Source organism: Streptomyces sp. NPDC094147 (assembly GCF_044764265.1).
In the GTDB taxonomy this organism is placed as follows: domain Bacteria; phylum Actinomycetota; class Actinomycetes; order Streptomycetales; family Streptomycetaceae; genus Streptomyces.
This window is the reverse complement of the sequence record NZ_JBIWHT010000036.1, coordinates 1-56636: the sequence shown is the minus strand read 5'-3', so window position 1 is coordinate 56636 and position 56636 is coordinate 1. Positions and strand designations below refer to the sequence as shown.

46 protein-coding genes and 7 pseudogenes are annotated in these 56636 nt (G+C 69.4%); 23 read left to right on the top strand and 30 right to left on the bottom strand.

Annotated elements, in window-relative coordinates; translation table 11 throughout:
- Together ACIQ8J_RS31790 and ACIQ8J_RS31785 are read left to right on the top strand one after the other, a co-directional pair.
- Positions 1–473: helicase associated domain-containing protein (locus tag ACIQ8J_RS31790; protein WP_403276218.1), on the top strand; the 473-nt coding region annotated here is incomplete at its 5' end.
- Between the two features lie 372 nt (positions 474–845).
- Entirely contained in the window at positions 846–2807 is a 1962-nt protein-coding gene (locus ACIQ8J_RS31785; protein ID WP_403276219.1) for a hypothetical protein, read from the top strand.
- A 73-nt stretch (positions 2808–2880) separates the two neighbouring features.
- On the opposite strand, the gene ACIQ8J_RS31780 is transcribed toward ACIQ8J_RS31785, so the two are convergent.
- From ACIQ8J_RS31780 to ACIQ8J_RS31760, 5 genes are all read right to left on the bottom strand, one after another.
- Positions 2881–3546, bottom strand: coding sequence for a hypothetical protein (locus tag ACIQ8J_RS31780; protein ID WP_403608033.1), 666 nt, complete (start codon positions 3544–3546; stop codon positions 2881–2883).
- A gap of 294 nt (positions 3547–3840) precedes the next feature.
- Positions 3841–4674 carry an SDR family NAD(P)-dependent oxidoreductase gene (locus tag ACIQ8J_RS31775; RefSeq protein ID WP_403276221.1) on the bottom strand — a complete coding sequence of 278 codons (834 nt, stop codon included), beginning with the start codon at positions 4672–4674 and terminating at the stop codon, positions 3841–3843.
- Between the two features lie 2 nt (positions 4675–4676).
- Positions 4677–6083: a hypothetical protein gene (locus tag ACIQ8J_RS31770; protein WP_403276223.1), complete on the bottom strand. Its 1407-nt coding sequence runs from the start codon at positions 6081–6083 to the stop codon at positions 4677–4679.
- Positions 6080–13477: an SDR family NAD(P)-dependent oxidoreductase gene (locus ACIQ8J_RS31765; protein ID WP_403276224.1), complete on the bottom strand. Its 7398-nt coding sequence runs from the start codon at positions 13475–13477 to the stop codon at positions 6080–6082. The genes ACIQ8J_RS31770 and ACIQ8J_RS31765 overlap by 4 nt, the downstream gene beginning before the upstream one ends.
- A 162-nt stretch (positions 13478–13639) precedes the next feature.
- Positions 13640–13774: a hypothetical protein gene (locus ACIQ8J_RS31760; protein WP_403276225.1), complete on the bottom strand. Its 135-nt coding sequence runs from the start codon at positions 13772–13774 to the stop codon at positions 13640–13642.
- A 460-nt stretch (positions 13775–14234) separates the two neighbouring features.
- On the opposite strand from ACIQ8J_RS31760, the gene ACIQ8J_RS31755 reads away from it, so the two are divergent.
- Positions 14235–14369: a helicase associated domain-containing protein gene (locus ACIQ8J_RS31755; RefSeq protein WP_403276226.1), complete on the top strand. Its 135-nt coding sequence runs from the start codon at positions 14235–14237 to the stop codon at positions 14367–14369.
- 334 nt (positions 14370–14703) lie between these two features.
- Positions 14704–14817 (top strand): helicase, encoded by a 114-nt coding sequence (locus ACIQ8J_RS31750; protein ID WP_403276228.1) that lies wholly within the window; start codon positions 14704–14706, stop codon positions 14815–14817.
- A gap of 1202 nt (positions 14818–16019) precedes the next feature.
- Here ACIQ8J_RS31750 and ACIQ8J_RS31745 read toward each other — a convergent pair.
- The 3 genes from ACIQ8J_RS31745 to ACIQ8J_RS31735 form a co-directional block, all read right to left on the bottom strand.
- Positions 16020–17738: a hypothetical protein gene (locus ACIQ8J_RS31745; protein ID WP_403276229.1), complete on the bottom strand. Its 1719-nt coding sequence runs from the start codon at positions 17736–17738 to the stop codon at positions 16020–16022.
- Positions 17739–18485: 747 nt separating this feature from the next.
- Complete coding sequence (locus ACIQ8J_RS31740; RefSeq protein ID WP_403276230.1) at positions 18486–18965, bottom strand: M55 family metallopeptidase; 480 nt, start codon at positions 18963–18965, stop codon at positions 18486–18488.
- Complete coding sequence (locus tag ACIQ8J_RS31735) at positions 18946–19413, bottom strand: M55 family metallopeptidase (RefSeq protein ID WP_403276232.1); 468 nt, start codon at positions 19411–19413, stop codon at positions 18946–18948. Before ACIQ8J_RS31735 ends, ACIQ8J_RS31740 begins: the two co-directional genes overlap by 20 nt.
- Before the next feature lie 1082 nt (positions 19414–20495).
- On the opposite strand from ACIQ8J_RS31735, the gene ACIQ8J_RS31730 reads away from it, so the two are divergent.
- Positions 20496–20738, top strand: coding sequence for a hypothetical protein (locus ACIQ8J_RS31730; RefSeq protein ID WP_403276233.1), 243 nt, complete (start codon positions 20496–20498; stop codon positions 20736–20738).
- Here ACIQ8J_RS31730 and ACIQ8J_RS31725 read toward each other — a convergent pair.
- Positions 20728–20970 carry a hypothetical protein gene (locus ACIQ8J_RS31725; protein WP_403276234.1) on the bottom strand — a complete coding sequence of 81 codons (243 nt, stop codon included), beginning with the start codon at positions 20968–20970 and terminating at the stop codon, positions 20728–20730. The two genes, ACIQ8J_RS31730 and ACIQ8J_RS31725, sit on opposite strands and share 11 nt — an antisense overlap.
- A gap of 171 nt (positions 20971–21141) precedes the next feature.
- Here ACIQ8J_RS31725 and ACIQ8J_RS31720 point away from each other — a divergent pair, with 171 nt between their 5' ends.
- Positions 21142–21666: a hypothetical protein gene (locus tag ACIQ8J_RS31720; protein WP_403276236.1), complete on the top strand. Its 525-nt coding sequence runs from the start codon at positions 21142–21144 to the stop codon at positions 21664–21666.
- Positions 21667–21689: 23 nt separating this feature from the next.
- Here the strand turns inward: ACIQ8J_RS31720 and ACIQ8J_RS31715 are convergent, their stop codons facing one another.
- Complete coding sequence (locus tag ACIQ8J_RS31715) at positions 21690–21854, bottom strand: hypothetical protein (protein WP_403608031.1); 165 nt, start codon at positions 21852–21854, stop codon at positions 21690–21692.
- Positions 21855–21931: 77 nt separating this feature from the next.
- Positions 21932–22066, bottom strand: a pseudogene (locus ACIQ8J_RS31710) (IS1380 family transposase); the annotation flags it as partial.
- 137 nt (positions 22067–22203) lie between these two features.
- Between ACIQ8J_RS31710 and ACIQ8J_RS31705 the strand changes: the two are divergent.
- Positions 22204–22338 (top strand): annotated as a pseudogene (locus ACIQ8J_RS31705) (IS5/IS1182 family transposase); the annotation flags it as partial.
- 62 nt (positions 22339–22400) lie between these two features.
- Here ACIQ8J_RS31705 and lanL read toward each other — a convergent pair.
- From lanL to ACIQ8J_RS31675, 6 genes are all read right to left on the bottom strand, one after another.
- The gene (lanL, locus tag ACIQ8J_RS31700; protein ID WP_403276238.1) at positions 22401–25103 is read right to left on the bottom strand and encodes a class IV lanthionine synthetase LanL; all 2703 of its coding nucleotides are present in this window, start codon (positions 25101–25103) and stop codon (positions 22401–22403) included.
- Positions 25100–26158: a radical SAM protein gene (locus tag ACIQ8J_RS31695; protein ID WP_403608029.1), complete on the bottom strand. Its 1059-nt coding sequence runs from the start codon at positions 26156–26158 to the stop codon at positions 25100–25102. Before ACIQ8J_RS31695 ends, lanL begins: the two co-directional genes overlap by 4 nt.
- On the bottom strand, positions 26145–27848 hold the full coding sequence (locus tag ACIQ8J_RS31690) for an ATP-binding cassette domain-containing protein (RefSeq protein WP_403276241.1): 1704 nt from the start codon (positions 27846–27848) through the stop codon (positions 26145–26147). Before ACIQ8J_RS31690 ends, ACIQ8J_RS31695 begins: the two co-directional genes overlap by 14 nt.
- Positions 27849–27901: 53 nt before the next feature.
- The gene (locus tag ACIQ8J_RS31685; protein ID WP_403276242.1) at positions 27902–29575 is read right to left on the bottom strand and encodes an ABC transporter ATP-binding protein; all 1674 of its coding nucleotides are present in this window, start codon (positions 29573–29575) and stop codon (positions 27902–27904) included.
- A gap of 85 nt (positions 29576–29660) precedes the next feature.
- Positions 29661–29744 (bottom strand): ALQxL family class IV lanthipeptide, encoded by an 84-nt coding sequence (locus ACIQ8J_RS31680; RefSeq protein ID WP_223279873.1) that lies wholly within the window; start codon positions 29742–29744, stop codon positions 29661–29663.
- A gap of 61 nt (positions 29745–29805) precedes the next feature.
- Entirely contained in the window at positions 29806–30870 is a 1065-nt protein-coding gene (locus tag ACIQ8J_RS31675; protein WP_403276244.1) for a radical SAM protein, read from the bottom strand.
- A gap of 469 nt (positions 30871–31339) precedes the next feature.
- Between ACIQ8J_RS31675 and ACIQ8J_RS31670 the strand changes: the two genes are divergently transcribed.
- The 3 genes and pseudogenes from ACIQ8J_RS31670 to ACIQ8J_RS31660 form a co-directional block, all read left to right on the top strand.
- Positions 31340–32089, top strand: coding sequence for an IclR family transcriptional regulator (locus ACIQ8J_RS31670; protein ID WP_403276245.1), 750 nt, complete (start codon positions 31340–31342; stop codon positions 32087–32089).
- Positions 32090–32720: 631 nt separating this feature from the next.
- Positions 32721–32861 (top strand): hypothetical protein, encoded by a 141-nt coding sequence (locus ACIQ8J_RS31665; RefSeq protein WP_403276246.1) that lies wholly within the window; start codon positions 32721–32723, stop codon positions 32859–32861.
- A 44-nt stretch (positions 32862–32905) separates the two neighbouring features.
- Positions 32906–33775: pseudogene (locus tag ACIQ8J_RS31660) on the top strand (metallophosphoesterase family protein); the annotation flags it as partial.
- A 405-nt stretch (positions 33776–34180) separates the two neighbouring features.
- Here the strand turns inward: ACIQ8J_RS31660 and ACIQ8J_RS31655 are convergent.
- The 3 genes from ACIQ8J_RS31655 to ACIQ8J_RS31645 form a co-directional block, all read right to left on the bottom strand.
- The gene (locus tag ACIQ8J_RS31655; protein ID WP_403276247.1) at positions 34181–34327 is read right to left on the bottom strand and encodes a hypothetical protein; all 147 of its coding nucleotides are present in this window, start codon (positions 34325–34327) and stop codon (positions 34181–34183) included.
- A gap of 396 nt (positions 34328–34723) precedes the next feature.
- Positions 34724–35587, bottom strand: a complete 864-nt coding sequence (locus ACIQ8J_RS31650) for a DNA-binding response regulator (RefSeq protein ID WP_403608027.1) — start codon at positions 35585–35587, stop codon at positions 34724–34726.
- Positions 35588–35693: 106 nt separating this feature from the next.
- Entirely contained in the window at positions 35694–35999 is a 306-nt protein-coding gene (locus tag ACIQ8J_RS31645; protein WP_403276252.1) for a hypothetical protein, read from the bottom strand.
- A gap of 969 nt (positions 36000–36968) precedes the next feature.
- Between ACIQ8J_RS31645 and ACIQ8J_RS31640 the strand changes: the two genes are divergently transcribed.
- Positions 36969–37223 (top strand): helicase associated domain-containing protein, encoded by a 255-nt coding sequence (locus ACIQ8J_RS31640; RefSeq protein ID WP_403276273.1) that lies wholly within the window; start codon positions 36969–36971, stop codon positions 37221–37223.
- 27 nt (positions 37224–37250) lie between these two features.
- On the opposite strand, the gene ACIQ8J_RS31635 is transcribed toward ACIQ8J_RS31640, so the two are convergent.
- Positions 37251–38156 (bottom strand): alpha/beta fold hydrolase, encoded by a 906-nt coding sequence (locus ACIQ8J_RS31635; protein ID WP_403276254.1) that lies wholly within the window; start codon positions 38154–38156, stop codon positions 37251–37253.
- A gap of 93 nt (positions 38157–38249) precedes the next feature.
- On the opposite strand from ACIQ8J_RS31635, the gene ACIQ8J_RS31630 reads away from it, so the two are divergent.
- A complete protein-coding gene (locus ACIQ8J_RS31630; RefSeq protein WP_403276255.1) occupies positions 38250–38801 on the top strand; it encodes a helix-turn-helix domain-containing protein in 552 nt (183 codons plus the stop codon).
- Positions 38802–38941: 140 nt separating this feature from the next.
- Positions 38942–39511 (top strand): annotated as a pseudogene (gene tpg, locus ACIQ8J_RS31625) (telomere-protecting terminal protein Tpg); the annotation flags it as partial.
- 422 nt (positions 39512–39933) lie between these two features.
- Here the strand turns inward: tpg and ACIQ8J_RS31620 are convergent.
- From ACIQ8J_RS31620 to ACIQ8J_RS31610, 3 genes and pseudogenes are all read right to left on the bottom strand, one after another.
- A complete protein-coding gene (locus tag ACIQ8J_RS31620) occupies positions 39934–40665 on the bottom strand; it encodes a hypothetical protein (RefSeq protein WP_403276279.1) in 732 nt (243 codons plus the stop codon).
- On the bottom strand, positions 40662–41411 hold the full coding sequence (locus tag ACIQ8J_RS31615) for an AAA family ATPase (protein WP_403276256.1): 750 nt from the start codon (positions 41409–41411) through the stop codon (positions 40662–40664). Before ACIQ8J_RS31615 ends, ACIQ8J_RS31620 begins: the two co-directional genes overlap by 4 nt.
- Positions 41408–43002 (bottom strand): annotated as a pseudogene (locus ACIQ8J_RS31610) (Mu transposase C-terminal domain-containing protein). The gene ACIQ8J_RS31615 and the pseudogene ACIQ8J_RS31610 overlap by 4 nt, the downstream one beginning before the upstream one ends.
- Before the next feature lie 309 nt (positions 43003–43311).
- Between ACIQ8J_RS31610 and ACIQ8J_RS31605 the strand changes: the two are divergent.
- Positions 43312–43419, top strand: a pseudogene (locus tag ACIQ8J_RS31605) (hypothetical protein); the annotation flags it as partial.
- Between the two features lie 72 nt (positions 43420–43491).
- Positions 43492–43629, top strand: a complete 138-nt coding sequence (locus ACIQ8J_RS31600) for a hypothetical protein (protein ID WP_403276257.1) — start codon at positions 43492–43494, stop codon at positions 43627–43629.
- A gap of 61 nt (positions 43630–43690) precedes the next feature.
- Here the strand turns inward: ACIQ8J_RS31600 and ACIQ8J_RS31595 are convergent, their stop codons facing one another.
- Complete coding sequence (locus ACIQ8J_RS31595; protein WP_403276258.1) at positions 43691–44182, bottom strand: hypothetical protein; 492 nt, start codon at positions 44180–44182, stop codon at positions 43691–43693.
- Positions 44183–44459: 277 nt separating this feature from the next.
- Positions 44460–44693 (bottom strand): annotated as a pseudogene (locus ACIQ8J_RS31590) (transposase); the annotation flags it as partial.
- A 166-nt stretch (positions 44694–44859) separates the two neighbouring features.
- On the opposite strand from ACIQ8J_RS31590, the gene ACIQ8J_RS31585 reads away from it, so the two are divergent.
- Genes ACIQ8J_RS31585 through ACIQ8J_RS31575 form a run of 3 tightly spaced genes read left to right on the top strand, consistent with a single transcriptional unit; the run spans position 44860 to position 45512 of the window.
- The gene (locus ACIQ8J_RS31585) at positions 44860–45207 is read left to right on the top strand and encodes a helicase associated domain-containing protein (protein ID WP_403608035.1); all 348 of its coding nucleotides are present in this window, start codon (positions 44860–44862) and stop codon (positions 45205–45207) included.
- Positions 45120–45305: a hypothetical protein gene (locus ACIQ8J_RS31580; RefSeq protein ID WP_403276276.1), complete on the top strand. Its 186-nt coding sequence runs from the start codon at positions 45120–45122 to the stop codon at positions 45303–45305. Before ACIQ8J_RS31585 ends, ACIQ8J_RS31580 begins: the two co-directional genes overlap by 88 nt.
- A gap of 3 nt (positions 45306–45308) precedes the next feature.
- The gene (locus ACIQ8J_RS31575; RefSeq protein WP_403276259.1) at positions 45309–45512 is read left to right on the top strand and encodes a helicase associated domain-containing protein; all 204 of its coding nucleotides are present in this window, start codon (positions 45309–45311) and stop codon (positions 45510–45512) included.
- A 444-nt stretch (positions 45513–45956) separates the two neighbouring features.
- Here ACIQ8J_RS31575 and ACIQ8J_RS31570 read toward each other — a convergent pair whose 3' ends face one another.
- The 3 genes from ACIQ8J_RS31570 to ACIQ8J_RS31560 all read right to left on the bottom strand — a co-directional run bounded on the left by ACIQ8J_RS31570 (position 45957) and on the right by ACIQ8J_RS31560 (position 49139).
- Entirely contained in the window at positions 45957–47129 is a 1173-nt protein-coding gene (locus tag ACIQ8J_RS31570) for a hypothetical protein (RefSeq protein WP_403276260.1), read from the bottom strand.
- A gap of 576 nt (positions 47130–47705) precedes the next feature.
- Positions 47706–48485: a VOC family protein gene (locus ACIQ8J_RS31565; protein WP_403276261.1), complete on the bottom strand. Its 780-nt coding sequence runs from the start codon at positions 48483–48485 to the stop codon at positions 47706–47708.
- A 306-nt stretch (positions 48486–48791) separates the two neighbouring features.
- Positions 48792–49139 carry a DUF6233 domain-containing protein gene (locus ACIQ8J_RS31560; protein ID WP_403276262.1) on the bottom strand — a complete coding sequence of 116 codons (348 nt, stop codon included), beginning with the start codon at positions 49137–49139 and terminating at the stop codon, positions 48792–48794.
- Here ACIQ8J_RS31560 and ACIQ8J_RS31555 point away from each other — a divergent pair.
- Genes ACIQ8J_RS31555 through ACIQ8J_RS31535 form a run of 5 tightly spaced genes read left to right on the top strand, consistent with a single transcriptional unit; the run spans position 49096 to position 55036 of the window.
- Positions 49096–50574, top strand: a complete 1479-nt coding sequence (locus ACIQ8J_RS31555) for a site-specific integrase (RefSeq protein ID WP_403608025.1) — start codon at positions 49096–49098, stop codon at positions 50572–50574. The genes ACIQ8J_RS31560 and ACIQ8J_RS31555 overlap by 44 nt on opposite strands.
- Positions 50571–52352: a hypothetical protein gene (locus tag ACIQ8J_RS31550; protein ID WP_403276263.1), complete on the top strand. Its 1782-nt coding sequence runs from the start codon at positions 50571–50573 to the stop codon at positions 52350–52352. The genes ACIQ8J_RS31555 and ACIQ8J_RS31550 overlap by 4 nt, the downstream gene beginning before the upstream one ends.
- On the top strand, positions 52349–52921 hold the full coding sequence (locus ACIQ8J_RS31545) for a hypothetical protein (RefSeq protein WP_403276264.1): 573 nt from the start codon (positions 52349–52351) through the stop codon (positions 52919–52921). Before ACIQ8J_RS31550 ends, ACIQ8J_RS31545 begins: the two co-directional genes overlap by 4 nt.
- Entirely contained in the window at positions 52914–54557 is a 1644-nt protein-coding gene (locus ACIQ8J_RS31540; RefSeq protein ID WP_403276265.1) for a hypothetical protein, read from the top strand. Before ACIQ8J_RS31545 ends, ACIQ8J_RS31540 begins: the two co-directional genes overlap by 8 nt.
- Positions 54554–55036, top strand: a complete 483-nt coding sequence (locus ACIQ8J_RS31535; protein ID WP_403276266.1) for a hypothetical protein — start codon at positions 54554–54556, stop codon at positions 55034–55036. The genes ACIQ8J_RS31540 and ACIQ8J_RS31535 overlap by 4 nt, the downstream gene beginning before the upstream one ends.
- Positions 55037–55222: 186 nt before the next feature.
- Here ACIQ8J_RS31535 and ACIQ8J_RS31530 read toward each other — a convergent pair whose 3' ends face one another.
- Positions 55223–56503 carry an IS701 family transposase gene (locus ACIQ8J_RS31530; RefSeq protein ID WP_403276268.1) on the bottom strand — a complete coding sequence of 427 codons (1281 nt, stop codon included), beginning with the start codon at positions 56501–56503 and terminating at the stop codon, positions 55223–55225.
- Positions 56504–56636: the final 133 nt, after the last annotated feature.

Genomic DNA, 56636 nt, shown 5'->3' with positions numbered 1-56636 from the left:
ATCCACGGCCGCGACTGTCTCTTCCCCACACCCACACCAACGAACAGCCAAGCCGACGGTCACACCAACAACCACTTCTGTTAGGACCTCTAAGGCGGTGGCGGGCGGAGAACCACATCACCGGCCTGTGCGCCGTCCCCTACACCGCCGAAACACGGGCCGGCGCCACCACCACCTACCCCCTCGGCCGCTGGATCCACCAGCAACGCAAAGCCCTGCGCGCGGGCCTGCTCGAAAACCACCGCAAGAAGCAGCTCGACGACGAAGGCATGGTGTGGGAGCCGGGCGAGGAAGCCTGGGAGACCAAACTCCGGGCCCTCGCCACCTACCGCCACGCCCACGGACACCTCGCACCCCGCCAGAACGCCGCCTGGCCCCCCGACGGCGAAAACACCGAGCCGGCGGGGGCTATCTGCTGCCCTACGGAGGTGTCTTACACCGCGCCGTGGCGGGCCAGCCAGCGCCGGACGTAGGCACGGTCCGGCGGGTGCACGCCGCAGGCAGCCACCCCTCCATGCGCGCGCTTCTTCTCGTGCCACACCTGGTGCTGATCCAGCGTGCAGTGCGGCGGCAGGTGATCCGTGGTGCGGATGTAGTCGGCGGTGCGCTCGCCGGAAATGCCCCAGAAGCGAATAACGTACGGCGGTTTTCGGCCTGATCCTGTGAATGGCCGAGAGTGGTCTGTGGTTCCCCGTGCCCTTCCCCGTAGGGTCCTCGACTTGGATACGACCCGAACGTATGTTCGTAAATCCGTATGGGGAAGGGCATGATTTTTCGTGCAGAGATATAAACGCTGGTGGTCCCGAGCGGTCATCGGCGCAGCACTGGTAACCCTCGCTGGTGTCGTGCCAGCATCCGCTGAAACGGCACCGACCGCAGCCGGGCTGACGAAACCCACGCTCACCTCCTCGCCCTCGCAGACACCGGCAGCCGGTGAACAGCGGCACGCAAACAGCCTGGCAGCCACCGCCGGCCCCGGCATCCCCGCCTCCGGAAAAAACCCGGAAGCCGGACCGCCGTTCCAGAAGAGCGGTAGCACGTGGCAGGTCGACCGCTCGAACGTCACGCTCCAGAACACCGTCACCGACCCGGACGGGGATGACGTCGACCTGACGTTCGACGTCTGGACACTCAAGCCGGACGGTTCGCCGAAGGCGCACATCGACACCACGAACAAGAACACCTACGGAACACCCGTCTCCGGTTACGTCAAATCCGGCACGAAGGCCTCCGTCACCATCGACTTCGGCTATCTGACCCCCGGTACGACCTACGCCTTCCGCACGTCCGCCTACGACGGCGCCCACTACGAGCGCGAGTGGTCGCCGTGGGCGAAATTCACCATCACGCTGCCCGTCGATCTGACGCTGCCCAACCCCAACGCGGCGTCGCCGAACCCGGACCAGACCGTCCAGCCGTACACGAATACCCTGGCACCGGCCTCCCCGTGGAAGACACCGGCGCCCCAGAGCCGCAACCGCTCGGGCGTCCTCGGGACGTCCGGAACCCACTGCACCACCTCTTCGGACGGGGTGAAGGTGTGCGGCAAGGCCGAGCCCTACAACGGCCATAACTTCACCCCCCACCGGGCAACCGGCGAGCAGGCGAAGGGCGCCGCGAAGGCGTCCCTGGTCAGCAACTGCGACCCGGCCAACCCGCCGCAGGGGCTGTGGACCACGCGCTTCGAGGAGTGCTCGTCGTTCACCATGGAGTGGGAGGCGTCCCTCAACAACGCCCCCGTGGGCACCGTGACGGCGCTGGTGGTCAACGAGCGCAAGCTCGACCAGAATTCCGGGAACATCACTGAGCGGATCAACGTCACCAACGTGGACGTTCCGCCCACCATCCCCGCGTTCACCCTGGACGCCCCGAAGATCGACTGCGAGCCCTCCGGCAACTGCGGTGACACGAATGTCGGCGGCTGGCAGGCCGGCGCCGCATGGGTGCCCGGCGACCACCACAGCGTGGTCTCGGACGCGTCCTACCTCTGGGGACCGACCCTGACCGGGCCGAACACCACCAATCCGCAGGTGATGAAACTCGGCGTCGCAGTCGCACTCCAGGGCAACCCGAAGATCCCGGGCAAGACGGTGCAGTCGACCCCGGCGGTCTTCATGGACGTCGCGGGCGGCGACATCGAGCACGGCGGAGCCCCCGACCAGATCCGGTGCGACAACACCAAGATCGTCAACAAGGTGCCGACGATCGGCTGCGTGTTCCACAACTACGTACCGACCTACACCTTCAACGCGGCGAAGTACCCGCAAGCCTCATCGCACGCGTGGCTGATCCAGCACAAGCTGGCCAACCACCCCGGCAGCAAGGCCGACGCCAAGCCGCTGTACTTCCTGCCCGACGGCGACATCAGCGGCAACCGGACGGTCATCTGCCCCGATAAATGGGCCGCGAACAATGGCGACACGAGCGCACTCAACGGCCCGACCGACAGGCCGAACTGCGACGAGTTCGCGTTCAACGCCACCTACAACAGCGGCGGGATGCCCTCGCTCGCGGGTGGTCTCAACCCGGTCAAGAGCGGGGACGCCTGCGTGCAGACCCTCGCGAAGAAGCAGGACACCGCCGTGCACCTGTTCAACATCGACGGCCTCGTGCCGACGTGGAAGGAGGTCTGCGGACGGTCCGCGATCTCCGGGCAGGACAACAGCGGTTCGATGGCCGGATTCGGGAGCTTCAACGCGAGCCAGCGACTGTTGGACCGCGACCCGTACTGGCTGAACACCAACATGCGCGCGGCGTGCTCCAGCGACAGCACTGCCGTGAAGTGCACCATGACCGCGAACAACTGATAGCGCCACTCCGCGCATAAAAGGGGCCCCCTTATTTCCTCAGCGGGAATAGGGGCCCCTTTCTGTCGTCTTTTTACACCGGCGAGGGCAGGCGCACCGCAGGGAGCAGGCCCAGCTCGATCTCCCGACGCGGCACCGACAGCCCGAAATACTCTCCTACGGCCCCGAACAGCCGCTTCGCCAGCTCCTCATCCTCGTCCTCGGGGTCCTCGCAGCCGGGGAAGGTCTCCCGCACCGCGCCGGCCTCGCGCATGGCCGCGTCCAGTGCGGCGAACGTCCCGAGCCGGTCCCCGGGCGGGAAGGGGGCCTCCAGCAGGCTGTCACCAGGCTCGCCGGAAGCCAATTCGCCTGCGGCGTCGGTAAAGTACATCCACGGGTGCTCGTGCAGAAAGCGGTCCAGGCAGATGAATTCGTGGCCCTGGTCGACCAGCGTCTCCTGGCTCAGGCGGTCGAGAAAAATGAGGTTCCAGGTGGACCGCTCTATCTCCACGACATAGGCCCACTCACCGCTGCGGCCGAACATCGCCACACTGACACCGGGGTCCACCCTCAGCTGCCTGTCGACATCCTTGAACAGCGGCGGCTGCTCGGCCATACGGCGGTCGGCACCGAGGCGCACTACGAGGTCCACCGGATCCACGCCCCGCACCGCCGTGAGGCAGATGTCCGAGAGCATCCCGTCCTTGACGATCGCACCGCTGTACCAGTGCTCGCCGATCCACGCCAAACCGTCCGTCATCGTGTCGGCTCCTCTCCCAGGACCTGCCGTCCGGCTATGTCTTCGGTCATGCCGGGCAGCTTAGCGACGAGGCGGTCAGCAGCGTTCTCGGGGGAACGTCGGGGCTGTCGAGTCGGCCGCAACGGCCGACGCGCCGATGGACTGACAAAGCGCAAACGTACCGAGGACACCGCCACGGACACGAGCAGGAGATCAGCGGGTGCAGGGCCAGCGGCCGTTCGCGAGCGTTGCCAGGGTTCCAGCTGGAGCGGGCGGCGTCGGTGAAGTGGGCTATGCACGTCGTGAGCTCGCGCGTCAGGGGTAGTCGTGGGTGCGTTTGCCATGTCGGTGGTGACGAGGTTGTGCCCAGAGTGTGGTCGGGTTGGTGAAGTCCCAGGTGAATGGTCGGATGAGGGGGTGTGGCAGGTGGTGCAGGGCCCAGCCTGCGCATTTGTAGCGGCGGCTGGGGATGCTGACGTAACGGCCACGGGCGAGGTCGCGCAGTGCGGTGGTGACCACGTGTGCGGGGCTCAGCCAGGCCCAGGAGGGGAGGTTGGGGGTGGCGAGCTGGTTGCGGTCGAAGAAGTCGGTGGTGGTGAAGCCGGGGAGGAGTGCCATCATGCGGACGCCGCTGGCGGCGACTTCCTGGGAGCGGGCGATGGCCTGGGTGAAGGCGAGTACCCATGCCTTGCTGGCGGGGTAGGTGGTGGCCAGGCCGCCGATGCCCAGGGCGGTGAAGGAGGAGACGTTCACCACGTGGCCGGATCGGCGTTCGATCATGCGGGGCAGCGCGGTGTGGGTCAGACGCATGACGGCGCGGATGTTGAGGTCGAGCAGTGCGGCTTCGGCGGATACGTCGTTGGCGTGGAAGGGGCGGTTCAGTACGGTCCCGGCGTTGTTGACCAGGAAGTCGACGGGTTTTCCGGCGGAGATCCGGTGTTCCACGGTCGTGCAGCCGTCGGGGGTGGCGAGGTCGGCGGGGATGGTCTCGACGTGGACTTTCGCCGTTGTGTGGAGGCTCTGGGCGAGGTCGTCCAGAGCGCTGTGGGTGCGGGCCACGGCGACGAGGTCGTAGCCGCGCTGGGCCAGTTGTTCTGCGAAGGCCCGGCCGATGCCGGAGGTCGCGCCGGTGATCAGTGCGGTGGGCATGGTCACACCGGCTGTTCGACGTGATCGGTACGGAAGGCGACGGACGTGGCGAAGGTGTCCAGCAGTCCGCTCAGTGGTTCGGCGGGCAAGCCGGGCTTCCACAGCTCCACGGCCATGTCACCGTGATAGAGCATCGGCCAGCGCACGTAGTGCCTTGGGTCGTCGGGGTGGTGGACGGCACGCGAGCGCCGCACAGTGTCGGCGGCGACCTCGGCTGTCAGATCGCTGCCGCAGCCGAAGCCATAGGGAAAGAGTTCCCGGTTGGGCGCTACGGTCTCGATGTGCGCGTCGTCGGCCCGTTCCACGCCGACGTGGGCGTGGATTCCGGCCCGGATGAGGGGGACTTCGCGTTCGCCGTTCGGGTGCGGCGCCCAGGCGCCCGACGTGGTACGGGTTACACGGACCTTGGGGGCGGCGTGGAGGAAGGCGCGTACCTCCCATGCCTCTACCGACGGTCCTAGCGGGTGCTGGCCTTCCGGCGCGAGGACGCGCAAGGGGCTGCCCGGCGGATCGAGTGCGACGATGGTGACGTCGCCGCGGCCGAGGCTGCGCTTGTCGACGTCCCAGCTGCCGGAGGCGCTCACCACCAGGGCGTCGAGATCGGGGTCGACGAGGAAGAGCATTCCCTCGCTCATGCGTTTCCAGCCCATGTACTGCTCGTACAGGCGGGCCAGTTCGGCGGACACGTACTGGCCGATGGCGGTGGGTGGTGGCAGCAGTCCCAGCTCGCCCATCGTGCGGCCGGCGCGTGCCAGCTGGGCGGGGGCGGGGCTGGCGTCCCACACGCGTGCCGGTACGGCGTTGGGCACCAGCTGGTAGGCGTCGGAGATGTCGCGGGCGCAGGCGGCGGCCACCAGGCGGTCGCGCATGCGGTCCGCGGCCTGCGGCGCCGTCTCGGTGGGGTGTCCGCCTTCCATCGTGCAGAAGGTGACCTCCGTGATCTGGCCGGGGCGCTCGCCTCTGGTGACAAAGAGGATCTTGGGTGCGGCGGTGCGGGCCATTGCGGTGCGGGCGGTCTCCACCACCTCCGCGTGCGGCAGCAGGCTCAGCCGTTCGGGGATCTCGGCGAGGACCACCACCTGGCGCGAGCCCACCCGCAGGCCGTGTTCCTGGCAGGCGGTGACGGCCAGTGGCGGCATCTGTTCGGGCAGCCGGTGGCGCAGGGGTGCCGGGCCGTCAGGGATGAGGCCGGCGACCAGGAGGAGGTCGACGTCGCCGCGCGAGTGCCGCACAACGGTGTGCCCCTGCTCCTCGAAGGCCGTCAGGAGCTGTCGGCCGAAGGCGGCCAGGGTGGGGCCGGCCTCCTCGTCCAGGCCCACGGCCTGGACGAGGAGGGGCCGCCACCAGGCCAGCGCGGATAGGTCGTGAGGCGGCTTTGCCAGCGTGTGGCTGAGGCTGGTGTCGGTCACGTTTGTCTCCGGATCAGCGGTAGAACGCGGCAGGCGAGGTCGTCGAGACAACGCAGCGAGGTGAGTTCGAGTACGGAGAGGTCGCAGCCGAGTCGCTTGCGGACCAGAGCGGACAACTCGACGAGCATGAGGGAGTCCATGCCCAGGCGGTCCAGCCGGCAGGTGCGGTCGACGCGCTCGGCCGAGGTCTGCAGGACCGTGGCGGTCAGCCCGGCCAGGATCTCGGCGAGGGCCTCGGCGGCGGCCGCGGGCGCCAGCGCCTCCAGCCGTGCCCGTACGTCCTGCGGGCTCTCGTCGCCGCCCTGGGGGCCGGAATCGTCAACGCCGTGGAGCAGCCGGGTGTTGAGGGCCGGGAAGAGCTTCCCGAGGCGGTGCCAGTCGAAGCGCCCGACGAGCACCGTCTCCGCCTCGCTGTCGGTGAGTTCCCGCAGGGCACACCACGCCTCGTGCGGATCGAGTCCTTCCAGGCCGCTTCGTGCGAGGGTGTCCATCAGGCCGGCCCGCTCCGCGTAGCCCGTGCTGCGGATGGCTCCCCACTCCACGGCCAGACCTGGGAGCCCGGCCTGGCGCCGCTGGCGCATCAGGGCCTCGCAGTAGGCGTTGGCGGCGCCGTACGGGCCCTGGTTGCGGTTGCCGATCGTGGCGCTGACGGAGGAACAGACCATGAAGAAGTCCAGGCCGTGTGTGCGGGTGGCACGGTCCAGGACGAGGGTTCCGGTCACCTTCGGATGCAGGACAGCGGCGAAGCGCTCGGGCGTCAGTTCGTCGAGCGGCGCATCGTCGATGTGCATCGCCGCGTGGATGACGCCCTTCACCGGGTGGCCGCCTTCCGCCGCGTCGGCGAGGATGCGGGCGACGGCGTCGGGATCGGCGATGTCGGCCGCGTGGGCACGCACGTCGACTCCCTGTGCCTCGAGCCGCTCCAGCAGGGCGCCTGCTTCGGGTGTGCCGACACCGCGGCGGCCCACGAGGACCAGGTGGCGGGCGCCCTCCTCGGCCAGGTGCGCCGCAAAGGCTGCACCCAGCCCCGACAGGCCGCCCGTGACCAGATAGCTGGCGTCGGGGTCCAAGCGCAGGCTGCCGGCGGGGGGCTCGACGAGGGGGGCCTGGGCGAGATCGATGACGACCTTCCCAATGTGCTGGGAGTGCAGCAGGTTCTGGAAGGCCTCTGCGATCCGGTCGGGCGAATAGACCTGGTGCGGCAGCGGCCGGTAGCGCCGGTCGGTGACACGCCGGGTCAGCTCGGCGAACTGCGCGACGGCCGTTTCGGGAGCCTGCACCGCCAGGCCGGCGACGTCCACGCCGAAGTAGGCGATGTTGTGGCGGAACGGGCCGAGCAGCATGGGCGTGTTGGCGTAAAGGTCCCGCTTGCCGAGCTCGACGAAGCGGCCGCCGGGGCGCAGACACTCCAGACCGCGGGAAATCGCTTCCCCGGCAAGGGAGTTGAGGACGACGTCCACGCCGCGGCCTGCGGTGGCTCTGCGCACGTCCTCCGCGAAGGAGAGGGCGCGGGAGTCGAAGACGTGGTGAACACCCAGAGCACGCAACAGTTCCCGCTTGGCCGGGGTCCCGGCGGTGGCGATGACGTCGGCGCCGCCCAGGGTGTGTGCGTACTGGAGGGCGGCCAGGCCGATGCCGCCCGCGCCCCCGTGGACGAGCACTGTTTCACCGGGGCGCAAGCGGGCGGTCTCCTCCAGCGCGTACTGCACCGTGAGGAACGCGGCGGGCATGGTGGCCACCTCGGTGAAGCGCATGCCGTCGGGCATGAGTCCGCTCTGGTCGGCCCGCACCACGACATGGGAGGCCAGACAGCCGTAGCCGGAGGCGTAGACCCGGTCGCCGGGAGCGAAGGCGGTGACGCCGGGCCCGGCCGCCGACACGACGCCGGCGCACTCCAGGCCGAGGCGGGGGCCGCCCTCGCCGGGCGCGTTCTCGTCGGGCACCAGTCCGGTGGCGACCATGACGTCGCGGTAGTTGAGAGCGGCGGCTTTCACCTCGATCACGAGCTCTCCAGCCCGCGGCTCCCGCACCGGCTCGGGGATCCAGGTGAGCTGGTGCCGGAGGCCGGGTTCGCTCAGGCGCAGCCGGAAGCGGTCTCCCGGGGCCGCGCGCCGGGACGGTGGGGTCGAGGACACCAGACAGGGCCGGAAACGGCCTTCCGGGGTCAAAACGGTCTCCGGGGCGTCGTCGTCAGCGAGCAGATCGCCGACCAGCCGCTCGGCATCGGGCCCGGGGTCATCGACGGACTGCAGCGAGACGCAGCGGACCCTCACTGCCGGATACTCGGTGGCCAGGACCCGGCCCAGACCCCACATCGGCGCGTCCGCCGGGCTGAGCGGGCACTCGGGTGCGGGAAAGAGGCCGGTGGGCGCAGTGACGAGACACAACTGCCCGCCAACAGAGCTCAGTTGCTCGGCAAGGTCTCGCAGTGCGCGGGCACGGCAGGTGGTCAATTCCTCGGCGTGGTCGGCCTCGGTCACATCGCCCGCGTTCAGGATCACCACCACGCGCGGTGGTGCATAGGGGCCGGTCGCCGCAGGCAATGGGACGGCGTCCCCCAGGCCGGTCAGCGCAGCAGCCAGCCGCGTGGCCACCGCCTCGCCGAGGTTTTGCGCGGCGGGTTCGGCGACGACCGTCCAGCACCCTGCGACCTGGTGCGGCGGGGCGGGCGTCGGCAGGGCCGTGCTTCCAGTGAAGCGGGCAAGGAACACGGTGGTGTCCTGGCGAAGGACATCGGGTGCGACACCTGTGTACTGCACATCGTCGAAGCCGACGCCGTTCAGGCAGCGCGTCCATGCCTCGCGCGACAGCAGGGGCGGCCCGCCGCGCCGGTTGTCCGCACTCTCCCAGTACTCGTCGAGCAGCCCGAACAACGAACTGACGGGATCGGCTTCCAGGCTCTCCAGGCCGAGGAGCAGCCCGCCCTCGGCAAGCAGACCGGCGACCCGGTTGACAGCGCGGTGCACGTCGGCGGCGACGTGCAGCGCGTTGGCGGCGAGGACCAGATCGAAGCTCGCGTCGGCGAAGCCCTGGGCCGCGGGGTCCTGGTTGAGGTCGAGGGTGCGGTATTCGATGACGGCATGGTCACGGAAGCGGGTCTCGGTGCGGGCGAAGAACGCGGTGCTGACATCGGTGAAGGTGTAGCGGGTGCGGTCCGCAGGCAGCTCCGGCAGTACGGCGGCGGTCAGACCGCCCGTGCCGGCGCCGATTTCGAGCACGCGCAACGTCCGGCCCTCGGGCCAGTGACGGACGATCTCGCGGATCAGGCCGCGAGCGTAGAGGTTGTGGAGCCTCCAGTGCGGCGCGTCGCTGTACAGCTGGGACATCAGGTGCCGGTCGGCGTCGGCGTAGAGCATCTCGCGCGGGTCTGCCGCACCGCGCAGGATGTCGGCCAGGTACGGGCGGCACCGGTTGAACACGGTGCCTGCGGCCGCCCAGTGCGGCAGCTCCCGTAGTTGGGCACGGACCTGGGTGTCCGGGGTGGGCGGGGTGCCGGTGAATCGCCAGTGGGCGGGGGCGGTACCGGATGTGTCGCGCGGTGCGAGCAGGCCGCTGTCACAGGCAGACCGGGCCATCAGCTGCGCGAGCGGACGGTACTGGGGGCGCATCCCGGCGACTTCGAGATCGGCGAGGCCGAACTCCTGGATCTGGGGCAGGAGTTCACGGAAAGCGAGGCCGGCGTAGTGGCCCAACACCCGCCAGTTCAGTTCCGCGAACCTCGGGTAGCGGTCGTCCGCGGCCGAAGCGAGCCGGCGGCGTTCCTCACGGGTGGCATCCAGAAGCTCTCGGGGGGAGGGCAAGGCACGACGCGTCGCGGGCCCGCCATGGACAGGGAGAGCACGCAGGGCGACCTTGTGACGGGCGGGGCGTCTGGTTGCCTCGTGGTCGAAGCGGCGTAGCCTGCATCCGGTCAGCTCCAGGCTCACCTGGCCGTCCGGGTCCAGTACCTGCAGGTCCCACACCGCCTCCCGGTCGCCGACCGTGACGGCCCTGACGTGGACGTAGCCGCTCTTGGCGGGCTCACGCCACAGGCGGGCGCCCTCGATACCCACGGGCAGGAACAGCCGCCCGTCATCGGGCCCGGTGAGCAGCCGGGCACCGGTCTGCAACGCCCCGTCCAGCAGGGTGGGATGGGCGAGGTAGCCGACGGTGCCGGTCCGGAGGCGGTAGGCGGACAGGGCCTGGCCGTCTCCGGCACGCAGATCGGTCAGCACGTGGAAGGCCGGACCGTGTCGCACTCCGGCCCGGGACAGTGCCGCGTAGTGGTCGGACACGGCTTCCGGCCGCTCGAGCTGGGCCGTGAGCGCGACGAGGTCGACACGCTCCGGCGCGAGCCGGTGCAGCCGCCGTACCCGACCCCGGGCGTGCCGCTGCCAACTGCTCGTCTCGCCGGTGCGGCTCGCGATGGTGACCGCTCCAGTCTGCGGGTCGAGCGAGGTCTGGAGCAGTACCTCATCGGTGCTGTCCTCGCCGGGCAGGACACAGGCTGCTGTGATCGACAGGTCTGTCACTTCCAGCATGCCCGTGTCGAGGGCCTCACGGCCCGCCTCGAACGCGGCCTCCAGATAGGCAGCGCCCGCCAGCACACGGGCGGTGCCCACTTGGTGGTCGTCCAGCCACGGTGCGCGCACCGTTGACAGGTGGCCTTGCCACACCGGATCGGCCACCGCGGCCCGTTGTCCGAGCAGCGGCCGGTCCACCGTCCCGTCGCTGGTGACCCTGTCCCACCAGTTCGGTGCGCCGTTCCAGTGCCGTCCGCGCTGCCACGGGTAGGCGGGAAGTTCCACGACACGCCCCTGAGTCGGGAAGAGAGCCTGGGCGTCGTACTGCGCGCCCGCCGCCACGGCGTGCGCCACGGCCCCTCGGACGGCATCCGGGCCGTCGCCACGCCGGGTGCAGGTGCGGATCACAGCCAGCGTGCGGCCGCGGCGCGGCGGCGCGAGGCGCTTGAGGTACGGGCTGAGGACCGCGTGTGGGCCCACGTCGACCAGGATGTCGGCGCCCAGGTGAAGCAGGGTGTCCATCGCGGCGCCGAACAGCACGGGGCGGCGCACGTTGTGCCACCAGTACGTCGCGTCGAGGCGCTGGTCCGCGCTCAGCAGGGTGCCGGTGACCGTGGAGACGAAGGGCAGGCTCGGCTGCCGGGGGCGCAGTTGGGCCAGCGATGCGCGCAGCGGCTCCTCGACCGTGTCCATGGCTCTGCTGTGAAAGGCGTGATCGAGGTCGAGGGGGTGGAAGAAGACCCCGCGGGCGGTGAGTTCCTCGCCCAGCGCGGTCAGCGCCGCGGTGTCGCCGGCGACGGTGGTGTCCACGGGGCTGTTGATCCCGGCGAGTTCCAGCCGGTTTCCGTACGGGGTCAGCGCCTTGAGGATGTCCTGCTCGGACAGCCCCACCGCCGCCATGCTTCCCTCGCCCGCGGTGAGTGCCTGTGCCCGGCTGCGGCAGGCGACGACCAGCGCGGCGGAGTCCAGGTCGAGTGCTCCGGCGGTGTACGCGGCGGCGATCTCCCCAACGCTGTGGCCGGTGACAGCGGCCGGGCGGATTCCGCGGGCCGCGAGCAGCTCCACCAGCCCGACCTGGAAGGCGAACAGCAGCGGCTGGGCCACCTCGGTGGCGTGGATCCGGGAGCTTTCCGCCGGCGCGCACATCTCCTCGACGACAGACCAGTCCAGGTGACGGCCGAGTGCTGCGTCCACCTCCTCGACCGCCTCACGGAACACCGATTCGGAGCCAAGCAGGTCCGCTCCCATGCCTGCCCATTGCGAGCCGTTGCCGGCGAACGCGAAGGCCACGCTGCCGTCCTCGACCGCCGTCGCCGGTGCCAGACCGGGCGCCGGACGCTCCCCCCGGGCCGCGCCACGCAGCGCCCGCGCCGCCTCGCCGGGGCTGGTGGCGAGGACCACGGTGCGGTGCTCATGCAGGGTGCGGCGCCGCGCAGAGGTGAAGGCAAGATCGTAGAACTCCCCCGCGCCACGCGATTCGAGCCACTCGGCCATGCGGCCACACGCCTCACCGAGCGCCTCCGGGGACCGGGCGGACACCACCACCGGCAGCGGGCCGCTGGTATCGGCCCGGTGTCCCTGGTGCTGCGGCGGGGCAGGGCTGACGACCACGTGCGCGTTGGCGCCGCCGAATCCGAAGGAGTTCACCCCGACCACGGACTCCGGCCCCACCTCCACGGGTTCGGCGCCGATGACGGGTCGGAGCCGGAGAGCGGCGAAGTCGATTTCGGGGTTCAGTGGTTCGGCGTGCAGGGTGGCCGGCACGATCCTCTCGCGCAGTGTCACCACGGCCTTGAGGACTCCCGCGACGCCTGAACCGGCCTCCATGTGGCCGATGTTGGACTTCACCGAACCGATCGGCAGCGGGCCGGTCGTCCGATGTCGTGCCAGGGCCGCACCGATCGCGGCGCACTCGATGGGGTCGCCCACCGGTGTCCCGGTCCCGTGCGCCTCCAAATAGACGAGCCGGTCCGCCGCGATCCCGGCGTTGCCGTACACGTCTCGCAGCAGGGCACTCTGGGCCTCGCCGTTGGGCAGGGCGAGGCCCGCCGTGCGGCCGTCGTTGTTCGTGCCGCTGGCCACGATCACCGCGTGGACCCGGTCGCCGTCGGCGAACGCCGCCGACAGCGGCTTGAGCAGCAGCAGTCCGCCGCCCTCGGCCCGTACGTAGCCGTCGGCGTCGGCGGAGAACGCCCGGCAGCGTCCGGACGGCGACAGCATGGAGGCGCCGGAGAAGCCGCTGTAGACATGCGGGTCGATCAGGATGTTGATGCCGCCGGCCAAAGCCATCCCGGACCGTCGGGTGTGCAGGTGCTCGCAGGCCTGATGGATTGCGGTCAGTGCCGAGGAGCAGGCTGTGTCGACGGTGACGCTCTGGCCGTGCCAGTCCAGCAGGTGCGAGATCCGGTTCGCGGTGTTGCCAGCGGCCGTGCCGGACATGGTATAGGCGTTCCCGCTCCTGGGCCGCGCTGCCTGCAGCGTTCCGTAGTCCTTGCTGGAACACCCGATGAACACGGCGCCGTCCGTACCGGCAAGTTGACCGGCATCCATGCCGCCGTCGTCCAGGGCCTCGACCGCCAGCTCCAGCAGCAGCCGCTGCTGCGGGTCCATGCGGGACGCCTCCCGCGGCGAGATCCACGAGAAGTACCCGCAGTCGAACCCCGCAATGTCCTCCAGGAACCCGCCCGCCACGGTGTACGTCCGCCCTGAGCGCCGCCGCCCACCGTCCAGGAACGACGCGGCGTCAAAACGCTCGGGCGGCACGCTGGTGACTGCGTCCCCACCGGAGAGCAGGAGCGACGCCAGGTCGTCGAGCGACTGGACACCCCCCGGCAGCCGGCACCCCACACCCACGACGGCGATCCGCGAATCCGAGGGAGGGCTCTGGCTCATCTCCACGCGAGGCTCCTTGCGTCGAACCACCTGCACCAGCACCCGGGGATCAGCCGGAAGGATTCCCCCTACAAGGCCACAAAGAGGGTATTGGCAGATAGTCGAATAAACATGCAGCTCTCACCCATATGGAGCACATCTGTTGTGTCGGAGTGTGCGTTGTCAGTGGCGGAACCCGCGGGCGGGATAGCGGGCAGTGTCCGTGTCGAACGGTTCGAACCACTCGCCGGCTGCGAGGTTCACCATGCCCATGGCCTGATGGATCTCGCTAAAGGTCGTTTTCTCCTGGTGCTTCATCCCAGGGGGCAAGGTCGATGGGGTTTCATGCACCTCGCCAGCCAGGTGGGGGTGGACTCGCCGGTGAGGCGGCGAGCTGCCGACGGCCAGGACCACGACATACGGCCCGGGGTATGGGTCTCCCACCAGAAAAGCCGCCGCGACCGGTTGAACGGTGAGCAGCGCGCCGAGCCCGGGATGGACCGGACGTAGAAAGCCAGGTGACTGGGGCTGCGGAGAGTCGTTGACCTGGCAAAGAAGCACGAAAGGTCCCGGGACCTGAGGAGACAGCCCCGGGACCCGTGCACATCCGGACACCGTACCGCCGGGGAAACCCTCCGCACTCAACTGAACCGAGTGCTCCCAATGACGGATGCGCGGCCAGGCGCCTGCCTCAGGTTGCCCGGCCCGGCGTGGCGTGCCTCGCTGCTGATCCGTGCGGCGGCGCGCTGTCACTGGCTGTGCACGTTTGGGAGCGGGCGTGCGGGCGGCATCAACGATGGCTGCGTACGACGTACGGCTCGGGGTGTGGGTCTCCAACCAGAAGATGCGCCGCGACCAGTTGAGCGGTGAGCAGCTCGCACTGCTCGCCGGGCTCGGGATGGGCTGGGCGTAGGAAGTCGGGTGACCTGGGCTGAGGAGAGTCGTTGAACCGGGGCCAGAGTTCAAGAAGCACGAAAGGTCCCGGGGCTGTGTCGTCAGGCCCCGGGACCTGTGCGCGTCCGAGCCCCCGGCCGGACGGAATTCGCTGTGCCACCCGGGTGGCATATCGGCCAGCACAGCGCGGTGGTGCGCCCGCGGCCCAAACCACGGGCGCACCACCTGCCTACCACGCCACCACCCCCTCCACGCCCCTGAGCCGATTGCGCAGAGCCATCCGGGACCATCGACATCCCAGCCGCCGTCCCGCATCCACACCGAACAGATCACCACCGACGGCCAGGACCACGATGTACGGCTCGGGGTGGGTCTCCCACCAGAAAACCCGCCGCGACAAGCTGAACGGCGAACAGCTCGCCCAACTCGCCGAACTCGGACTCGACTGGGCGGGGGAAGCGGGGTGACCTGGGCTGCGGGGTCTCGTTGACCTGGCGGAGAAGCGCACGTAGGGTCCCGGGGGCCCAGGAGACAGCCCCGGGACCCTTGCGCTCCGGGCACCGGCCGGACGGAATGCGCTGTGCCGCCCGGCCGGCATACCGGGCAGCACAGCGCGGTGGGCGCCGCGGCTCGACCTGTCAGCGGGCCACGAGCACACCCACCCTGCCTACCACGCCACCAGCCCCTCCACATCCCCGACCCGGCCGCGCAGGGCCATCCGGTGACCGCCGAACCCCGTCCGGGACGCACGGGGTTCGGGCCATCAGGATGGCCGCATCCGGGACGGGTGGCCCACCAGCATGGTCACTGACGGAACACGCGCCCCGGACACTCCGGCAACCGCCGGATTTACCGGTCCGGCCGCTTCACGGCCGGCTTCTCCTCCCCGCACTGCGCTGACGTCTCATGCAAGGCAACCTGCTCAAGGAGATCAGCGAGATCCACGTGCGGCCGGGCCGCCTTCTCCCGCAACGCCTGGCATCCAGGACAGTTCCTCTTCACACAGCCATCCTGGAGTATCACCGCACCGCGCCCCGCCGTGAGTGGCTGCCCCACGGACCCGGACAACCCGCGTCCCACCCAGCGGGCAGGACAGACAGAAGGAACCGTGTCCCCCCCCCAGGCCCTGCCCCGCCACCGGGGGACCCCGACCCGCCCGGCCAGGGTCCCCCACCCCACAGTCGCTCCAGTCGCTCCCCCGCGGCCCCAAAACCCGCCCACCCAACTCGCCAAACCCGGGACGTACTGGACATAACTGGGTGGGGCGACCAGGATGACGGGCGGTCGTTGACCAGGCGATCAGATGAAGTGACAGGGTCCCGGGGCAGGCCGACGCCCCGGGACCCTTGCACGTCCCAGGACCAGCCGGACGGAAACCGCTGCCCGGCCCACGCGGCATCAAGCCTCACCCGGCGGGGTGAACACCCGTACCGGCCCGCGTGATCCGGGATCCGCCGGGCAGCATCGGGGCGGGCCCGGAGGGAACGGCGACCCAACCCGATCGCACTGGCTCTCACGCGGTCGCGAGAGCCCTCCGGGCCCATCCACGTCACAACCGCCGTCCCGCATCCGCGCGGAGTCGCTGACACGCCCGAACCCCTCCCCCAGGTTCTGTTCGGTGGGAGAGGGGTTCGGATGCGTGCCGGTGACGTCACACGTCGGTCTGGTGTCAGGAGACAGTCACGTCGTCGTAGTACGTGTACGTCTCGTCACCCACGTAGTTGTCGTCCTTGTTGGTGAGCGTGAGGGTGTAGCTGTGGCCCGCGGTCAGGGAGCCGGAGGCGGTCTTCCAACCGGCGCCGTTGGTGCAGGTCTTGGGCAGGACCGTCGTGGTGGTGCCGGTCGTGTTGTCCTTCAGAGTGGCGGTGGCCCAGTCGTAGGTGACGGTGTCGGGGCAGGTCACGTCGTAGGCGAAGGAGACCTTGGAGCTGCCGGTCGGCGCGGTGAAGGTCTGGGCGATGGAGGAGGTGTTGGTCGGGCTGGACGAGCCGACCAGGGCGCCGTAGCTGCCGGTGTGGGCGGCGGCGGTGCTGGCGGCGGCGGAGCCGGTGGAGGTCCAGCCGCTCAGGGTGCCCGCCTCGAAGGTGCCGTTGCTCAGCGCGCTGCCGCCGCCGGTGCTGCCACCGGTGGCGAAGGCCGTGGTGCCGTTCGGGGTGCCGAGGCCGGTCGGGCCGTCGTAGCCGGGGCCGGCGGTGCACAGGTAGCTGGGCGAGCAGGTGCCGTTGTTGCCCGTGGTGACGTCGTTGAGTGCGCTGGTGTGCGCGTAGGGGTACTTCGACGGGTAGTCGCCGGTGCCGGGCGTGCCGGCCAGTGCGTAGACGCCGGCGATGATCGGTGCGGAGGCGCTGGTGCCGCCGTACACGTTCCAGCCGCTGGCCTGGTAGCTGTCGTATACCGCGACACCGGTGGCCGGGTCGGCGACGGCCGACACGTCGGAGATGGCGCGCTTCGAGCAGCCGCTGTCGGTCTGCCAGCTGGGCTTGGGGTCGTACGCCGAGCAGCCGGAGCCGGTGCCCTCGGTGCTGTTGGTGTGCCACACCGACTCGGACCAGCCACGAGCGCTGGAGTCCCGCTTCAGGGCGGTGCCGCCGACCGAGGTCACGTACTGGGAGGCCGCCGGGTACTCGGCGCCGTACGCGGAGTCGCCCGCCGAGACGGTGATCGCGACACCGGGGTGCTTGAAGTACTGGTTGTCCGCGGTCAGGTCTGAGGAGTCCTCGGAGCCGCCGTAGCTGTTGGACACGTACTTGGCTCCCTGGGCCACGGCGGTATTGACCGCGGTGCCCAGGTCGCTCATGTTGGCCGTGCTGGACTCGACCAGCAGGATGTGGGCGTTGGGGGCGATCGCCGAGACCATGTCCAGGTCCAGGGAGATCTCGCCCGCCCAACCGGCGTCTGCGGCCGGGTAGTTGGTGCCGCCGTTCTGGTCGATCTTGCTGAAGCAGCCGTTGGCCGCGGTGCAGGCGGGCAGGCCGTACTGGCTGCGGTAGGCGGCCAGGTCGGACTCGGCGTTGGGGTCGTCCTGGGCGTCGACGATCGCGATCGTCGCACCGGCACCGCCGTTCGCGGGCAGGTTGTAGGCGCTCAGCAGGTCGGACGGGCCGTAGCCGGACGGCACGGCGAGCGGCGACACCGCGTTGACCGTGAGCGCATGGGGCTGGACGACGTCGGTGCGGGCGAGCGCCTTGCAGGCCATCACCCGGTGCTTGATGGGCTGCGAGCAGAGCCGCTTCACGTGCGGAGTGGCCGAGGCCGACGCGCCGGTGCTCGCGGCGGTCTGGGCCTGGGACGAACCGGCCGCGACCAGGCCGGTGGTGGCGAAGGCGAGCGAGACGAGCCCGGTCAGGGCGGTCCGCTGCGCGGCTCTTGATATATGGGGGATACCCATGGGTGGGGGTGCCTCTCTCGTACCGGTCACCGCGCGTCGGTCGACGGCCGTGACCGCTCGGCTGGACAGCGGCGGACGGCATACCGGGCCACGCCCCGAACCAGACACTCGCCACCCCGCCGAACCATCCGCATGAAGAGAGCAGCGGAAAGCAACACCGCGATCGCACAGGGGATTTCCCTGGGCGTGCGGTAGCCGTTCCGCGGGGAATTGCTCTCTCCGCAGACAGGGAAGCAAGCCCCCGGACCGAAACGCGAACCCCATTTGTCTAACGAACTGTCACCACGGGCTGTGGTGGCACCGTTCGCCGGGCGGAAGCAAAGCAGAGTTGATGAGCACCGGTCAACGGGCTCGGCCCGGGGTTCGTCCGCTCAACTCGTTACGGGACCGTGAACAGGACGGACAGAACAGGGCCAGAGCAGGTAAATGTACGGTGGGTCATTACTCGCGAATGGACGGGAATTAGCCTGCACCTGAACCAGTAAACGGAAATGCATGGGCTGATCTTGACCACTCATTGACCACGGCCACAGGACCGGGCCGCTCAACTGCAGTGCTCCATTGGGGTAGTTGAGGCTTGCCTGTTCGCTTTGCCGGATTACAGGCGGGAGGCGTGGCCTTCGCCCGACCGGCCTCTGCTCCGAGACTGGCATCGGCGAGATGGTGCTCCATCACCGCGCACCCGCCGTTGGCCGCACACACGCAGCACAGTTCTCACAGACGGGGGTCATGACGACGGCACCCGGGCTACCGGGGATCAGCGGTGAGCTTCGATGAGGCCAGGGTCGTCGCGGCGCTCAAGGGATCAGGCCACGACAGCACGCCGCCCCCGGCCGCCTGCATCGTCGTGGCTACTCGGCGATGGCCCGGGTGAGCATGACCACGGCGACGAAGCTGCGGTACAGGCGGATCGGGTCGGCGTCGGTGAGGTGGACGGTCAACTCGTCGTCGCGTACCGCCCTTGATCCACGTCGCCATCTCGGCCAGGTCCGCGTTGCGGAACCGGACGGTGAGCGTGGCGGGGAGTTCGATCGCGGGCACTGCTGCGTGCGGCAGGCTCTGGACCGCCTCGTGGGCGGCGTCCCGGATCACCTCACGGGCCTGGTCCGGGTGCATGCTGTCGGCGGCGAAGCGCGACACCGAGGACTTCACCACGGCGGCACGAATGCCGGGGCAGAACGGCTCGATCTCCTCGGCCGTGATCCCGTCACCCGTGATCAGCACCACCGGCACCCGGTGCCCGAGCGCGACCCAGCGCGTTGATGCCGCTCTCCCCCGCGGGCACGCCGTTGAGCCGGACGCCGGCGATCGCCTTCGGGTTGTAGGCGTGCGACAGCGTGGAGGCCCGACCGGACATCGACCCGTGATACGAGACGAAGAAGACCCCGTCGAACGAGGCGTCGAGGCCCTGCACCATGTACAGCGGCTTGTGCCGGCCGGACAGGTAGCGGGCACGGCCGACGAGCGCGTCCGGGCGGAGGTTGGCCATCACCGAGTGCGAATCGTTCACGAGGAACTCACTCGCGCCGACGCCCCGCGCGCCCTCGATCGCAGCGTTCACCTCGCCTCGGAGCAGGCCGCGGAAATGACCGTACTCGGCGCCCGTGGGCCTGCACTGGTCCCAGTCGACGCCCCCTGCCGTGCCCTCCATGTCGGAAGAGATGAAGATCTTCACAGCGTGGTCCCTTCAACATCGGGTGCCGACCAACGGGTTGAGCGCGAAGGGGGCCAATTGCGCCGCCACGAGCCAACCATGGAACGGGGCCGGGCGAGAGGCCTCCCGCCGGGACGGCCCGCTCCCCGGCGTTGGTTGCCGTTCGCTTGGCGGGGCGACGCGTCGTCATCACGGTGTCGGCTTCGCGTACGGCTGTCGCAGGCTTTTGACGCGGGCATGGAGAGCCGCGCCACCACGAAGGGCCCAAGCACCCGCTCCTGTCGCACCGAACTCGACGGCATCGACACCGGTTTGACCAGCTGGTGAGAGCGCATCCCGTCGGTGGCCGGGGCGGTCGCTGACGGGGATGGTGTGGATTGGCGGAGGCTGGGGCTTCCCGGCCTGTGCCGGTGGGCGGCGTGCGGGTGTACACCTGATGCAGCGCGTGTGCGGTGCCCCGGCCGGTGACACTGCCTGCGGCCGTGGCTCCCCCGCGGCCGTGGACGTGCCGCCCGGGGGACGTCCTGGAAATGGAGTCGGTGCCCACCGTGACCGGGGCGGTGGATGCCGGCGACAGCGACGATGACCGCGTGCGTCCCGCGGGACCGGCCCCCCCTCACCCGCGGGACGCACTCCCTCGCCTGTCCCCCAGGGGACGGGAGTTCCCCTGGGCGGTGTGGTGACCGCGAGGGTTCACAGCAGTCCTCCAAAACCTCGACTGCCCCCGATCCGCCCGCCCATGCCACGGCCCCGGTGAGCAATGCACTGGAGTTGTTCGCATCAGTGCCAGCCACCGGGTGCAAGGAGGGACGGCACATGCCGGAGGGGCATGGCAAAGATCGGGCGGGCGGCGGCGATACCTCGGCTGCTGGACCTCGACGGCCGTCGGGAACTGACGGCCGCGCATGTACACCTGGTCGCCCAAGCGTTGGGAAAGTCGGAGCGGACCGTGTGGCGGTGGCTGGCCGCCGCCAGGTTCCAGGAAGAGTCATTCGGCGAGATGGGCGCGACGTCTGGGACAGCCCGTCGTTACTGCTGGTGTCCAACCAGTAACGATAAGAAAATCAGCCCTGCCGTACAGGCAATGGAGGACCGAGGGTTCCATGCGTAAGTTCCAGCAGGCCATGATCGCAGCAGCAGTGGCGGCCGGCGGTCTGGCCGCCGCCGGCGCCAGCACCGGTACCGCCTCCGCCAACGAAGGCGTGCACCAGACCGACCACTACCGTCCCTACCAGGAGTGCAGCCCGCAGGCGGGGGCCGAGGCCAACACCCCGCTCAGTGTGCTCGGTCTCTCCGACACTCTGGGCACCATCTGCGGCCAGTTCAACAACGCATTCACTCGCTGAGGTCGGCGGCGCAGCCGAGCCCGACGCTTTCCGCGGGCCCCTTCGGAGTCACCCCCCGAAGGGGCCCCGCAGCAGATCCCGGTCCGCGCCAGCCCGTTGTCCCACCCGCCGCGCCCCAGCCGTCGAGAAAGGCGGCCAGGGCGCGGCGCTGCTCCTGTTCGCGGGCGGCCTGCCGGGCGAGCACCTGGCGGTCGATGTACGGGTCGACGGCGGCGAGGACCAGGCGCTGCAACTCACACCCACTGGGACGACACACCCACGGCCTCGGTGCTAGCGGATGTCTGGGGCTGAGGGGTGAGTCCCCCGCGCGAGGGAGGTGGTCGGGCCGGCCGGATGACGCCCGTGCCTGCCGGCTGGTGACATCGTCAAGGAGTCGGTCCACCTCACCTCACCGGAGCCCGTGATGGCCAGTCAGTTCTCGTCGTCTAACGCCCAGATCGCCGCCCCGCGCTGGGCAGTGTGGGCGGCCTGGGCGACCGTGCTCTGCACGGTGCCCTCGTGCGTGTGGCGACTCTCGCTCGGTTTCGGAGTCGATGTCGGCTTCACCGGCCGGCTCGGTTCGCTGTACACGGGGACGTCGATCATGGTCTACGTGCTGATCCTCTCGGTGGCTTCACAGGCGGCCGCCTGCCTGACGCTGGGCCTGGTGAAGCCTTGGGGCGAGCGGGTCCCGGGCTGGGTGCCGCGGTTGGGCGGCCGCCGCATCCCGCCCTTGATGGCGGTCATACCGGCCGCCGTGGGTGCCGTCGCGGTGACGGGGCTGTGCGCGGCGGTCACGCTGGTGCCGAAGGGGCCGCTGGACCACCCCGACTTCCCGCACGGCACGGCGGGCGTGATCATGGACATCTGCTACGCGCCGCTGCTCGCCTGGGGACCGCTGGTCGCCGTCCTCACGATCGCCTACGCCCGGCGCCGCCGGATCGGCTAGCCCCGTACTCGCAGGTCACCGATTCAGGTCATTGGCCAGCGGGTTTGGGTCACTTCGATGCCGAGGAGGTCGAGGAGGTGGAGTTGGACGCCGCGGGTGATCTGGGCGGTGGGCGGGTCGGTGACGTTGCCGATCCGCGGGGTGAGTTCGCTCAGGTGGTCGAGGACCATTCGGCCGGTGGGTCGCACCCTGCGGTTGTCCGGGTAGAGGCCAGCCATCGTCTGTTCGGGGCCAAGGGCTTGTCTGACCTGGCGTTCGATCAGGCTGCTGCGGATATGGCTTGGTCAAGGCCGGCCTTGTGGACCGTTTCGACCAGCAGGACCGAACCGGCCTGCGAGACCACGGCCCGGCCGTCATTCCGGACAAGGACATGGGGATAGGACCCGATTGGCTGCTTCACCTGAAAAGTGCCTCCGACAGGGGCGGGAGCAAGGACCTCAGCAATCCTCACTCTCACTGGTCAGAGGCACTTTCTGCCTCCCTGATCACCTGCCGGACAGCACGCTTCATGAAAGCGCGAGGCTAGTGCCGCATTAGGCGTACCAAGGAGCCGGCGGCCCCGTCCGGGTGCCCTTCCGGGGCCGCCGGCTCAAACAATGGCAGCGCCGCCACAACACCACCCACGCCAAGATCCGCTGCCCCGGCGAACGCGCCATGGCCACCCTCAAGGGCAATCGATCCCGGCGACCACCCGAAGGGCACGCTCGCGCAGGCTCCTTCGGGATGACGGGCTTTCACCCACAGCGACCAGGCGCGGCAGCCTCCTCGGGCCGCGGCCCGGCCGTGAGGGATCTGGGTAGCCAGAGCCGGGAGCCGCCGTCGCGCAGGCGGGTGAGGAAGGTCAGCACACCGCTGAGGCCGGTACTGAAGCCCGCCGACACCGAAGTGCCCGTTTCGTCGGGCAGGACCAGGCGGCCGTGGCGCAGGGCGGTACGGGGTTGGATGCTCTCCGCGAGCTCCGCCGCCCACTCTCGATAGCGCTTGTCGTCCAGGAGCTCGGCCAGGTCCAGCAGGAAGTCGCCGTCCCCGGCCAGGCCGTGGCACTGGCAGGTTCCCATGTGCCAGCGGGAGCGGCGGACGGCGATGGCCGCCTGGATGGCAAGGTCGGCGTGCCGGTCCTCGCCGCAGTTCTGCCACATCCGGATCAGGAAGCTACCGATCCCAGAGGAGCCGCTGCACCAGTTGGTCTTCAGGAGTCCGCCCTTGTCGTCGCTGGGCCAGTACGCGGCGCCCCGATCGAACCGTACGAGGGAGCCCAGGGTGTCCGCGGCGGCGATGGCGAGCTCCGCATAGCGGGGCTCGTCGGCCGCGTTGCTCGCTGCGAGCAGGAACGTGCCCACGCCGGCCACCCCGTGGGCGAAGCCGTAGTGGACGACGCCCGCCAGGGCCGAGGCGAAGTCAGCGGCGATTGGCCATCTCACCTGGCCGTCGCGGCGTTCGGTGGCCGTGGCGAGCGCGTCGGCCGCGGCCCGCGACCGGGCCAGGAACTGTTCCCCTCCGGTTGCCTCCCAGAATCGCAGCTGGGCGAGGCCCGCTCCGGCAACCCCATGACAGACATCTGGATTCGGCCAACGGACGGGCACCCGTTGGGCAAGGTCCGTTGCCGTGCGGCGAAGCCGTTCGTCGGCGAGGAGCTGGCCGGCTTCCAGCAGTGCCCAGGCCGTTCCGGAACGGCCGAAATACAGGCCGGGCAGCGCGCGTGGTTCGCGTCCGACGCGGCGCGCTGTCCAGTCAGCCGCCACCTGGACGCCTTCCACGAGTGCCGGCTCGCCCTGGCAGCCGCGAATCAGTGCGCCGAGTACGCCGGCGCTGCCGTGTTGGACGTTCAGCGGATCGGTCCCCGCCTCATTGCGTCCTGATGGCCACAGGCGCTGGTCGTTTGCCGGGTCCATGGTGTCCAGCAGGTGAGCGAATCCGTCGGAGATCAGACGGTCCAGGTCGTGGTCGCCGATCCGGCCGGCAGCGGGGGGCGTCTCGGGTTCTTCCTCTCGGACGAGGAGGGCGTGCAGGGCGTCGAGACCGGGGCGTCGCTGCGGAACCGCATCCATGAGGGCGACGATGATCGGTGCCATCAGCCGCGCCGCGGCATTGCGCGGGGCAATCCGCTGGAGCCAGTGGGCGATGCGATCGGCAGTGGTTCGCTCCTGCGGTTCGTCCGGGGCGAGTGCCGGGTCGGCGCCACTGACCAGGTAGAACAAGGTGGCTCCCAGGCTGTACAGGCCGGCGGAAGGTGCGGGGGCGAGCCCGAACGGCGGTGCGCCGAGCCGCTCCGGTGCGGCATAGGCCGGGGTGTGGGAGCGCTTGACCTGGGTGCCGGGCTCAGCGAGCTGCTCTAGGTCGATCAGGCGCAGCTCCCTGTTCTCCAGGATCATGACGTTGTTGGGGTTGAAGTCCTGGGTGACAAAACCGCTGTCCTGCACCAGCCGCAGAAGGTCCACGAGTTCGCAGGCGATGTCGCGCAGTTGGGAGACTGGCCCGCCCCACGCCCCGCCGTCGTCCGGTTCGAGGTTCTCGCGTACCCACTGGCGCAAGGTGACTCCCGGCAGTGATTTCTGTACCAGGAACAGGTCGCCCTGTTGCTCGAAGACGGCGATGGGGTGCGGGGTTCGTCCCGAGGGGGCGAACCGTGCCAGCAGTTCCGCCTCGTGCCGTCGCCGGTCTCGGGTGTCCTGCCCGTCCGGTCCCACTCCGGTGTGTGCCCGTGCCTGCTTGATGACGACCTCGGCCCCGGTCTTCTGATCGGAGCCCAGGAAGACGCCTCCGGTGAAGGCGTGGCGGATGACTTTCCGCACGAGGTAACGGCCGTCTAGCAGCACGGGTTTGGGCGCCGCCGGGGCGGCTTCGGCCATGGGGCGGAAGGGATCGGGCGAAGCCCATGAGGGCGGGGAGAACCACGCCTTGCGCCGGTCGGGCACCAGACGGCCGTCCGGGGCGATCAACATGGCCTCGTAACTGCCGTCGTTGGCCAGCATCGGCACTCCGGTGAACACCCCGAACCGGTAATGCACCAGACTGCCCAGCCGGTAGGGCCGGTCCGAGAGGATCACCGGCCCGGGCAGGCCGGCGGTCGCCCGGTGCAGTTCTTCGGCCAGCTCCCCGAGCTCGTCCTGGTCGCACTCGGGGTACGCGGTGAGGAACTTGCCACCCGCACCCCGGTTGCACAGCCGGGAGCCGAGCTCTTCGACCTGTGCAAGGGTTTTCGCAAACTTGAACGGGCAGGTCCGGCGCAGCAGCACGTCCGCGGCTCTAGCCAGCACCAGGGGTGCGGACAACGGGGTCGCGGAGAGGTGCAGCTTCCATCCCTGTCGGACCGAACGCCCGCCCGGGGGCTCGACGTAGCACCAGAACGTGTCCGGCTTGGCCTGCCAGCCGAGGCCGTCGTGGCGGGCGAGTGCCGCTTGGGCGCAGTCGATGAGCAGCGGATCGTCGACGGTCATGATCGTCCTCGGATCGACGGTGCTGCGGAAAGCTCCGGGCGCCGGTCGATACGGGCCCGGTCGTCATCGGTGCCGAAGCGCCGGTCGATCCGGCGGGCGGCCTCGGCCCACCCCTGCATGGTGCGGACCGGTTCGAGGGTTTCCACCACGAACGGGTCGTGCCAGCGTGCGACCGAGCGCTTCCAGAGCAGTCGCGGGTCGTCCTCGAGGATGTTGCCCACCACGCCCTCGTAGATGCACATCGCCCGCACGGCTCCGTCCGGTTCCACGGCCATCGCGGCGAAGAAGTTTCCTGCCTCGATCCGGTCGGGGTGCATACTCGTGCCCCAGTTGTCGGACAGGGCCAGGTCCAGTGAGGGAGGTGCCAGGGACTTCAGGTGCTCGGCGAGTTCGGGCGAGGCCAGCCAGGCGGCCTGCTCGTCGCTGAGCAGTTCCTGCTCCACGAAGCTCTGACGGCTGGCGAGCCCGGAGGGCACCACCGCGCTGAGGTAGAGGAAGCTCATTTCTGGGAAGCGGGGGGTCACTTCGGTACAGAACCGTTCCAGCTGGCCGAAGCTGCTCCGGAGGACCGTGCTGTCGATTCCGAACATCAGCGGTGGTTCACCGCGTCGCCGTGCCTCGCACGATGCATCGTCCAGCAGCTGCAGCGCCTTCATGGCACGGTCGAACGACCCGGCCCGACCGCGAATCCGGTCATGGACCTCCGCTGTCGCCCCGTCGACACTCATGTGCACCTGAGGCCGCAACCGCAGGATCTCTTCCATCGTTCGCTCCCGCAGCGGCCATCCTCCGGTGTAGAGGTACACCCCGATCCCGGCACTCGTGATCCGTTCGATGATCTCGAAGATCCCCGGCACCACCAGGGCTTCGCCACCCCCCAGCCCGACGCTGTCCGGGGCGAGCGAGATGATCGCGTCCGCGACACGGAGGTTGTCCTCCAGGCCCAGTTGCCGTGACTGTCGCCTGCCCGATTCGGAGTAGCAATGCACACAGCGCAGCGGACAGTTGTAGGTGATGTCCCACAGAATGTAGCCAGGACGGTCAGCAATCAGCATCCTGTTCTCCCTTGTTGCCGGAATACGTGAGCGGACAGCCACGCTCGTGGTCCCAGTTGCCGACCAGGTCGGCATAGAGCGCGGACGCGGCGGCCAACTGGTCATGAGTACCGAAGCGAGCGGTGTCCCCATCCAGCAGGAGCACTTGGTCTCCGCGGCGGGCGGAGCTGATCCGGTGCGCGATGACGATCAGCGTTCCGGGTCGTCGGGCGAATGCGGCCTCGGCCTTCGCCTCGGCTTCCTGATCGAGCCCGGAGGTGGCCTCATCGAGGATCACCAGCCGGGCGGGCGAGAGGTACACCCGGGCCAGCGCGACAAGTTGCAGCTCCCCCTGCGAGAGCTGGGCGCCGCCCACGCCGACCCGGGTGTCGATCCCGCCCAGCCGGTCGGTCACCGGCCGCAGCCCGACCGACACCAAGGCCTCGGTGATCTCGGCCTCGGTGGCCCGGGGCGCCAAGTAGGTCAGGTTTTCCCGGAATGTGCCGGCGAAGACGTACGCCTCTTGCGGTATCAGGGCCACGAATCTTCGCAGTTCGCGCTGGTCGACGCCGCCAATGTCGGCGCCGCCGAGCAGCACCCGTCCACGCTGCGCCGTCAGCAGCCCGGTGAGCAGCCCGGCCAGCGTGGACTTTCCGATTCCGCTGGGGCCGACGATCACCAGGTGGCCCCCCTCCGGCACGGTGCAGTCGAGGTCCTGGACGACCGGAGTGGCGTGCGGCCCGTAGGCGAAGGTGAGGCCGTCGACCTCCAGGTCGTAGGCGTCCGGGGCGGGGTTTGCGCCCGGTGTCCCGGCAGGCTCGGCGAACCCCTCCCCGAGTCGGTTGATGCTCACCGCCATCTCCAGTCCCCAAGTGGCCACGACCTCCAGCATCTTGCGCAGCGCAGGTTCCAGACCGACCGTCAGATAGGTGACCGCGCCAGCCAGCTCGCCGAGGCTCAGGTAGCCGTGGTTCAGCAGTGAAGGAGCGGAAGCCAACAGGACGATCACCGGCAGCTGGCCTCCGATGAAGACCACCAGCGTCCGTGCGGCGGTCGCCCTGGCCAGCGCACGGGCTCGTCGCCGCTGTTCGTCCACGGCCCGGTCGACGTCTGCGATGACCCGGTGCTCGCCCGCGCAGGCGATCGCGTCGCGGACCCCGCGGAAAGCGGTGCCCGCCCGCTGGGCCACTTCCTCCTCGGCGAGCAGCACCGCCTTGTGGCGCGCGGCCAGGCCGGGCAAGAGCATGGCGAACAGCGCCGTCGCCGCCAGCACGAGCCCGCCGCTGATCAAGGCGACCAGCGGGGCGAGCAGGCTCAGGCCCACCAGCGCGGCCACCGAGGCGAAGACGATCTGGCGGATGATGCGGAGCAGGGCGTGCAGGACTTCCCGGACGGTCTGCACCTGTTCGGTGAGCCGGGCGACGGAGGCCAGGTCAGGCGGGCGGGCCGAGTTCACGGCGTCGGCCAGTACCCCCTCCACCAGCGCGATGACGAACGCGTCCCGCACCGGTTCGATGACCGCGGCCATCCAGGGGAAGAGCCGACGTGTGGCCATCGCCCCGACCAGCGCAGCCACCAGCAGCGCGGTGAGTGCCCCGGCGGCGGGCAGCACGTCGTGTGACAGGAAGTGGTCGATCGCCGTGGAGATCAGCAGCCCCGAAGCTCCGACGGGAACGGTCTCGATGACGGACCAGACCAAGATCCGCGCCAAGGTTCCCCGCCGTCGGCGGAGCACACTCAGCAGCAGCGTGTGCCCGGCCCGGTTCACCCAGCGTTCCCGAAGACGGCGCGGTACCGGGGCTCGGCGGCCCACAGGGTGTGATGGGGCGCAACTGCTTGGATACGTCCCTGATCGAGCCAGGCCACCAGGTCGGCCCGCGCCGCCGTGAGAGCACGGTGCGCGATCACCAGCCGGGTGCGGCCGGCCAGACCTTCCATGAACGCAGCAGCCAGTTTGGCCTCGGTGACGGTGTCCAGACTGGAAGTGGCGTCGTCCAGAATCAGCACGCGCCCTTGATGGGCGATCGCCCGGGCCAGCCCCAGCCGCTGCAACTCCCCGCCGGAGAGCGGAGCTTGGTCGAGCCTGGTCTCGAAACCGTCCGGGAGCCGACGGATGAAGTCCTCGGCCTGGGCGATCCCGGCCGCGCGTTCGGCCTTGTCCCTCGCCTGGTTCCCGAAGCCGATGGCGTCACCGATGGTGTCGCCGAGCAGAACCGGGCGGTCGAAGGCGTACCCCACGGCGGCGCGGACGGCGCCAGGGTCCAGGGCACGCAGCGGGACGCCCTCCAGCAGCACCTCACCCTCATCGGGGTCGATCAGCCCGCCCGCGAGCAGCGCGAGAGCGGTCTTGCCACTACCCGACGGGCCCACCACCGCCAGAACGGCGCCGGCCGGTACGTCCAGGCTGACGGCATCCAGTACGGTCCGGTCGCCGTGACGGATCGAGACGCCGCGGAAGGACACCTCGCCCCGTCCGGCGGGAAGTTGGGCCGTCCCTCCGCCGACCGGTGGCCGCTCTGCCAGCAGCTCCTGGACGCGGGCGGCGCCGGCCCGCGCGTCGGCCAGGAAGAGCAAGGTGTCCACCTGCTGGACAAACCCCAGAGCGACGGTGAGGTAGAGGGTCAGCGCGAAGAAGGCGCCCGGGGAGATCCGGCCGTCGGCGACACCCATCCCCGCGACCAGCAGGACGAGGACCCTGATGGCGGTCTGAGCGAACGCCACCTGCCAGGAGACAGCGCGCCGGACCTGCCAGGTGGCCATTCCCGATCGCGCCAGCTCCGGCAGCGGAGACAGGACTCGCGCGACTTCCCGGCGTCCGGTTCCGCAGGCGCGAATGGTCCTGCTCCCGGACACCGCATCGGCCAACCGGGCTGCGATGGCGGAGAGTTGAACGAGGTAGTCGGCGAACGCGCTGGAGGACCGCCGGGCGAGCCGCCGAATCGCGAACGCCAGGGGGGCCGCGGTGATCAGGAAGGTGAGGCCGGCCTGCCAGTCGATCCAGCACAGGGCCACCACCCCGCAGACCGCAGCCAGGATCTCCACTGCAGCCTCGATCAGATAGGGCACCGCCTTGGCCGCCGCGGCGGCGTTTCCGCTCAGGCGAGCGATCAGGTCGCCGAGCGCATGGCGCCAGGATCCGGGCACGCCCAGCATGAACACCTGCCGCACCAGCCGGTACCGCAGCCGACCGAGTACCGAGGTCTCTGCCGAGACCCCCGCTATCTCACCGCCTGCCTCGGCCACCATGCGCAGCAGCAACAGCCCGGCGAACACAAGCAGCACCGGATCGGTGTCACCGCCCGCCAGTGTCCGGTCGACCACACGGGCCAGCGCCACTGGAAGCAGCAGCCCCGCACCCACCGCAACGGCTGTCGCGACGGCCTTGGCCGCTGCGGGCGCAGGCGCGAGCCGAACATGCCGCAAATGAAGGTAAGACATCGCTCCTCCGTGGCCGTCGCTGACAGGGGAGTCCGGCCCACCCCCACGCGCGCTCGATGTGGGAAGCGGGCCGGACAGGTGGCACTCAGCAGGTGCCGCAGCACGGGAACAGGCCGAGCTCGGGCTCGGGCTCCTCCAGGACCTGCAGGGCGGTCACGTCGAATTCCATGCGAATACACCCCCTTTCAGCATCGCAACGAATGAACTGCTTCCCGCCGAGCATTGCGTGTTCATCCAGCAGGAAGGGCTTGAGGAAGTGCGGGCGGACGGGCGTCGATACGAGCACGGTCGTCGTCCGTGCCGAAGCGGTAGTCGAGTCGGCGAGTCGCCGCAGCCCAGTCCTTCATCGTGTACACGGACGAAAGGGTTTCGATCACGAATGGGTCACTCCACCTCGCAACCGAGCGCTTCCACAGGTCCATCGGAGGATCCGTGAGCAGGCTGCCCACGGTGCCCTCGTATATCGCCATCGCCCGTACTCGGCCGTCCGGTTCCACCTGCATCGCGGGGATGCGGCCTTGGGCGAGGAGGTCGGGGTGGTAGCGCAGCAAGCGATTATCGGTGACCGAGATGTGGACCGATGGCGGCACGAGGGAGCGCAGCCATTCGATGTGCTTGATATCGACCAGGAGGTCGGCCTGCTCATCGGTGAGGAGTTCATGCTCGGCAAATCCGGACCGGCTGGCAAGCCCGATCGGCATGGCCGCACCGAAGGACAGCTGATGCAGTTCCGGAAACCGCGGAACAATATCGGTGCAGAACAACTCCAGTTGGCCGAAGCTGCTGCGTACGATGGTGGCATCCAGCGCGAATGTGCATGGCTTGGCATGACGGGCCCGCTGGCGGACGGCCCACCGGTCGAGCAGCGCCAGGGTGGCCATGGCACGGTCGAAGGAGCCCACCCGGCCGCGGACCGCGTCATGGACCTCGGCCGTCGCGCCATCGACGCTCACGCTGACCCCTGCGCATTTCGCCAGTACGTCCTCGACCACTGACCGGCGCACGGACCATCCACCGGTGTAGAGGTGGGTCTCCACGCCGCCGTCGACCATGCAGTCGACAACCTCCTGCAGGCCTTTCACCACCAGGGGCTCGCCGCCAGCGAGAACGATGGCTGCCGGATGCAACGACAGCATTGCCTCCGTGACCCGCAACATGTCCACGAGGGAGAGCTGCCTGGAAGCGCGCCGTCCCGATTCGGAATAACAGTGCGTACATCTCAGCGGACAAGCATAGGTGATGTCCCAGACGATGACGTTCGGACCACCGGAGATGGTAGCCACTCGGCTCGACATGAATCACTCCTTGTTCGCCAGGCGCAGTCGTGCGGCATGCATTTATCGCAAGGACCTCTTTCGGTCGAGATGGTGACGCCATCGCCGAACCGTTCTCCAGGTACGTCTTCGCGTGCCGGATGCGGCGATCCGCATTCACGTACAGCATTCATCCGCAGGGGCATATTTTCTGGCCCGATCTGCGGTTCGTAATACCGAGAATCGAAGCGGCGCCCAGCCTAGCGAAGCCTCACCGGCAGGGCGAATCACGGTCCATTGAACGGACCGTTCACACCAGCCACTCAATCCACACACGCCAGAACCGTCGGTTCACCCTCTCCTGCCGCAGCAGAACCAGACTCACCAGAGATGAATATCGAACACATCCGGAATTGATAATTTCCAGTTCCGCTGCCGGGCCGGACATTTATCACGCGTTTAGCCCCGCCTGGTGAAATTGCTTCCAACGCTGAATTAAAGGAGACGTCGGATGGTCGGCTCCACGGCAGAAATCGCAGGTGAACGGCCGTCTCGCGGGCGCGGAGTGCTGGACGGCGCCTTTGCGTTGCTGGAAGCTCTCGGGGAGGCGGAGGAAGCCGGACTCACAGCACTGTCGGCCAGCAGCGGACTGCCCAAGGCCACGGCGTACCGGCTCCTGGAGCAGCTGGCCGAGCTGGGCGCGGTTGAGCATCGTGGCTGCCGCTACCGGATAGGTTCTCGGCTGTTTCGTCTCGGCCTGGGGTGGCAGCCACATCCACGACTGCGCGCCGCGGCGGACACCCCGATCCGGCAGCTGGCAGCCGCCACGGACGCCTCGGTCGCGATCTGTGTGCTGCGAGAGGGGCGGACCCTGGCCGCCTTCGGTGTTCCAGGCATGGTGGACCACCTGGCCCCGGTCCGCTCGGGCGCAAGCTGGCCGTGGCACACCGCCGCAGGCAAGGTTCTGGTGGCATTCTCCCCGCCCGAGGCGCCTCTGAGCTCTCTGCCCGCGTCCTGGTCGCGCGAGTCTTCCACGATCCGGGAAACGGGGGTGTGCCTGGACCGGGAGGAGCTGATCACGGGGGTGTGCTGCGTAGCCGCGCCTGTGACCGCCCAACACGGCGACATCGTCGGAGCGGTCTGCGCCATGACCGCGCCCTCGCAGGACATCACCAAGATGGCGAACGCCGTCCAACGTGCCGGACGGATTGTCAGTGCCGGGCTGCGGCGCCCGTCAATCAGTAACACCCTGCTTCGGTGAGGCTCCCCTACGGCGGCCACCAGGCTGGAGAAGGCGCGGTGAGAGGAGAAGGGCTGTGCTCCACCGTGCGCGAAGCGCTCACGCCCCCTTCACCGAACTCCGCGACTCACCGCGAGGCCTGCCACAAGAGCCGTGAGGGCGCACTCCAGGTGCATTGGGGTCGCTAAGGCGTGTTTGAGATGTTGATCATGAGTGAGCGTTTTCCAACCTCGCGGTGCCGACCGCGAGGTTGGAAAACGCTCAGTGATCACCACAGGATTCGTCACACGGGGCGTTCTCCAGCATCCAGTTCACCGCCCGCCGGCTCGCAATCCGCACCGCCAGCCGCGGCCGCACCAACACGGGACCGGGCCTGGCGCCGCCTTCGGACGGGGCGGCTCCACGGGCTTCTTCGGCGAAGGCGGAGTCTTCGGCGGGCGGTCGGGGCGGTGGCTGCTCCCCGGCATCGGCGTCCGGCGGCGCTGCCAGAACTGCCTCCCCGCAACCGGGTGTTCGGGCCCAGGGTCCGTGCTGCTCAGCGTAGACCTCCCCCTGAACGCCAGGAGAGCAAACGCATCCAGCCGCATCAGGACCCGCGCTTCCCCGGGGCGGGTTCGACCTCAACCACAGGAAGGAGAAGGAGTTCGAGTGGATGACGAAGTACTCCAGCAGCCCTGCTGACGAGATTCCCACAGCACTCGAAGCCTTCGACCGCTTCTTCCCCCTCCCGAACGGCTGGCTCGCCGCGCCCACGTCCGGTGGATCAGTCAGTGATCGAGCAGAGCGGCATTGACGGGTCCAGGACTGCCCGGCAGGATGCGCTGGGCCGTCGCCGTCATGGCACATGAGACCCGGGGAAGGGACACAGTGGCGAAAGGCACGCTGTACGCCATCAGCGATCTGCACGTCGAGTACGCGGAGAACCGGGCCGTGACCGAGTCGCTGTGGCCGCGCTCGGACGAGGACTGGCTGATCGTGGCGGGCGACGTCGCGGAAAGCCTTGCGGAGATCGAGTGGGCGTTGACCCTGCTCAGTGACCGGTTCGCGAAGGTCGTCTGGGCGCCCGGCAACCACGAGCTGTGGACGCCGCCCGAAGACCCGGTGGACCTCCGCGGCGTGGAGCGCTATCTGCACCTGGTCGACCTGTGCCGCCGGCTCGGTGTCGTCACCCCCGAGGATCCGTATCCGGTGTGGCAGGGCGATGGCGGCCCGGTGACGGTGGCTCCGCTCTTCCTGCTCTACGACTACTCGTTCCGCGTCCCCGGCGCCACAACCAAGGAAGAGTCGCTGCGCCTGGCCCACGCGGCCAAGGTGGTCTGCAAGGACGAGTACTTCCTGCACCCCGACCCCTATCCCGGCGCGGACGCCTGGTGCCATGCCCGTCTTGCCGCCACCGAGCAGCGGCTGTCGGCGCTCTCCCCGGACCAACGCACGATCCTGGTCAATCACTTTCCCCTGACCCGGGAGCCGACCGATGTCCTGCACCACCCCGACTTCGCCCAGTGGTGCGGTACCGAACTCACCGCGGACTGGCACACACGGTTCCGGGCCGTCACCGTCGTCTACGGTCATCTGCACATCCCCCGCGTCATGCACCGCGACGGCGTCCGCTTCGAAGAGGTCTCGCTCGGCTGCCCCCGCGAATGGCAACCCCGCCCGGCCCGCGCCCCGTTGCGTCAGATCCTCCCCACACCGCCGCGCCCCGCGGGCGGTGACGAACTCGCCGCCACGATGCGCGCCGTCCTGGAGCGATGCGCCGGGAGTGCCACGGACGACCGCGCCCTGGTCACGACCGCGCTGCGTCGCATGAGTGGGGAGCTCATGAGCCTGGTGACCGAGGAGAGCGGGGCAATGGCCCTTGACCGTCCGCCGCTGGGCGACATCTTCGCGTACGCCATCACCGTGAAGGCCGCCCTCGACCGGCAGGAGGAGCAGGGGACGGACGAGGCTGCCCTTCGCAAGACCGGGCATGAACTCCTGACAGCACTGGACCAGGCATTCCCGCAGGGTTGAAGTCGCCTGCAACCACGGGCGATTGAGGCGAGCAGCACTCCGCACCGTGCCGACGCTCACCGCCGCGGCCCGCCCGGGAGACCAGACGGGTCGCCCCCCTCACCTGGGCGGGCAGGTGCTCGACGGGTAGACCCAGAGCTCGACGAAGCCGGCTGCGTAGCGGTGGCTCTCACCCGGGCTGAGGCACCAGGTGGCACCCGACTTGCCCTTCGTGCGGACGGCGAACCGGGTGTGGTTGGTGGCCACGGTCGCGATCGGGATGCCTCGGTCGGCGGTCCGGTTGTACTGCGGGCTGGAGAAGGCGTCCCGGTACAGGTAGTTGGCCTAGGCCGTGGAGTTGGCGATGCAGAAGTAGTCCTGCGGGCATTTCAGTGCCGCCGTGGTCCGGCTGGGCGTTTGGGCGGCGTGGGCCGTCTGGCTGGACGGCAACGCAAGGGCTGCCGTGGCGAGCAAGACGGCTGAGATGGTGCGTCCTTGCATAGAGGGGTTCCTTCCGGGGTGCTTCGGCACGGGAGTTCCGGGGCTGAGAGCCGATGTCACCGGCCACACACGACGCTACGGTCCGACTCCGTCCAGCTACAGCCAGTGGCGAGTAGGTGCCACCGGTTGAGCCGTCAACCACGCCGGGATGGAGGGGGCCCTCTACAGCCACCCGCGGCGGGCCGCGGCGGCGCCGGCCTGGAACCGGCTGGCGACACCGAGCAGGGCGAGCAGTTCGGCCACGCGGCGACTGTAGGTGCGGCCGGTGAGACCGAGCCGCTGGCAGGCGGCTTCGTCGCTGGGCTCGGTCAGAAGCGTCTTGAGGACGCCGGACAGATGCGCGGGAGGGCCCTCGAATCCGTCATCGATACGGTTGCCGGACTGCCACAGGCTGCGGTGGACACCGGAAAGAGCGTTGACCACCGCCGGGTCACGGATCAGAAGGATGCCGTTGCTGAGGATCCAGCCGTCCAACGGCAGGACGGCCAGCCGCCGGTCGAACAGCAGCAGCTTGTAGGGAACCTGCTCGACCAGCCGGGCCTTGCCGCCACTGCCCCACTGAATACAGCCGATCGCCGGGTTCTGCGCGAATCCCTCCTGCGAGGTGATCTGGACGATGTCCACCCCCCGCTCCAGCGCATCGCGCTGGAAGTCGCCGCACCGTGCCATGACCCGTTGCGGCAGGCCGCCGTTGAACGCCAGCACACGAGCGGGATCGTCCAGACTCGCCACCTCGCCCACGGCCCCCCTGAACAGGCCTGTAACGGTCTCCCACACCCGGTCGTACCTGGTCACCGCAACAGAGGGAGGCCGCACCCCACGGCGGGCGCCGGACTGCGACTGGTCCCACACCCGGCCCAGATCACCCTGCTCTGCGACCACGTCGGGCAGGCTCACCGCTGCATTGTCCATGGGTTCACCGGCCTGCGCGTCGAAGGGCCACACGGCACCCGGCAGCCTCTGGGTGCCGCTTTTCATCGTAGGGCGATCGTCCGTTTCGGCCGGGCCGAACGCCCCGATGGACATGGCCCGGTACAGGACCGACCTGCCCGGACCAGCCATCCGGCCGTCGGCAGCGGCTCCCCGCCGCCTCGCATCCCTGCAACGGGCGTTGCCAGGACGGGGCCGGGCGTCACTGGTTGCAGTGGTACTTCCAGATGTGCGACCGGGCACCGCCGGCGTATGGACCGGGCAGGTCGCCGTGGGCGGGTACGCCACTGCGGCCTTCGTCGTTGGGTACACAGGTGTGGTCGCCTGTCCAGCCGCGGCCGGTGCAGATCCATACCTCGTCGGGCACGTCCGACTGGTTGTACTGGCCGTTGTTCTCCCACGACGACGCGTGCAGGTAGGTGTCCTGGACGTAGCCCGGCAGGTCCTCGGGGCGCTTCACCGCGTCCCGCATGGCGACGCCCTGCCCGGTCTGGGTGAACCCCTCCACAGGCAGAAGTAGCCCTTCGGGCAGGCGTCATGACCGGGCCCGTTCGCCCCGATCGAGCACACAGCGCCGCACGCGGCGGCCGCCTCGGGGGCTGGCTGCCGGCCGGCGCCGGCGGGCGGGGCGAGCGTGAGCGCGCCGATCAGGGCGGCGGGCAGCGCGAGTGCGGCCATCCTCGACTTCGTGGGCATCGTTGTTCTCCTTGCTGCATCGGCGGCGGCCCATGTGGCGCCGTCCGCCCAGGTCCTGCGGGGCCAGGGCCGGCCCCGCCCGTCCAGTGCAGCAACGGACGCGGCACTCCGGCCACGGGCCGGACAGTCCCGGACACGTCCACGAGCAGCGGCGTTCCGTACGGGACGGCGCGGTCGCAGCCACAACGGGCTCCCTCGGGCGGGCATCGGCCCGTGGCGTGTGCCACCCGATCGAGTGGTTTCCGGGACGGCCCCGGACATCGCTCCGCGCCCGGGAGTACAACTCGTGGTGAAGACCCAGAGACTCAGACAGGGCGGATGCCCGTGGCGAACTCGTCTCCCGCTCCGGCTCCCGGTCCGTCGGCCGATCCCACCCAGGCCAACACCCCCGCCCAGCTGGCCGCGTGTCTGCGCGCACTCGTCGCCGAGCGGGGCATGGCCTACCGCTCCCTGTCTGCGGCCGCCCTGCGGCTGCCACCGCGTTCCGGGCGATCGCAGAGCCTGCCCCGCAGCACCGCCAGCGACATCCTCACCGGCAAACGGATGCCCTCCCCAGAGAAACGGTGGGTGCGAGCAGCGCCAGCAACTGTCAGCGCCACCACGTCGGGCTCAAAGCGCTCCTGGCCGCGGGCGCACGGCTCGCGGAGATCGTGCCCGGGGTGACGTGGCGGGGCGACGACATCGGCCGGTGGCTCGCCACCCAACGGCGCGACTGGCACCGGCTGAACGACGAACAGCGTGCGCGGCTCGGGGAGTTAGGGGTTGAGGCGGCTGTACGGCCCTGGCCGCCGCCTCGAAGCCCGGGTCGGCTCGGGGCGGGGAGGCCTTCACCCGGGGCCTGGCAGCTCTTGCGCAGTACGTCGAGCGTGAGCAGCGGACCGTCGTTCCCCGTCAGCACCGTGAGCGGATCACCCTGGACGGCCAGGAGCACGACGTACGCCTCGGCGTGTGGCTCTCCAACCAGAAGAACCGCCACGACAAACTCAACGATGCCCAGCTCGCCGAACTCGGAATGGACTGGGCACAGGACGGTTAGGGTGCAGCAGGCAGGCAGGTGGTGCTGTCATCGACGCGCCCTTGCGATGAGGTCGTTGACGGCCTGGATCACCGCGTCTGCCCGTTCCTCGTGCAGCCACCCGTGCCCCGCGTCGTCGAGGATCCTCTGCTCGCCGCGCGAGGACTCGGCTGCCAGCTCAGCGTGCAGGGCGCGCTTGCCCTCGTTGATTTCGCGGAGCAATTCCGCGGGCCACAGGTGGGCCTGGGTGGCGTCGTGTCCCATGGCCGTGAGCACGATCAGTGGCAGGTCGGGGGTGGGCGGGGCCTGCCGGAACTCGCTGGCGACCTTGTCGTAGAGGTTCTGGTTCTCGCGCGAGGCGATCCTCCAGGTGGCGAGGTGACGCGCGACCAAGGGCTCGCGCACCGGCTCCGGCCAGGCGGCGAAGTGCTGGATCATCTGGGCGCGGGACTGCTCCAGCTGTTCCGGCGTGGGCTCGGCCGACTCTTGGCTGCCCATCTGGTCCAGCATCTCGTCGAGCTTTTCCCGTACCTGTCGGGGGGCGCGGGTCGCCATGTCCTCGTGGAAGGGGTCGAGCAGGAGCAGGCCGGCCACCTCGTCGGGGAAACGCCTGGCGTAGTGGCGCGCGTAGGCCCCGCCCAGCGAGTGGCCTATCAGCAGGTGGGGGCCGGGAACGCCGGTGGTGTGGAGCAGTTCGTGCAGTTCGTCGGTGACTTCGGCTGCGGTGCGGGGCAGTTCGGCGGGGTAGCTCCAGCCGTTGCCCCCACGGTCGTAGAGGACGCTCGTGGTCAGCTCGGCGACGCGGTTGTGGATGTTCAGGTAGTCCAGGCTCATCAGCCCCACACCCGCCAGGAATACCGCGGTCGGGCCGCTCGTGCCGGAGCGGTGCAGCATCAGGCGCCGACCGCCGCCGATGTCATGCAGGACTCCGAGGGGAAGTGGTGTGCGGGTCATGGGTGCTCCTCTGCGATGCCGGTGCGACGGGCCTGTACCCCTGAAGATTATTCTCAGCTTTGAGAACAGTATCACTCGTGAGATCGTATGCCCATGGACCCGGTCGACCTGCTCCTGCACCCCGTACGACTGCGCATCGTGCACGCCATGTCCGGCGGCCGGACGCTGACCACCTCGCAGTTGTGCGCGCTGCTGCCCGACGTGTCGAAGGCCACCGTGTACCGGCATGTGAGCCTGCTGGCCGACGGCGGCCTGCTGGAGATCGAGGGCGAGCAGCGGGTGCGCGGCGCCGTCGAACGCCGCTACCGGCTACGGCGTGAGCGGGCGGTAATCGACGCCGACACCGCAGCTTCGGTCCCGGCTGAGGACCATCGGCGGGTGTTCGCCGTGGCGATGGCGACCCTGCTGGCCGAGTTCAACACCTACCTCGACCGGCCCGGCGCCGCCCCCGCCACCGATCTGGTGGGCTACCGCCAGCACGCGATGTGGCTCAGCCGGGACGAACTCACCGCACTGATCGACGAGATGCGCCACGCCCTGATGCGCCACATCGCCAATGAGCCCTCACCCGGACGCGCCCGCTACCTGATCAGCCCGATCCTCTTCCCCGCCGAGGAACCACCCCCAGCCGACAGCGAGAATTAGAGTCGGTTCCCTTGGCTCGGGTCGCTACCAAGACCACTGCCTGAACAAACCTCTTCGGACGCCCTGGCAGACGGTAGCGAACCCGAGTAGCTCGGACGTTCCCATGCATTCACAGCGCCCCTACCTCACCTGGGCACTTGATGGCGGAGAACCGGCATTCTGGCTGTCCAGCGCCACGACGTGTGAGAGACCCGATGCGACGGCATGTCGGGAGGCGGAGGGTCACAGTGATCAGGTCGGGGCTGGAGCAGCTGCTGTTCACCCAGCCGGTGCCGGACACCAGCGATGCGCAGCTGCGTGCGCTGCTGCGGTGGGCGAAAGGCTCCAAGCAGGTGGTGGCGCAGGAGTTGGGGGTGTCCCGGCGGACGGTTCAACGGTGGACCGCACGCAAGGTGTCGGCCCGGGCCAAACCGTCCGGCCGCCACGCGGCGCTGATCGAGGCGCGGGGGCGGGGCAGGTGGCAGCCGGTGGTGCGTGCCCGTCGCCGGGCGACTGCTGAGGCACGGGGGGTGGTGGTGCACACCCGGGCTCGGTTCGGTTTTACGGCCGGCGTTGGAAGCACTGACGATGCCCGTCGGCGGCGGCTGACGGTGCCGTTGCCTGGGGAGGTGGCCCGGGAGCTGTTCTCGGCGTGGGAGGCCGGTGCCTCCGACGGACAGCACCAGGTGATCCTGGCCCGGGCGTTGGGGCACGTCTACTTCCGTCAGATGGGCCAGCGGGCGGGCACGCTCAGGGTGGAGTTCGGCGAGGTCGACTTCGTCGAGTTCGGGCTCCCTGGCGGACAGGGGGTGTTCGTAGCGCAGCGCCTCCTGTTTCTCTCGCCAGTCCCAGACCACCGGGCCGCTCCGCGTGCCTGGCTGGCCGGGAGAGGGCTGGGGTGGGCGGATCTTGATGGTTTCGGCCAGGCGTACGAGGGCGGGGCGGTCGGCGGGAGCGGCCAACAGGTGGGGCGCGTCAGTCAGTTGGGCGAACCGGGCGGCGGCGTGGAGGAAGACGGTGGCCCAGGCCGGTACGGGGTAGATCGCGCAGCCGTCGGCGTATCGAACGCGGTCGTGCAGGGTGAGGGTGCCGTCGGCGGAGTGGAAGCCATCCGCATGGGCGGTGGTGAGCTGCTGGAACGAGGCGCCGACGGCTATGGCTGCCGCGAGGGCCGCGGCGCGGGCCGGGTGAGCTGCCGCGGCGTGCAGACGGTCGGCCAGCAGGGCGGACTCGGCGGGCGTCGGCGGCAGGGGAGCTGGGCGCTGCTGATAGACGATCGGCTGCGGGGCGCAGGCAGCGGTGCAGGGCCGGGGGCTGTCGTAGGAGACCAGGCGGTCCAGGGATTCGAGGGTGATCCACCGCCAGGCGGCCGACGCCGCGGGAGCCTCCGAGGTGGCGTGTCGCCGGGGGTGTCGCCGCCTCGGTAGAGGGCGTGGGCTTCGGTGAGCGTGCGGACGGTGGTGTGCCCGGTGGCGGCCAGGGCGCGGTCGAGGGCGGCGGTCAGGCGGGGGCGGTGGACGACCAGGGTGATATGGATGCCGGTCTGCCGCCACAGGTCCAGGATGCGGTGCAGGCGGCGCTCGTTGAGGAGGTGGGCGCGCAGAACGGTCAGGCGGGTGACGGCCAGAGCGGTCGTCCACGCCGCGGCGGCCTCCCACAGCGGCGGCCGGCCGTGCGGAAAGCGGCCCGGGATGTGGGCCGGTTTGCCCAGAGCGAGCAGCAGGTCGTGGGCCAGGTCGGTATCGCCGGTCGTGCCGGGGCCGGGGTGGAGTGTGATGCGGCCGGCCTGCGGGGCGTGCGCGGCCAGGGCGGTGTGGGTGAAGGCGGCGTCGTCCTCGCAGTCGAGGACGAGCGCCAGGCTCGGCTGGGCGGTGGGTGGGGTCATGCCAGGCGGCTGAAGGTCCACCGCAGCAGATCGCGGTCCGGGCGCGGCCGGCCGGTACGTTCCAGAGCGGTACGGGTGTGGGCGGTGAGCTGGGCCCAGGCGCGGAAGTTGCCGTGTGCGGCCTGTTCGTCGGTGAAGGTGATGTCGGCGGGGTCCGCATCCTCCCAGACGGGGTGGAACAACGGGACAACCTCCAGGACCTCTTCGGGGGTGAGGCGGGTGAACTGCTGCCAGATGAAGATGCGGGAGGAGAGCATCGGCTCGCGGCGCAGCACGGTGTGGGCGCCGGCGCCGCCGACGAAGACGATCGCGATCTGGGTGGCGGGCTCGTCCCACAGGTAGCGGAAGTACTCGAACGCCTCTCCGTTGAGCCATTGCGCCTCGTCCACCAGGAACGTGCGGGGGCGCTGGGCTAGGACCGTCTTCAGGAGCCGGTCGAACTCACTGGGATGGCGAGGTGCCTCGCCGGGAAGGCCGAGGGCAGTGAACAGCTCATAGCGCACGGCACGCGCGGTGGGGCGGGCCCGGAAAACGACCCGGCACACCTCCTCGCCCTGGGCAGATTCGAGTTCTCGCAGGCAGTCGTTGACAGCGAGGGTCTTACCGAATCCCGCGCCGCCGTGGATGCACATCATGGCGCGGACCGCGACCGTGTCGGCAATGTTCTCCCGCGCGGTCAACAGGGCGCGGGTCGTCACGATCACGGCATCGGGAAGATCGACGTACTGATAAGTGTCAGCGTTCACAAGACGTCTCCGTCGGGCTCTGCCGCCGGACCCTGTTCGTCGCCCACGGCTTGGTTGAGCGGCCCTGGTCCGGGCTTCTGCGCCGCAGTGGAGGAGGCAGCGAGGGAGGGCGGGGTACGCCAGTGGGAAGGAGGCGCAGCGGGCGGGATCAGATCAGGCAGCGCCAGCTTCGACAAGTCATGGTGCTCGGCATCGGCGAGTTCACCGGAAGCCGCCGCAGCCGTGAGCGCCCCCAGCCGCTGGGCCGCCCCGGACCCGGTGGCCGCGGCGTAACGCTCGCGCTGCGCCGCTTGCAGATCCTTCTTCAGCCGCCGGCTGCGAGCGGCCCGCGCCTGGCGTGCGGCGCTGATCTGCTGCTCGCTGGCCTGATCGGCTAGATCGGCCGGTCCGAGATAGCGGCCGGTGCCGGCGTCGAACACCTCGATGCGGTGGTCATGGTGCGGCATGAAGCGCACCATGACGCACAGCCCCCCGTGACCGGTCATCCACTCACCCACGTAGTCCCGCTTCCTGAAACGGACCCCCTTCGTGCCCAGCACGTACCGGCCCGCGTCCTCCAGGGTGAACGTCCACAACTCCTGTGCACTCACCTCCCGCAACGGCGTCGGATCCGCCTCCCACGCCTCACGAGGAGTCCGGCCCTTCAGCGGGGCCGGCCGGTGGGCGGTATTCCACCAAGAGATCCAGTCCAGGAGACGGGCGGTGAAGTCCTCGAAGCTGAGCAGCCGTTCGCCCTTGGGCCGGGAGCGCCGCTTCCCGGGGCGCGGCTGACGGGTGTAGCCGGGCAGAGCAGCCAGGAACATCGACTCAACCGACCGGTTCAACCCCTCCACGGTGCCCTTCAGGTGCGGGGTGTAGGCGGGCAGGTCGTCCACGGTGACGGCCAGCGCGTCGAACGCGGCGGTCACCGTCTTGGACAGGAAGTCCCTACCCCGGTCCACCCGGACCTTCTCCGGCAGTCCCCCCAGAGGGCCGTAAGGGTCCTCGCGCAGCACCGCCGACCGCAACGCGGCCAACACCGACTCCCGCGACGGATACACCGGCGTGACCGCGACACCCATGATCGCGTTCGAAGCGCAGTCGGTGAACCAGGTGACCACGGCCTACGGGCCGTGCCGTCGGCATCGACCCGGACCGCGGCCTGCACATGGTCGGCCTCCCACACCTGGTTCCGCCACCCTCGCGGCCGCGCCAGAAACACATCATGCTTGCGGGCCGCCCCCTCACCACCCACAAGCCCCGCCCGCTCCCCCGGCGTAAGATCCCGCAGAATCGCACGATGCAAGGTCGGCACAGACGGCGGCGGATCCGCGGGCGGCGACTGCCTAGCCGCACGTGCGGTCAACTCACGGTGAACCGCCGCCACATTCCCCTTCCACAACGCCAGCAGCCGACGCACCTCCGGGGTGACCGAGAACCGATCACGCTTCGGGACTCTGGAACCGGGCTCCGCAGCCGCGGCCTCACCACACTCAGCGGCCGCCAGCCACCGCCACACCGTGCGCTCGGTGACCTGAAGAGACTCCGCCGCCAGCTGTACATGCCGGGTCGTAAGCGCCTGCTCCCCACACAGGGCAAGCAACCGCCGCACCGCGAGCCCACGCAACGATGACAGGGAAGCAGCCGGCAAACCCGCGGGTACCTCCGGGCAGCCGTTCCCCACGTCCTGGTCCATCCCCCGATCACACCGGCCCCATCACCTCACCGCATAACAACTCCCGAAACTGAGACAGCATCACCCACCATGAGATAACACCCCTTGACAGCGAACCCAGCCGAAAACTCTCACCTCACGACAGTGAAAACACCATCCCCAAACCACCCTGAACAGGCATGACACACCCCACGCAATGACCAGCCCGCTGACACTCACACCACTGACACCAAACCGAGAAATCGCACAATGGACCCGGCGGATGCACGCCACGCAGGTCTCGCGTACGCGCTCAAAGTGCTCGCGCAGTCGTACGCCGAAGACCCGGACTACCGCCACGAGTGGCGTCCGTAGGCCCACCAAAGAGACATCACCTACGACTCCACGGACGGCTGGCTGCGCAGTAAGGGTTCCCGGGACAAGCCGGTGCGGTTCGTCGACAAGGATTCGCACTACGAGATCTGGCAGGGCCGCGAGGGGAGGCGTCCGCTGGTGGTGACGGAGGACGGCCGTCTGCGGTTCGTCGAGGGGGCCGAGCCGTCGCCCTTCAACATCCGCGACTGACCTCCCCCGGTTCCGCGCATGCCAAAGCCCCCGCCGGATCGACGTGGGCCCTGGCGTCGGGCTAATGCTGGTGCCAGCCGGTGCACTGGACGAGGTTGTTGCCGGTCCACATGGCGCAGGCGCGGAAGTAGCGGCCGGGGACTTCGTTCACGGCCCACGTCCACCGGTCGCGCAGCCCCTGGGAGCCGTCGAGCACGGCGGGCCCGCACTGGTGCCACGCGTTCTTCGTGTCGGACCAGTCCATCCATACCCAGTCGGTGCCGAGGTCGGTGTTGGTGCCGTTGAACAGGTGGGCCCACATGACCTCCCCGTAGGTGGAGTTGTATCCGTGGCTGAGGTTCACCTGTGCGCCGTCGGATATCTTGCGGGAGGTTTCCACGGGCTTGGCGCCGCTGGTGGCGAAGGCGTTGATGGTGGGGCCGCAGCTGTGGTTGATGCGGCCGTCGGGGCTGGCGTCGGCTGCGGAGGCGGTCGCCGCGCCGGTGATGAGGGGTGCGAGGGCGAGCAGGCAGACGGCTGCCGCCCGCAGTGTCCTGCTTCTGGTGCCTGTCATGCGTACGCGTTCGGTCATGTCTCCCCCTGCTGATGCGCCGGCGTGGTCGCGTGACGTACCCCCGGGCCGATGGCTCCGGGGGCCGGGTCAGCATAGTCAGGGGAGGGATACGGCGGGGGCTGTTCCCTTCAGTCCTTGCCGCGATTTTTCCCGATCCCGGGGTACTTCTTCGCCACGGCTGCTTTGACCTGCGGTTTCTCCTTGGGTGTGTCGTGCTGGGCGACCCGTGCGAGGGCGTTGCGGGCGTGGGCCTTGTCCTCGATCGGGTAGGCGCCTTGGCGTCGGCCGCTGCCAGGACCGCAGCGAGGATGCGTTCCCAGGTGCCATCCACGGCCCACCTGATCAGCCGTTTGTGAGCGGTCTGGAACGAGCCGAGTTCGTTCGGCAGGTCGCGCCAAGGCGAGCAGGTGCGGTACTTCCACGCGATGGCCTCCAGAGTGCGGCGGTGGTCGGCCCATCGCCGCCCACGGACCGGATCAGCCGGCATCAACGGCTCGATCCGGTCCCACATCGCATCAGTGATCACTAACCGGACAGATACATCCGATCAACTGACCAACCCATCAAAGAGACACGCTCCAGCCGCGGAGCGCGCGGCGCAGCTCACCGCGATCGACCCGGACTGGAACTGCCCCTGGCCCCTGCGCTGACAGCGCCACTACCGCGTCCTCGCCGACCTGGTCGACGCCGACGGCCACCTGCCCGACATCGCACCCGGCGTCCTCATGGACGGTGACGACATCGGCAAGTGGCTGGAGCAGCAGAAGCAGCTGGGCACCTGGGCGCAGTCGTCGACCGAGCAACAGGAGCGGCTGTCCCGGCTGGGCGTGCAGCCCGCCGAGGCACCGTCTTCCGCCTCGACGGCGAGGCGTGCGGGAAGGGCCCGAGCAAGGCGCAGCAGGCGTTCCAGCGGGGCCTGGTGGCCCTCGCGCAGTGGGTGGAACGGGAAGGCGCGGACCGGCCGGTTCCGCGCGGACACAGCGAGACGATCGCGGTCAGCGGCGAGGCGGAGCCGATGGCCGTGAAGCTGGGCGTGTGGATCTCAAACACCAAGACGAGGCGCGACAAGCTCGCTCAGGGGCAGCTGGAGGCGCTGCGAGAGCTGGGCATCGAGTGGGCGTAGCCGGTGGCCGGGCGTGGGGATTCACGATGCTTCACGCCCGGATCCGCTACGAACGTATCGCCCTTCTTCGCCGTCTGCGGGCTTCGTCGCCACGACCACGACGACGTACGGCTCGGGGTGTGGGTCACCAACCAGAAGAGCCGCCGCGACAAGCTGAGCGGTGAGCAGCTCGCCCAACTCGCCGAACTCGGAATGTACTGGACATAACTGGGCATGGCGGCCAGGATGACGGGCGTTCGTTTGGCCTCCGTCGTTGACCAGACGATCAGGTGAAAGTGACAGGGTCCCGGGGCAGGCCGACGCCCCGGGACCCTTGCACGTCCAAGGACCAGCCGGACGGAAACCGCCGCCCGGCCCGCGCGGCATCAAGCCTCACCCGGCGGGGTGAACTCCCCTACCAGCCCGCGTGGCTCGGGAGACCCCGGGCAGCATGAGGGCGGGCCCGGAGGGAACAGCGACCCGACTCGATCGCAGTCGCTGTCACGGCGGTCGCGAGAACCCTCCGAGCCCATCGACGTCCGAGCGTCGTCCCCCGGCAGCACGCCGAACAGATCACCACCGACGGCCACGACCACGACCTACGGCCCGGGGTGCGGGTCACCCACAAGAAGAGCCGCCGCGACCGGCTGAGCGGTGAGCAGCGCGCGCACCCTATCCAGTTCCTTGCCTTTCCCCCGCGCCCGGAGGGTTGCTCGGGCAGCTCCTGGCTGGGGTCGCGGACCTCGTCGGCCCAGTGGAGGGTCTGCAACCAGCAACCTTGGGGAATTGCATCACATGCGCGACCGGATCGGCCCGTTCAACTGGCCGCGTCATCGCGTGAGGTGATGAGATCTTCGAGGTAGCCCGGTCCTGTAGCAGGCAGCAGACTGTGCGGTGAGTAGCGGGCAGTGAGGGCCTCCCAGTCGAGCAGCCCCGCATCCAGTCCCGCATACCGTCTACGAGACGGGGGAGTGCGTCCCTGGCCTTGCTGTCGAGATTGAGGGTGCGGACGAGAAGAGGCACCTGGCTTTGCAGTTCCAGGAAGTGCTCAACATATTCGCGGGTCATGGTACTGATGACGCCGATCGCCTCCGTCTGGGACAGGCCCTGCTCCGATTGCAGGACCAGAACAAGGTTGTGGCTGTCGCCGCGGGCTGCTTCCTTCTCCAGAGACGAGATGTCGTTGTTGAGCGCGATTACCATCGTCGTGATCTCCCGCAACTCCCGGACCTGCGGGCTGCCATGGAGGTGGGCAGGGACCTCGAAGTGCCCGACTCTCTCGATCAGGTCCTGCAGTGGCCGCATGGCGACCGTGTCGCGGCGAAGGGGAAGGTAGCCCTGCAAGGTCAGGCGTTCGCCGTGAGCCCTGTTGGCCGTCTCATGAACATGAGCCTCGAAGTACGCCCGGAAGTGGTTCGCGGTGCGTTCCCGCCAGGTGGAAGACATGCCGAGGACGCACCGGTGCCACAGCTCCATCCAGGCGTCCAGGACAGGAGCACCGCTGCGCTCGCCCACGGACGGGGTCGGATCGGTCAGGACCGTCAGCCTTCGGCACAGTTCCTGCGCCCGGTGGGGCTGTCTGCCCAGTGGGCCGTCGAACTGATCGTCAAAGAGGAACATGAAGCTGAGCACGTCAAGAACGAGGCTCAAGTCCTCGCCCTGCGCGTGGGGATTGGTCCGTGCTGCGAGTTCGTGGAGTCTCCATGTCCGGTAGCGGCGTTCGGCCGATTCGGTGCTCAGCAGGCCGTGTTGGCGGGCCCACCGGACGTTGCGCTGTTCAGCAGCGTCCCGGTCGGGGCTGACCGCAACGGGGAAGGGAATGTAGAGAGGGGTTCCTTGAGGCAAGACGGTCCTCCGCGGTGGCCTTGTGCGGACAGAGAGCACGGTCGACCGCGGACCCCAAGGCCGCCCTCGGGTAGTTCTGCCCGCCAGGGAACCTCCACATGCGGGCAGCGCCGCGCACAGGAGCACTCGACTCGTCCTGCTCGACTTCGTCCACGTGGAGTTCGTCTGGGTCGTGGCGCACTGCTTCTATAAGCTCGGCACACCTGAAACCAAAGCCTGGGGCACCGGGCGCCTCACCACAATCCTCCACGGCCAGGCCGCCCGCGCCGCCGCCGAGATCACCACCCAGGCTGGTCAGAAAGGACTGCACGGAACCCGGCGCGAAAGCACCGACGCCTGCGTCCGCCTGGGCATTGCACTTCGCCCGCGAGTACCAGCGCCTCTACCCCACCCCCGACCAGCACAACTACGAACTCACAACTTGATCAGGAACGTCCCTGCAGAGGAGGATCCGCACCCATTGAAGTTTGCGTGGCGTGTGCCGTGGTGCCCGGCGCCGTGTTGGCGCCAGGCACCACGTGGGGGGGAGGGAGGGAGGACGTGCGCGAGGATTCTGCCCCTATCCGATCGGCGGGATCAGGCCGCCGGAGGGTTGGGCTTGATGATGGCGAAAGGCGCGCCGAAGGGGTCGGCGAGCCAGGCGATCCGGCCGACGTCCGGCACGTCCGCCGCGGGCATCAGGACCGAGCCGCCGTTCTCCTGCACCCTGGTGACGATCGCGTCAGTGTCGTCGGCCGAGAAATACGGGATCCAGCGCGTCTCGCTGTCCTCATCTGCGGCCACGAGGCCACCGAAGGACGCGTCCTGCTGGTCGCCCTCCGCCGTGGAGAGCACGGTGTATGCCATCCCCCCGGCCTCCGTCTCCTGGCTCCGCCACCCGAACAGCGAGCGGTAGAAGGAGAAGGCGGCCGTCGGGTCGGCGGAGTGCAGCTCCGCCCAGCACAGGGTGTTGCTCTCCGAGGCGGCCTCCAGCCCCTGGACCGCGGCGGGCTGCCACACGGAGAACTCGGCACCAGAGGGGTCAGTGAGGCAGGCCATCCGCCCCGCGTCCATCACGTCGAACGGCGCGACGCGCACCGTGCCGCCGCCCTGCTCGACGGCCTTGGCGGTGGCGTCCGCGTCGGGAGTGCGGAAATACACGGTCCAGGCCGGTGACGCGCCCTCCTCGGTAAGGGGTCCGAGGGCCGCGACGGTCTTGCCGTCCTTCTGGAAGAAGCCGTAACCCCCGGCCTCCGGCCCCGCCGACTCGAAGTCCCAGCCGAACAGCGGGCCGTAGAAGGCGGCGGACGCCGCGCAGTCCGGGCTGCCGAGATCGAGCCAGTTGGGTGCGCCAGTCACAAAGTCAGTGGTGAGCATCGTGCGAGCCCTACCTTTCCCAGGTCTGGTTGAACCGTGTTCGCGAACACATCCATCACCGGAGCTGACCCGCTCCTACAATGAACGATCCGTGACAGATCGTACCGACGTGACTACACACCGCGGGGTCGAACACCGAAGTCACGCAGCCCCACACGCGAACCCAACGCCACTGGCACGGACCGATGCCCACCAAAGATCGATGGCACGCGCTCAAGCTTCGGCGTCACAGCACAGGTGGGGAGCGTGGCGCCCGCAGGCCCTTCCCCACCGCGTCCTGCCGTCGTGCGATGGCCGCATTGCTGGTCAGACAAGGGGCCCCAGGGCCACGGCCGCTTCGCACTTCAGGCAGGCCCGGGCACCGGCACGGCGCAGGACTGTCAGAGCTTGGTCGAGGTTGAGTTCTTCAGCGCGCTCGGGGCTGTCCACGCAGTCGTAGGAGTGCACGACAGTTCCCACGATGCGGGGGCCGCGCTTGATCGGCTCGATCGTCCAGGCCCAGCGCAGATCGGGAGCCGGCAGCGGGGCGGGCAGCGGATAGCCGGGGACATGGTCGTTCTGTTTACGTTCCTCGTGTTGCAGCAGGTCGTGTTGTCTCGTTGGAGTCTGCGTGTTGGACGAGTGGCGTTTGTTCTGGGTCGGTCGTGGCGGCACGCCGGCACCCTCGGACGGGTTCGGCCTCGGCGCCTGGACGCACTTGCCCGAGCGGGAGCGAGAACTCGGGCTCCGGGACCGGCAGCCCATCTTGGTGGATCCGTGCGGGCGGGTGGACCCGCGGCTGGTGGGGTTCTTCCGGCGGTCGTGGTTCTCAACACGCTCGTTCGGGACACAGGACGCGTACGTGCGCGACTACCGGCTGTTCTTCACCTTCTTGTGGCGAGCGGGATGCCACTGGGACCAGGCGCGGGCGGAGCATCTGGATAACTGGGAGCACTGGAGGCTGCGCGGAGAGGGGAACCCGGCGCGGATCGGCGGCGCGAAGTGGCAGCGGGAGTTGGCCGCGCTGCGGGGCTTGTACGACTGGGCGCTGGCCCGGGGGTTTGTGAAGGCGAGCCCGGTGGTGCTCCGGTCGGTACGGACGCGCGACGGCGCCGTGGTGGAGGTGCCGGAGCTGGCGCCGGCGGATGTGCGGTCCTCGAATGTGAAGTGGCTGACTCCGCGGGCGTATCGGCTGTGGCGGGAGGTGGGCCTTCGGGGGCGGTGGCCGGACGGGCGCGTTGATGCCGGCTGGCGGGGCCGCAACGAGGGACGGGACGCCGCGTTCGCGGACATAGTGTTCTCCAGCGGGGTACGGCGGCGCGAGGCGGGCAGTCTGCTGACGGTCGAGCTGCCGGACCTGGAGGTCGGCCGACGCTACTACCCGGGGCGGGTGGCGAGGGCGGTCGCCAAACGGGCCGAACGCTACTCCTACGTGTCCCATGGGGCGTTGAAGGCGGTGGAGTCCTACCGGCTGACGGCCAGGGCGGCAGCGGTCGCACGGGCGCAGGAGCAGGGCTGGTACGAGCGGATTGTGGATCTGCGGGTGGTGGAGCACGTTGGTCGGCGCGGCGACATCGTATGGACCGAGCGCGGGGGCGGGAGGGGCCGGGCCAGGCTGGGCGACTTGGACAGGCGGGTGCGGCGGACGCTGTTTCGCCGGGGTCCGGAGGGGCTGGAGCCGTTGGCGGTGTGGTTGACGGAGACGGGAATGCCCCTGCAGCACACGTCGTGGAACGCGGTGTTCGACCGGGCCAATGCCCGCTGCGAGGCCCTTGAGTTGAGGGTGTTCGCTACCCCGCACATGCTCCGCCACAGCATGGCGCTGCGGGTCTTGGTGTCGCTGCACTTCGCGTTGGACCGGAGGCTGGGGCTCAGTCCCGTACAGCGGCGCGACTACGAGGAGCTGTACGGCAATGTGTGGGCCATCGTGAAGGACCTGCTGGGGCACCGCTCGGAGGAGACCACCCGGGAGATCTACCTGGAGCCGTTGCGCGGACTGCAGCTGGAGACCCTGCTCAGAGACGAGACGCCGGAGAACAACGAGGTCCTGGCACGGCTCGCGCAGCGCACCGGCCTGGTGCTGGACGTGCCGACCTTGGAGTGGGCGTGAGCGGGCCGGGGCGGCGTGCGGCCATGCCGCCGACCGGTTACGCGCGTCCCTCGACCCTCGCAGCTGACGGCCTGGTGGTGCAGGCAGTCGGCCCGTCGGGGCAGGACAACGGCACCTTCGACTTCCGTGGCTGCGCCGGGCCCGAGGTGCTCAAGCGCGAGGTGGCGGCGGCGTTCGCCCGGCTGACGTCGGGCAGTGGCGGGTGGACGACCCGCGCCACCTGCACCAGCTACGCCAAGACCGTGCGGGAGTTCCTGCGCTGCGCGGCCGAGGCGGACCCGCCGGTCGCCTCGGGCGCGCGGGTTACCCCGGCGTTTTGGAAGAGCTGGATGCTCCGCTCGCCGGCCTCGGCCAGATTGCGGCGCCTGGTCCTGCTCATCGAGTCCGTCCCGGCCGGGACACGCGAGGTGGTGCAGACGCGGCACCGTGCACGGCGTTCGTCCGCACAACAGTCGTACTCGCTGGAGGAGTTCCACACGATTCGGGCTCGGGCGGCGCGCACCGTGCGGCAGATGCACGCCCGCATTGAACACAGCACGACGGTGGTGACGCGGTGGCGGACCGGTGAGTCGGCTGGGTACGGCAGGGAGCTGGGAGCCTTGCTGGACCAGATCGTCCGCACCGGTGAGGTCCCGTACCGGCCGGATGCGACCACCGGACGGCGGCGGTTACTGACCGGGGTGAGGAGCCTGACCGGCGGGCATGCGTCCGGTCTGGCGCAGGTCTTTCCGAGCCCGTTGGAGATGGCAGCCTCGGCCGTGCTGCTGATCTGCCAGGAGGGCTGGAACGTGTCGGTGCTGGAGGACATGGAGGTTCCCGACTTCTGGCCGAACGCGGACGGCGGGGGCGACGTCCCGGCCATCCACCGTGTTGAGATCGACAAGCCGCGCCGGGGGACGCGTCTGCGTCACAGCACCAACAACCTGATCGATGTCGGGCCGGGCAGCGCGGGAGGGGTCTTGCGGCAGGTGGTGGCCTCGACCCGGTGGGCGCGGGAGACGCTCGCGCACCTGGGCACGCCCTCGCGCCGGCTGCTGCTGGCCCGTCGTTCGAAGACCGCGCAGGACAGCGCGGAGTGGTTCAGCACGGGTCGCAACGTGCAGCACCTGATCGAGCTGTGGGCTGCCCGCCAAGGTCTGGACGGCAGTGCCCCGGACAGGCCGCCGGTGCGCTGCCGGACGTTGCGCCGCACGGTTCTGGCCCTGTCCGGTGGACCGCGCCAGAACACGCCCGCTGTTCACGAGGGTGTGTACCTCATGGAGGACGAGCAGGTCCGCGCCGCCTCGACGGGGGTGGTCGCCCAGGGACTTGAAGCGGCGGTCAAGGACGCTGAGCGGCGCACCCGGATGCGCAAGGCCACCGGCACCGACCCCGGGGTGTGGCGGAGCGAACTGGGCCTGAGTGCGCCGGACGCCGCGCACCTGGCGGCGGGCCGGCTGGACACCGCCACGGCGGCGTGCGCCGACTTCGAGCACAGCCCGTTCTCCGCCTCCGGGCCCTGCGCGGTGTCCTTCCTGATGTGCTTCGCCTGTCCGAACGCGGTCGCCACCGACCGGCACTTGCCCCGGATCGCCTACCTGCATCAGGCCCTGGAATCCCTGCGCTCCGCGGTCAGCGGCGCCGTGTGGACCACGGACTGGGCGGTGCACCATGCACGCGTCGAGGATTTCGTCCGCATGCACACCACGGCGGCCTCCCTGCGTCGTCTGCACACTGAGATCACCGCCGCGGACCGGGCGGCGGTCGACCGCATGCTGGATCGGAGGCTCGATTCGTGAACACGGCTCTTGCGGCGACGAGTTCGGTTCCGCTGTCCTGTCCTTCGCTCGGCACGCCGGTCTTTTCCCTGGAGCGGGCTCGTGCCGGGCTCGCCGCCGAGGACCTGCCCCGTTTCGGCGAGGACCGGTGGGATTTGGCGGGCATGGACCACGGCGAGTCCGGCTTCGGCCTGTCCGTCCACTGGGGTGTGATCGACCAGCCGCTGCGCGACGGTGTGAAGCGGGCAGCCTGGGCGCTGATCAACATTCCGGCGCCTGAGGCGATCACGCTGAACATCAGGGCCAGAGCGCGCAGTCGGCTGGCACCGGCCACGCTGAAGAACATCTTCAAAGCCTGGAAGGCATTCGCCCGCTGGCTCGCCGTCCGCGAGGTCGCCGCGCTGAACGAGGTCACCCCGGAGATGCTCGCGCAGTACGCCGACGTCCTGCGGACCAGGGATGTCTGTCATCCCGCCAAGAGGACCGAGGCGTTCGACCTGACCAGGTTGTGGGCTTACGGTCCGTTCCTGATGCCCGGCGACCGCCTGGTGCAGCCTCCTTGGGGAAGACCCGGGGGCCTCGGTGTATGACTTCCTCGGCCCGGACGACGACCCGCGTGCCGGCGGCGAGAACTCCACCGTCCCTGTCCACCCTGCGGTGATGTCGCCGCTGCTCGTGTGGGCCATCAGGACGGTCACGGACTTCGCCCCGGACATCCTCGCCGCCTGGCGGGCCTTCAAGGACTGCAGCAGACGGCTGGCGCCGGACCCGGTGCCCGCGGGCCGGGACATCATCCGCGGCTATCTCGACGCCCTGCGCGCCAGCGGGCAGCCACTGCCCACGTACGTCGGCCGCCGGGCCGAGGCCCGGCGCAAGCAGGTGCTGCGCCGCTGGGGCGAGGCCAAAGCCAGCACACCCTGGCCGCACAACAAGATGATCGCCGCGTCCCTGGCGGTGAGCGCCTCGCAGGTACAGGATCTCTTCCGCGACAACCCCGAGGTCCTCGACGGTGTCCGCCTCGGCCCGGGAGCACCCTTGCCGGTGCCCGTCCGGCAGAGGCTGGACAGTACGCCCTGGCGCGGAGCCGTCGATTACGAAGAGGCCGAGGACCTGGCTCGGAACCTCATGGCCGCCGCCCTGATCGTGATCGCTTACCTGTCCGGCATGCGGCCGAAAGTAGTTCTGCACCTGCGGCGCGGCTGCCGCATCATCGTCCGCCAGGCCGACGGCACCGTCCGGTTCGCACTCAGCGGCCTGCACTTCAAAGGCGTCACCGACGTGGAAGGCAACGCGCTGCCCGGCGGTGAGGTACGGGACCATCCCTGGACCGTCATCCAGCCCGTCCACCAGGCCGTGGCGGTGCTCGAGGAACTGACCGACGGCGTCTGGCTGTTCCCCCGCCATCTGACCAAGGAGCCGAAACAGGGCGAAGGGCAGGCCCTCACCCAGCGCGGGGCCCGCGACCGGATCGCGCATTTCACCCGGTGGATCAACCAGCTCGCTATTGGCCACAGCCGTGCCCATGAGGTGGTTCCGGACGATCCAGACGGACGCATCGTTCTGACCCGCTTCCGGCGGACGATCGCTTGGTTCATCAACCGCCGGCCTGCCGGCCGCATCGCGCTCGGCATCCAATACGGACACCTGCACGCCACCATGGCCGAGAACTACGGCGGTCGCTCCACGAGCGACCTGCTCCAACTCCTCGACCTCGAAAGGGCGCTGAGCACCGCAGAGGCCCTCGCGGACGCTGCGGAAGATCTCCAGGCAGGCCACGGTGTCAGCGGCCCGGCTGCCGTCCGGTTCCTCACGGCCGTCACCGAGTTCCAGACCGGCTACGAGGGCACGCTCCTGTCCGCCCGACAGCACCGGGACCTGCTGAAGAACCCCCGCCTGCAGGTCTTCGACCACCCGCACACGTTCCTCACCTGCAACTACGACCCGTTCAAGGCCCAGTGCCACCCAGACCGGACCCCGTCAGCTGAAGCCCGCACCCCCAGTCACGACCGCTGCCGCACCACCTGCCCCAACATCGCACGGACCGACCAGCACATGAACCTGGCCCGCAGGGAAGCCGAACTCCTCGACGCCGAGATCAACGACGACACCACCCCGTTCCCGATCCGCCGACGCCTACAGCAGCGTCAGACCACTCTCCTCGGGATCATCAGCCAGCACGACGCAACCCGCATCCGCCCCGCGACGACACCGATGAGCACCCCATGACCACCAGCAGCCCCGACCCCACACAGAGCCCAGCCGAACTCGCCACCGCCATCGGCTCCGTACTCGCCGACATGACCGGTTCCGCCGAGGACAAAGCCGAGATCCGGGCCATCACCGACGCCATGATCCGGCTGCTGGCAGGTGCACCGCTGCGCTCGGACGGCAAGCTGACCATCAAGTCCCTCGCCATCGAGGCGGGACTTCGCCGTAACAAGCTCACCCACAAACACACCGGCCTCAAAGAGCTCTTCTACGCCCTGACCCGGGCCGGGCGCCCGGCCTGCACCGAGCGCCTTCACCGCGACAACGAAGCCCTGCGTACCGCCCTGACCCGGGTGCAGGGCGAACGCGACCAGCTCAAGGCACAGGTGCAGCAGCTCGCCCGTGTCGTCCAGGTCCTGGAAGTCGAGAACGAGCAGCTTCGCCACAGCGACATCGGCCGACGTGCTATCCGAGCCTTTCCTGGCCCACTGAACTGAGCAGCCCTCTTGCGGCGGGTGGCGTGAATGACCTGGAAGGCCAGTAGGAAAGTCCGGGGCGCGATGCGGCGGGTGACCGGAACGCTCGATTGCTAATAGGACTCCGTTAGGTCTGAGGCGATCTTGTTGGTTTCCGTAGGCTAGGTAGCGGGCGGTGGCAGGTGGTGCAGATGCCGGTCCAGCACCTCAGTACGTCCTGGAGGAGGTCGAGGAGGTGGTAGAGGGTGAGACCGGCGTGGGGGCTTTTGGGGAGAGCCGCTGTTCAGTGAGGAAGGCCTGGGCGGCGGTGGCGAGGGTGACGTGGTGGTGCCAGCCGGGCCAGGAGCGTCCCTCGAAGTGGTCTAGGCCCAGGCCGTGTTTGAGTTCCCGGTAGTCGTGCTCGACCCGCCAGCGCAGCTTCGCCCAGCCGACCAGGTCCTCCAGCTTGGTGTCGGCGGGCAGGTTGGAGAACCAGTACTCGGTGGGCTCTTTGGCATCGGCGGGCCATTCGGCCAGCAGCCACAGGTCGGGCAGGACGCCGTCCCACCAGCCCTGCTCTGCCGAGGCCCGGGACCTGAGCGGGCGGACGACGGAATTGCTTGCCGGGCGAACACGCAGGGCCGCAAAACGCGAGCGCATCTGGCCACGGGTGCCTTCGCGCCAGGTGATGTCGGTGAAGCCGTGATATCCCAGGCTGGCGGCGTGGACGGACACGGCTAAGGGCGCCTGTCGGTAGCGGGGCTGGGGCCAGCACCCGTTGGTGCCTTTGCGGTCGGGGGCTTCGGGCACCGCGTCGAAGAGGTGGGCGGTGACGCCGGAGCGGACGGACAGCACATAGCCCAGGCCAAGCTCGGTGAGTTCGCCGCGGAAGGCCGCGTTGGTCCCGTAGGCCGCGTCGGCGAGCATGACACGCGGTGGCAGCCCCCAGCCGGCGAGTTCGTCGAGGATGTCCAGGGCGAGCCGCCACTTCTCGCGGTGCCCGACGCCGGACGGCACCCTGCACGCCGTGCGACGCTCGGCGTCGTCGGCCCATTCCTTGGGCAGGAACAGCCGCCACTGCAACGGGGACGAGGCCGAGGCAGTGACGGCGTGCACGCTTACGGCGACCTGGCAGTTGGCCCGTTTCCCCAACGCGCCGCAGTACTGAGGTGCGACGCCGACCGACCTCCGGCCGTCCTTGGGAAAGGACACGTCGTCAACCACCCAGGCATCGGGGCTGATTACCGCCGTCATCCGCTCGGCGATCCGGCGCCGCACCGGCATCGGGTCCCAGGTGGACTGGTTCACGAACTGCTGCAGGTTCTGCTCGTTGCCGTCCGGAAGCCGCGCGGCCATCGCCTGGATGGACTTGCGGCGTCCGTCCAGCATCAGGCCCCGCAGATAGCAGTCGCCCTTGGCCCGCTGATCCTTGCGCGGCACCGAGGCAAACACATCCGCCACGAACAGCGCCAACTTCGCCCGAACACGCATCACTTCATGTGCGTCCACATGCCCAACATGCCTCCGGAACAGGCCCACCGGAAGACCTACTGAGGTTTTCGGGTTGGTGTCGGGGGTGACGGTGGGTGATCCCTGCGGTATGCCGTTGATATGCGGTATGCGCAGGGTGGGGGTCTGACCG

Bases quoted from the DNA above. Each gene is read 5' to 3' on its own strand.
- ACIQ8J_RS31670 (WP_403276245.1), top strand. From the start codon at position 31,340: ATGGTCGGCTCCACGGCAGAAATCGCAGGTGAACGGCCGTCTCGCGGG.
- ACIQ8J_RS31565 (WP_403276261.1), bottom strand. From the start codon at position 48,485: ATGCTCACCACTGACTTTGTGACTGGCGCACCCAACTGGCTCGATCTC.
- ACIQ8J_RS31650 (WP_403608027.1), bottom strand. From the start codon at position 35,587: ATGTCCATCGGGGCGTTCGGCCCGGCCGAAACGGACGATCGCCCTACG.
- ACIQ8J_RS31775 (WP_403276221.1), bottom strand. From the start codon at position 4,674: ATGCCCACCGCACTGATCACCGGCGCGACCTCCGGCATCGGCCGGGCC.
- ACIQ8J_RS31760 (WP_403276225.1), bottom strand. From the start codon at position 13,774: ATGAAGCACCAGGAGAAAACGACCTTTAGCGAGATCCATCAGGCCATG.
- ACIQ8J_RS31765 (WP_403276224.1), bottom strand. From the start codon at position 13,477: ATGAGCCAGAGCCCTCCCTCGGATTCGCGGATCGCCGTCGTGGGTGTG.
- ACIQ8J_RS31780 (WP_403608033.1), bottom strand. From the start codon at position 3,546: ATGACGGACGGTTTGGCGTGGATCGGCGAGCACTGGTACAGCGGTGCG.
- ACIQ8J_RS31675 (WP_403276244.1), bottom strand. From the start codon at position 30,870: ATGTCGAGCCGAGTGGCTACCATCTCCGGTGGTCCGAACGTCATCGTC.
- ACIQ8J_RS31595 (WP_403276258.1), bottom strand. From the start codon at position 44,182: ATGACAGGCACCAGAAGCAGGACACTGCGGGCGGCAGCCGTCTGCCTG.
- ACIQ8J_RS31750 (WP_403276228.1), top strand. From the start codon at position 14,704: ATGTACGGCTCGGGGTGGGTCTCCCACCAGAAAACCCGCCGCGACAAG.
- ACIQ8J_RS31685 (WP_403276242.1), bottom strand. From the start codon at position 29,575: ATGTCTTACCTTCATTTGCGGCATGTTCGGCTCGCGCCTGCGCCCGCA.
- ACIQ8J_RS31720 (WP_403276236.1), top strand. From the start codon at position 21,142: ATGGCCAGTCAGTTCTCGTCGTCTAACGCCCAGATCGCCGCCCCGCGC.
- ACIQ8J_RS31695 (WP_403608029.1), bottom strand. From the start codon at position 26,158: ATGCTGATTGCTGACCGTCCTGGCTACATTCTGTGGGACATCACCTAC.
- ACIQ8J_RS31745 (WP_403276229.1), bottom strand. From the start codon at position 17,738: ATGGGTATCCCCCATATATCAAGAGCCGCGCAGCGGACCGCCCTGACC.
- lanL (WP_403276238.1), bottom strand. From the start codon at position 25,103: ATGACCGTCGACGATCCGCTGCTCATCGACTGCGCCCAAGCGGCACTC.
- ACIQ8J_RS31630 (WP_403276255.1), top strand. From the start codon at position 38,250: ATGGACCCGGTCGACCTGCTCCTGCACCCCGTACGACTGCGCATCGTG.
- ACIQ8J_RS31730 (WP_403276233.1), top strand. From the start codon at position 20,496: ATGCGTAAGTTCCAGCAGGCCATGATCGCAGCAGCAGTGGCGGCCGGC.
- ACIQ8J_RS31535 (WP_403276266.1), top strand. From the start codon at position 54,554: ATGACCACCAGCAGCCCCGACCCCACACAGAGCCCAGCCGAACTCGCC.
- ACIQ8J_RS31620 (WP_403276279.1), bottom strand. From the start codon at position 40,665: ATGACCCCACCCACCGCCCAGCCGAGCCTGGCGCTCGTCCTCGACTGC.
- ACIQ8J_RS31635 (WP_403276254.1), bottom strand. From the start codon at position 38,156: ATGACCCGCACACCACTTCCCCTCGGAGTCCTGCATGACATCGGCGGC.
- ACIQ8J_RS31665 (WP_403276246.1), top strand. From the start codon at position 32,721: ATGACGAAGTACTCCAGCAGCCCTGCTGACGAGATTCCCACAGCACTC.
- ACIQ8J_RS31680 (WP_223279873.1), bottom strand. From the start codon at position 29,744: ATGGAATTCGACGTGACCGCCCTGCAGGTCCTGGAGGAGCCCGAGCCC.